Source organism: Pseudoclavibacter terrae, from assembly GCF_008831075.1.
GTDB lineage: Bacteria > Actinomycetota > Actinomycetes > Actinomycetales > Microbacteriaceae > Pseudoclavibacter > Pseudoclavibacter terrae.
The window spans coordinates 1-54,915 of sequence record NZ_WBJX01000002.1 but is presented as its reverse complement, the minus strand read 5'-3'; the positions used below and the strand labels follow the sequence as shown (position 1 = coordinate 54,915).

The window sequence follows — 54,915 nt, the reverse complement described above, 5'->3', positions numbered from 1 at the left end:
AGAGCAGCACGAGCGTCGAGACGCTCGGCGACGTCTGGTCGCGCTCGACGCGGCTGAGGAAGCTCTTGCTGAGCCCCGTCGCGCTGGCAAGCTGCTCGATCGTCATCTGCCTCAGCTGGCGCACCGATCGGAGCCTGCCGCCGATGGCGGCCGGCTCGTTCCGGGGCACGACGGGCAGCGCTCTCATCGGTGCACCGCTGGCCGATGCGTATGGGTCGCCTCGAACAGCTCGAGGGTGGCGGGAAGCACGAGCACTCGGGGGCCGGGGGTGCGGATGCTGTCGGCGAGCTCCTCGGCGAGCGTCTCCATCTCCACGGCCCGCGACTCGACGCCGAAGGCTCGGGCGACGGCGAGGTAGTCGGGCCCGGCGAGCTCGGTCGCCGTCGCTCGCCCGTACGCCTCGTTCATGTAGCCGCGAAGCACGCCGTAGCCGCCGTCGTCGACGACCAGCCAGGTGACGCTGAGCTGCGACTGCGCGAGCGTCGACAGCTCGGCGACGCCGTACAGGCCGCCGCCGTCTCCCGAGATCGCGACGACGGGCGCACCGTTCGGGTTCTCGCGCGAGCGCGAGGCGAAGGACGCGCCGATGGCACCAGGCAGGCCGAAGCCGAGGCCGCCGCACTGCCCGTTCTCGTACACGCCGCCGCGAGCATCCCACGCGGACCAGGCCCAGTAGGCGCTGATCGTCATGTCCCAGAAGGTGGCGACGCCGTCTGGGATCGCCGAGCGGAGGGTGTCGAGCAGCTCGCGCTCCGTGGCGAGCGGCTGCGCATCCAGCCGCGTGCGCACGGTGGCGAGCAGCTCCTCGATGGCGGGGCGCGCATCCGTTCGTTCACCGGCGCCGATCGTGCGGAGGCGGTCGAGGATGCCCTGCAGCGCCAGCCCCGCGTCGGAGCGCAGTGTGATCGTGCCGTCGTGGTTGGCGCCGAGCACGCGAGCGTCTGCGTCGATGTGGATGACGGTGCCCGTCGGGGCCAGGCGGAAGTAGTTCGAGGACAGCTCGCTGAGTCCCGTGCCGATCACGAGGAGCACGTCGGCCGCCTCGAGGAACTCGGTGGTCGCGATGTCCTCGATCCAGCCCTCGGCCGACAGCGAGTGCGCCCACGGGAACGCGCTGCGCCCGCCGTAGGTGGTGACGACCGGTGCCTGCAGCTGCTCGGCGAGCTGCTCGAGCAGCTCCCCCGCGCCGGAGCGGACGACGCCGCCGCCTGCGTAGATGCGCGGCGTGCCCGAGGAGGCCAGCAGCTTCGCGACGGAGGCGAGCTGCGCATCGGATGCCTCCGGCGCGAGCGCGTACGCCTCTGCGGCGATACCGCCGAGCTGCCCGTCGACGAGCTCGAAGCTCGCCTGCTGCACGTCGTGCGGCACCTCCACGTAGACGGGGCCGGCCGGCGCGCTCTGCGCCGTGCGCCAGGCGTCGACGAGCGTCGGCACGATCTGGTCGACCGAGCGGATGCTCCAGGTGGCTTTCGCGATGCCGCGGAAGTGCGACTCCTGGTCGCGCAGCTCGTGCAGGTAACCGTGCGCCTGGCCGCCGATCCCCGGGGTCGGGACCTGAGCGGAGATGAGGAGCACGGGCGAGCTCGCCGTTGCCGCTTCCTGCATGCCAGGCAGCGCGGTGAGCGCACCCGGCCCGGCGGAGAGGAGCAGCGGGGTCACGGTGCCGGACACGCGGGCGTGCCCGTCGGCCATGAACGCCGCATTGTTCTCGACGCGCGCCCCGAGGTAGTCGAGCGAGCTGTCGCCGAGCGCGTCGAACATGGGCAGCGCGTGCTGCCCCGGGAGCCCGACGACCCGTTCGGCGCCGAGCGCCTCGAGCGTTCGGATGACGAGTTCTCCGCCGGTGACGTTCTCTGACATCGCTTACCAGTCCCTCTGCAGTTCCATCGTCGAGCAGTGCAGCCCGCCGCCGTTCTTGTTGATCTCCCGGTACGTGACGGGGATGATCTCGACGCCGTACTTCGAGTTGAGGAGCTCAGCCGTGCGCGGCAGGTGCGACGGGAAGAGCAGCTTGCGGCGGTCGAGGGTGAGCAGGTTGCACGCCCAGTCCTCCTGCGGCGCGACGTCGACCGTCTCGATGCCGAGCTTCCAGAGCGCGTCGAGGAAGTCGTACGGCGCGATCCGCGAGTTCACGAGCGCGAGGTCGTCGTCGAGCATCGCGCAGCACAGGTCGAGGTGGATCTGGTAGCCGGGCATCTGCGAGTGGATGAGCTGGATGCCCTGCTCTTCGAGGATGTTGCGCAGCTGGCGGTAGCCCTCGACGTTGCAGCGCACGGAGGTGCCGAAGAACGCGAGGTCGGGGCGCACCTTGATGAAGCTGCCGCCCTCGACGAGGCCCGTGCCCGTGATGGTGCCGAGGATCGGCATGCCCTGCGCAGCGACCGTCTGCGTGATGGACTGCTCCTCGCCGCGGCGCATGCGCGGGGCGAGTCGGCCGATGATCGCACCGCCCGGGATGGTGACGAGGGGGTCTCGCGTGAACACCGACTTCGTGAAGCTGGGCGCGAGGTCGGGGGCCATGACGACCTCGACGTCGTTGTCCTCGAGCACCTTGACGAAGCTGTCGAACTCGGAGTGCAGCTTCTCGAGGTCGGGGAACTCGCGACCGGACCAGTACCAGCGGCGGTCCGGGTCGACATACGCGCCGATCTCCGGCATCCAGGTCGACGCTCCGGCCTTCTCGACGGCTTCGAGGCCCGCGCTCGGGCGGCGCATCATGATCGTGCGGAGCCGTCCGACCTCATCCTGCGCGCCCCATTTGCGGCCCCAGTACGCGGGCAGCTCGGAGTCTGCGAGGAAGCCCGGCTCTGCTTCTGGGCCGAGGAGGCGGTGGAAGGCGCCGTCTGACATCTCGAGGGTGGGGTCGACGTCGGTCATGTGAAAACCTTTCGTGGTCGCGTCGTTGCGACTCCAAGAGTTTCGCTCACGACATCATGCGTTGTCTAGTGCGAAACTACGACCGGCGTTTTCCGAGCACGTCACGCCCATGTTTCGGGCCCGTAACTTCTGCTGAGTCCACGCATAGCCACGGTTCTGCCACTATGCACGCATGACCACGTACGAAGTGCAGCGCGAGGCCGTCATCCACGCGGACATCGAGCGCGTCCACGCGCTCATCGACTCCTTCCACAACTGGAGCTCATGGTCGCCGTGGGAGGACGTCGACCCGACGATGCGACGCGAGCACTCCGGACCGCAGGCTGGACCCGGCGCCCACTACGCGTGGGAGGGCAACCGCAAAGCCGGCAAGGGCTCGATGACGATCGTCGCCTCCGCGCCGCAGCGGATCGACCTCGTCATCGACTTCGACAAGCCCTTCACGGCACACAACCCGACGTCGTTCATCCTCGAGCCCGTCGATGGCGGCACCCACGTTCGATGGCTCATGACCGGCGAGCACCGCGGCGTCGCGGCCCTGATCTTCCGGTTCATGCCGATGGACAAGCTCATCGGCCCCGACTTCGAGCGCGGCCTCGAGCGCCTCGAGGCGGCAGCCACCGCCTGACGCGCCCAGTCAGGGCAACGGCAGGTCCTCTGCCGGTGCCTCGCCGAGCGCTTCGCGCAGCAGCGGCAGCGCCGCCGTCCACGCCATCGTCTCGATCTCCGCCGACGTCGAGTCAGCGGCAAGACCCTCGAGCCCCTCGAAGCCGGAATGGCGCACCGTCAGCGCGGAGCCGCCGTCGGCCGGCTCGATCGTGAACTCGACGACCGTGCTGTTCTTTGGCTGCGGGTCCTCCTCCGGCACGGCCGCAAGCCGGTAGCCGAAGCGTCTGGGCGACTCCACGAGCGTCACCTCGCCGCGGAACGTCCCGTGCTCGGGCCAGTGGACGGCGAGCACCCCGCCAGGCTCGGCCTCGATCGTGGCGCCGCCGAACGCGTACCAGCTGGCAAACGACTCCTGCTCCGTGAGCATGCTCCAGAGCCGCTCAGGCGCGGCCTCGAAGGTGACGGACTTCTCGACGATCTCTGGGGCTTCAGCCATGGTCGCTCCTCAGCGCGGTGGATGCTCGACGCCCCATTCTCCCAAACCTCCCCGCAAAGCGCGCCCACACGGCACGCAGCACAGTCGACAGGCTCTCGAGGTCCCGGCTTCCGCATCCGCTTCCCAAGCGTCCGATGAGGTCGCCGGAACGCGAGAGCCCGCACCGCCGACGGGTTCCGGCGCCGTGCTGGGTTTTCATGACCGTGCTGGGTTTCCACGACCGTGATGGGTTTCCACGACCGTGCTGGGTTTCTCATCGGCACATGCGGGGTTTCCACGGACGGTGATGGGAAAGAAGCCATCACGCGCGAGACAACCCCGCACGGCCCGTCGCCAACTCAGTGCGACCGCCGCGGATCCCAGCGCAACCGTCGCCAACTCGGTGCGACCGCCGCGGATCCCAGCGCAACCGTCGCCAACTCAGTGCAACCGCCGGGACACAGCAGGGCCTTCGACCGAGGCAGCCCGCCGCGCACGAACGAGGCATCTCCGGGAAGCACCGATGCCCGAACAGCAGAAGGGCCCGGCACCAGGTGAAGTCTGGTGCCGGGCCCTGCTCGTGCGAAGCGCCGAACTTAGCGTTCGACGGATGCGCCTAGTGCATGGCTGGCGCTTCGGCGCCTTCCCGCTTCGCTGGCGCCTTCACGAAGAACGCGCCGATGATGGTGACGATCGAGATGCACGCGCCCACGAGGAACGCGGCGTGGATGCCTTGCGCCTCCGCCGCGATCGGACCGAAGCCCTCACCGGCGGCCGCGACGGTCGAGTTGGCCATGACGACCACGAACATCGCAGTTCCTGCGGCTCCTGCGAGCTGCTGCGCCGTCGAGACGACCGCGGAGCCGTGCGAGTACCGCGAGCGGGGCAGGTCGCCGAGGGCGCTCGTCATGAGCGGCGTGAACATGAGCGCGAGGCCCACCGAGAGCGTGACGTGCGCGGCGATGACCATCCACTGCTCGGAGTTCTCGGTGAGCATCGTCATGCCCCAGATGGCGGCGCTGACGATGATGGAACCGGGGATGATGAGCGGCTTCGTGCCGAGCCTGTCGAAGAGGCGACCCACGAACGGTGCGAGCAGACCCATCGTGAGACCGCCCGGCAGCAGGGTCAGGCCGGCGCGGAGCGTGTCGTAGCCGAGCACCTCCTGCATGTAGATGGGCAGCAGGATGATCGTGCCGAAGAGCGACATGAAGCTCACCGCGAGCAGGACGAGCGACACCGTGAACTGGCGGCTCGTGAAGACGCGGAGGTCGAGCAGAGCCGAGTCGGTCTTCTGGCGGGAGATCTGGCGCCAGATGAACGCGGCGAGCGCGAGCACGCCGACGAGGATGGGCACGAAGGCAGGCATGACGGCGGTTGCCGAGCTCTCGCCGAGCCCGGAGAACCCGTAGACGAGGCCACCGAACGCGAACGCGGAGAGGATGACGGAGAGCACGTCGATCTTCGCCTGGCGGGGCTCGGTGACGTTCTTGATGAACAGCGCGCCGAGCACAAGCGCGACGAGCGCGATGGGCAGCACGAAGCCGAACATCCACCGCCATTCGAAGACCTGCAGGATGAGTCCGGAGACGGTCGGCCCGACGGCGGGGGCGACGGAGATGACGATGGAAATGTTGCCCATCGTGCGGCCGCGGCGCTCCGGCGGCACCATGTTGAGCACCGTCGTCATGAGCAGCGGCATCATGATGGCCGTGCCGGACGCCTGCACGATGCGGCCGAGCAGCAGGATCTCGAAGCCCGGCGCGAGGAAGCACAGCAGCGTTCCGAGCGAGAAGAGGATCATCGCGGCCATGAACACCTGGCGCACGTGGAAGCGCTGGAGCAGGAAGCCCGTGATGGGGATGACGACGGCCATGACGAGCATGAACGCCGTCGTGAGCCACTGCCCGGTCGCGAGCGGGATGCCGAGGTCCTGGTTGAGGGCGGGCAGCGCCACACCCATGATCGTCTCGTTGAGGATGACGACGAAGGCCGAGACGAGGAGGAGCGGGATGACGAAGCGAGTGCGCGGGTCGGTGCCCTGCTCGCTCGCGGATACGGCTGAGGCCGCGGATGCGGACTCGGCTGGGGTCGGTTCGGCGTCGCGTGTCGCGGTGCGCGAGTCGGTCACAGTACTCCTTGAGAGGTTCAGGTCTTGGCGTGCGGGCAAGGCCGCACGGTCGTCATTAACGCCTGCACCGGCCGAAGCATTCCCCGGCGAGTCGCTCAGCGCGTCGCGACGAACGCGACGTGTGACGGTGGAAGGCAGACGAGCACCGACTGACCTTCGTGCGGTCCCCCTGGAATGCGCAGTCCCCCTGCTCTTCCGAGGGCGGTGTCGAGTGGCAGCCTCGCCGTGAGGCGGACGGATGCTCGTGCGTCGCCGAGGAGCAGTGTAGCGGTCGTGGAGCCGAGGCCGCGCTCGAGTCGCAGGATCGTGGCTGGCCAGGTATTGACGCTGGTCTCACCGGCCGCTGTGTCCGCCTCACCCGGGCCCAGGGCCTCGGGGATCAGCACCTCGACCAGCTCGGAGCGGATGCTCGCGAACGCCCGCCCTGCCGTCGCATGCGGATCGTTCCCGTCACCCGCTCCCATGGCGTCCCCTGCTGCGGTGGCTCCCGCCCGCTCGGCTCGCGCCACGAAGGTGCCCTGGATCTCACCGAGCCCCTCGTGCACGACGGTGCCGGTTGCACCGAGCACCACGTCGAACCCGGTGCGGCCGACCAGCGCGGCGACGTAGGCGGTGGCCGGCCCCGTCGCGAGCGCTTCTGGCGTGCCGAGCTGCGTGACGACGCCGCCTTCGACGATCGCGATCCGGTCGGCGAGCGCCGCCGCATCCGCGGGGTCGTGGGTCACGACGAGCGCTGCCCCCTCGAAGTCCGCGAGCACGCTCCGCAGCTCGGCCCGCACCTCCGAGCGCGACTCGACGTCGAGCGCAGACAACGGCTCGTCGAGGAGGAGGACATCGGGCGATGTGGCGAGCGCCCTCGCGAGCGCCACCTTCTGCGCTTGCCCCCCGGAGAGCTCTTCGGGGCGGCGACCCGACAGCTCGCCGATGCCCAGGCGTGCCAGCCACTCCGAGGCGGCCGCCCTGGCCTCCATGCGGGTGGCGCCGCGCGCGCGGAGACCGAAGCCGACGTTGTCGAGCGCTGTGAGATGGCGGAAGAGAAGGTAGTCCTGGAAGACGACGCCCAGGGCGCGCTCCCTGACGCTGAGCCGCGCCCCGCCTGGCGCTTCCTCGGCGAGGCGACCGCCGAGCCGCAGGCGCCCCCGCGTGAGCGGCACGAGCCCTGCGACGGCGCGAAGCAGCGTCGACTTGCCCGCCCCGTTCGGGCCGAGGACGGCGAGCACCTCCCCCGCCTGCACCTGCAGGTCGTACTCGGCGCGGAGGTCGCCGACCACGACGCTCGCCTTGATCGACAGTTCGGCGCTCATCGGGCGCGCTCCGACACGAGGCGCCCCGAGGAGGCCCCCGCATCCGGCGCCGGGGCGGCGCCGGTGACGCCGGACACCCAGCGTCCGCGGAGCGCGAGGAGCACGCCGATCGAGACCAGCAGGAGCAGCAGGGCGAGTGCGATCGCCGCATCCGGGTCGGACTGCATGGCGAGGTACGTCGAGATGGGCATGGTCCGGGTCACCCCGGGCAGGCTCCCCGCGAGGGTGATGGTCGCACCGAACTCGCCGAGCGCCCTCGCGAACGCGAGCACAGCCCCGGCTCCGATCGCGGGCCCCACCATGGGCAGGGTGACCCGGGAGAACGTGAACCAGCGAGTTGCCCCGAGCGTCGCCGCGGCCTCCTCGACGCGGCGATCCGAACCGAGCAGCGCGCCCTCCACGGCGATGACGAGGAACGGTAGGGCGACGAACGTCTGCGCGACGACGACCGCGGCGCTCGTGAACGGCAGGCTGAAGCCCGTGAGCTGCGCGATGGGAGCACCGAGGACCCCCGCGCGCCCGAAGAGCAGCAGCAGCGCCAGGCCGCCCACGACGGGCGGCAGCACGAGGGGCACGAGCACGAGCACCCTGACTGCACGGTAGAGCCGCTGCCCGGGGGCCTGCGCGAGCGAGGCCAGCCACCACGCAAGCGGCACCCCGATCACAAGGCACACGCCGGTGGCCGCGACCGCGCAGGAGAGCGACAGCCAGAGCGCCTGGCCGACGGCCGGCTTCCCGATGATCTCCGGGAGCTCCGCCCATGGCACCCGAAGGACGAGGGCGAGGATGGGCAGGACCAGCAGCGCGAGGGCCACGAGCGCGAGCGGGCTGAGCGCGGCGGGCGGGCGCCGACTCACCCCGGTCATGTCAGGCTGAGGAAGCCGGCTTCCTCGAACACCTCGACGCCGCGGGCGGTCAGGATGAACTCGGTGAACGCGGCCGCCGCCTCGGGATTCGGTGCCGCCTTGAGCGGGACGATGCCGTAGTTGTTGACCGCGTCCAGCGCCTCCGGGAACTCGATGGCGTCGACCTCCGCGGCTGCTGCCTTCGCGTCGGTCGCGTAGACGAGTCCAGCGTCGACCTCGCCGAGCCGCACCTTGGTGAGCACGGCCTTCACGTCGCTCTCGAGGGTGTCCGGCCGCGGCACGATGTCGGTCTGCTCGAAGATCTTCGCGGCCGCCGCCCCGCAGGGCACCTCTTCGTCGCACATCGCGAGCTTGAGCCTGGAGTCGGCGAAGTCCTCGAGGCCCGTGACGCCAGCCGGGTTGCCCTTCGGGGTCACGATCACGAGCGCGTTGCGGGTGAACGTGGCGGGCGTCCACTCGACCAGGCCAGCATCCACCACCGTCTTCATGGTGGTGTCGCTCGCCGAGGCGAACACGTCGACGGGTGCACCACCGGTCACGATCTGCTCGGCCAGCGTGGGACTGCCGCCGAAGTTCAGGGTCACGCTGACACCCGGGTGCTCGACTTCGAACTCGCCCGCGAGCTGCGTGAACGTCTCGGTGAGCGACGCGGCCGCGTAGACCGTGACCGTGCCGGTCGGGCCGGTCTCGCTCGGAGACGGTGCCGTGGAGGCGCCGCTCGAAGGCCCAGCCGGCGATGCGCCGGGGGAACAGCCCGCGAGCGCCGCCAGCAGGAGGACACCGGCGGAGGCCGCGAGCACGCGCACCAGTCCACGTCTGCGCGTCTCAGACACTCGGCACTCCTTCGATTCCGACATTGGTGGCCTTCACGCTCGCGACGACGACGCTCCCGACTTCGATGCCGAGCTCGTCCACAGCCTCACGAGAGACCAGTGAGACGAGTCTGAAGGGGCCCGCCTGAACGTCGACCTGGGCCATGACCGTGTCGAGCGTCAGTTTCGTGACGATGCCGCGCATCCGGTTGCGGGCGGATGCGGGTGGCAGCTCGACGAGGTCACCGCGCGCGTCGCTCTCCGCGAGCTCCTTCGCGAGGGAGGCAAGTTGCACGCCGGAGACCGTCTTCGCGCCAGCCTCGCCCTCGAGGTCGAGGCGGCCGCCAGCACCCCAGCGTCGCAGGGTGTCATCGCTGACTCCGAGGAGTGAGGCTGCCTCGCTGACGCGGTATCGCTGTTCTGGCATGCGGGCATCTTCTCACGGCGTACCGCAGATGCGTCAGTGGAGTCCGGTTTCGACCCGCAGGTGCGCTCAGGATCGTCGGCCGAGCGCGAGCTCGCGGCGCTACCGGAGGATCTCGACGAGCAGCACCCACGCGTTGCGGGTCGCCCCGGCGAAGGTGAGGAGGAACCCCGCGGCCACCCAGGAGAGCGCCTCCCACGTGCCGAACGCGAGGACTCCGCCGATGAACATCGGCAGGAGCTGCAGGACGGTGAACGCCACACGGAGGATGTGCTCGCGCAGGTGTCCGTTCGGATACTTGAAGCCAATGACGCTCGTGCGCCAGTACAGCGCTGCCACGACCAGCGTGAAGGCGAGTGTCACGCCGCCGAACGCCATGTTGCTGATGCCGGGGATGAGGCCGGCCGCTCCGACGATGACGATGAGCAGCAGGGACGCGATGGTCGCGCCTGCCCGCGACGGCATGCTCTTGATCTTGATGATCATCGCGACGTTCACCGACATCGCCACGATGATGAGGCCGGCCAGAGCTGCGCCAGCGCCGACCGTGGCGACGAAGAAGCTCTCCAAGGCGTCGACGCTCATGCCTTGACCTCTTCCGTGGTCAGGATGCGGTCGGGGCGCGAGTAGATGACCATCGACTCCCCGCGGAGGAAGCCGATCAGCGTCATGCCGCTGGCTTCGGCGAGCTCCGCGGCGAGCGACGATGGAGCGGAGACGGCGGCGAGGATGGGGATGCCCGCCATCTTCGCCTTCTGCACGAGCTCGAAGCTGGAGCGCCCGGAGACCTGCAGCACGGTGCCCGTCAACGGGAGCCGGTCGTTCTGCACGGCCCAGCCGACGACCTTGTCGACGGCGTTGTGGCGTCCGACGTCCTCGCGCAGGACGAGCAGCTTGCCGGTCGCGGCGTCGAAGAGCGCGGCCGCGTGCAAGCCGCCCGTCTTCTCGAACACCGCCTGCTGCTCGCGGAGCTTGTCGGGGAACGTCACGAGCGTCTCCGCGTCGAGCGTGACCGGGTCGCTCGCCACCTCGTAGCTGGAGGTGAGCTCGACGGCGTCGATGCTCGCCTTCCCGCAGAGGCCGCACGAGCTGGTCGTATAGAAGTTGCGCGCAAGGTCGGGGTCCGGCTGCGGCGTCCCCGCCGCGAGGCGCACGTCGAGCACGTTGTAGGTGTTGAGCCCGTCCGCTGTCCCGTCGGCGCCCGCGCAGTACATCGCAGACTGGAACTGCTCGCCTCGCGCGATGACTCCTTCGGAGACCAGGAACCCGGCCGCGAGCTCGAAGTCGTTGCCAGGCGTGCGCATCGTGATCGCGAGCTGCTGACCGCCGACGCGGATCTCGAGCGGCTCTTCGGCCGCGAGGAAGTCGGCCTTCCTGCTCGGGGGCTTCCCGAGACTCAGCCGTGTGACGCTTCGCCGCACCGTGATCCGACCCACGCGCCCATGCTAGCCGCCCCCGCGCATCCGCCGCCTGCCGCGCCTGCCCCACCCGCGCTGAGTCGCCGCAAAAGGTCGTCATCCGGCCCGAATGGCGACCATTTGAGGCAACTCGCGAGATGGACGCACCGCGCCAGCGGCAGGGGCAGGGGGGGGCAGGGGGCTGCATCACCGGCGGCTCGGGATGCGGCGGTAGGGTGACGCCATGCGCCTCGCCCCGCTTGTCGACCCATCCCCTGAACTCGGTGGTGACGAGCTCGCCCGCACGGCGCGCCAGCGCCGCCTCCCGGAACTCGGCGAGATCGGGCAGCGGCGCCTCGCCGCGAGCCGAATCGCCGTGCTCGGCGCCGGCGGCCTCGGAGCCCCCGCCCTGCAGTACCTGGCCGCCGCGGGGGTCGGCACGATCGGCATCATCGACGCGGATGCGGTCGAGCCGAGCAACCTCCACCGGCAGGTCATCCACGGCATCGGCGACGTCGGCGCGCGCAAGACCGCGAGCGCGGCGCGCAGCCTCCGCGAGCTCTCGCCGGACGTGACGGTCATCGAGCACGACGAGCGGCTCGACGAGTCCAACGCGGCGCGCATCCTGGGCGGCTACGACCTCGTGCTCGACGGGGCGGACAACTTCGCGACCCGCTACGCCGTCGCCGACGCCTGCGACCACCTCGGCCTCCCCCTCGTGTGGGGGTCCGTGCTGCGCTTCGACGCGCAGCTCAGCGTGTTCTGGTCGTCGCCGCCCGCCCCCGCCGACGGCGTCACGCTGCGCGACGTCTTCCCGGAGCCGCCGCCGGCCGGGACAGTGCCATCCTGCGCGGAGGCCGGCGTGCTCGGCGCGCTCTGCGGCATCGTCGGCTCGATGATGGCGGTCGAGGCGATCAAGCTCGTCACCGGCATCGGCGAGGCGCTGCTCGGCAGGCTCGTCGTGATCGAGGCGCTCACGATGCGCGTCTCCGAGGTGCCGCTGCGCGCGGCCTCGCCAGCCCCAGGCCCCTCCCCGGCCCCGGTCCCCGCACCGTCTCCGGCTGTCGCGGCGACGGATGTGACGGCCCCTGCCACCTCGAACTCGGCCTCGACCCACACGGCGCCGAGCGGGCCGGTGCATCCCGGCGCCCCGCTCGACTTCGACCCGAGTCGAGATGCGCGTGGACCGTTCATCGACGTGCGAGAGCCGGACGAGTACGCGATCGACGCGATCCCCGGCGCCCATTCCCTGCCGCTCAGCGAACTGATCCACCTCGAGCAAGAGCCGGCGGCACTGACCGCTCGCCTGCGCCACCTCCGCGCCGACGATGCGCCCGAACCAACCTCACCGCTCAACCTCTACTGCGTGTCGGCGACGCGGGCGCGACGTGCCGCGCTGCTGCTCGCCCCGCACGGCTACGAGGTGCGCGTCGTTCAACCCTCAGCGCTCCGCCTGCTGCGGGCCCCCGCCGGCCTCCCGGACGCCGACGCAGCCCAGGCCGGGACGCTCGCATGATCGAGGTCGAGACCCAGCTGGCTCGCGTGCTCGCAGAGACGCGGCCCCTGTCCAGCGAGACCGTTCCGCTCTCGGCAGCCCACGGGCGCGTCATCGCCGAGACCGTCACCTCGAGGTACGCGCTGCCGCCCTGGACGAACTCCGCCATGGACGGCTACGCGGTGCGCTCCGCCGACGTGGCCACCGCGAGCACGGACGTCCCCGTCACCCTCGAGGTCGTCGCCGACCTGCCCGCCGGAGCGTCGGCCGACCCAGCCCTCTCGCCAGGGCAGGCCGCGCGCATCATGACGGGCGCCCCCGTACCAGCAGACGCCGACGCGATCGTGCCCGTCGAGGCGACGGACGGAGGCGAACGGCGAGTGAGCGTCACCGCGCCCGCGGCCGCCGGCGCGCACATCCGCTCGGCCGGGGAGGACCGCCAGCCAGGCGACGCGCTCGTCTCAGCCGGGGCGCGCGCCGGAGCCGAAGTGCTCTCGGCGCTCGCGTCAGCCGGCTACGGCACCATCGCCGTGGCTCGACGCCCACGGCTCGCCGTCATCGCGACGGGAAGCGAGCTCGTCGCCCCTGGTGAGCCGCTCGACCGCGGCCAGATCCCCGATTCCAACTCGCTCCTCATCTCCTCGCTCGCCGTCGAGCACGGGGCGGCGCTCGTCGACGTCGTCAGGGTCTCCGACGACGTCGACGACCTCGACGCGGCGCTCCGGCGGCTCTCGGACCGCTGCGACGTCATCGTGCTCACCGGTGGTGTCAGCATGGGCGCCTACGACCCCGTCAAGGAGCTCCTCTCCCCCGGCGGCCAGGTGCGCTTCGAGAAGGTCGCGATGCAGCCGGGCAAGCCGCAGGGCTTCGGCCGCCTCGGCGAACCGTGGGTCGGAACGGGCACGCCAGGCCCGCTGGTCTTCGGCCTGCCGGGCAATCCGGTCAGCGCCTGGGTCTCGTTCCTCGTGTTCGTCCGGCCGTGCCTGCGCGCCCTGCAAGCCGCATCCCTCGTCGAGGACCCACGCCTGAGCGCGCGTGCCGAGACCGGGTGGCGCACCCCGCCGGGGCGCCGCCAGTACCTGCCAGCACGCATCCGCCTCACCGATGCGGGAGTCCTGGTCGCCCCGGCCGCCGCCCGCGGTTCCGGCTCGCACCTCGTCGGCAGCCTCGCCGACGCGAACGGCTACGCCATCGTGGATGCGAGCGTCGAGCGCGTCCACGAAGGCGACACCGTGCAGGTCGTTCCGCTGGTGTCGGACGTCGGTGCGAGACTCTGAGCATGACGAACTTCACGCACCTCGACGCAGCCGGCCACGCACGCATGGTCGACGTCACCGAGAAGCAGCCGACCGTGCGTGCCGCGACAGCGTCAGGCATGGTCTTCTGCGGCGAGCAGGTGCTCGAGGCGCTCACGAGCGACGCCGTGCCGAAGGGCGACGCCTTCGCCGTGGCGCGCATCGCCGGCATCCAGGGCGCGAAGAAGTGCGCCGAGCTCCTCCCGCTCGCCCACATCATCGGCGTGCACGGCGCGGTGGTCGACCTCGAGCTGCGCGACGACGGCGTGCTCATCACGGCGACCGTGCGCACGGCCGACCGCACGGGCGTCGAGATGGAGGCCTTCACCGCCGTCTCGGTAGCCGCGCTCGCGCTGGTCGACATGGTGAAGGGCATCGACAAGTCGGTGACGATCGGCGACATCAAGCTCATCGCGAAGACCGGCGGGAAGTCCGGGCCGTGGAAGCGCGAGCAGTAGCGCAGCCGCACGGCCCGACCACTCCCTCCGCCGGGTTCGACGCCGTCATCCTGGCCGGGGGCCGTGGTTCGCGCCTCGGCGGCGTGAGCAAGGGTGAACTCGAGGTCGGCGGCCGCCGCCTCGTCGACATCGCCGTCGTCGCCGCGGAGGATGCCGGGGCGAGGCGGATCATCGTCGTCGGTCAGGTCGCCGTGGATCCACCTGCCGTTGTCGTGCGCGAGGAGCCCCCGTTCGGCGGGCCGGCGGCGGGCCTCGCGACGGCTCTCGCGAGCGTCGAGTCGCCGCGCCTCCTCCTGCTCGCCTGCGATCTCCCCCGCGCCGCCGAGCTCGTCGCGCTGCTGGTCGGGCACCTCGAGTCGCCGCCGGCCGAACTGCGCGAGCCGGACGACACCCCCGGCCCGGACGGCGCCGTGATCGTCGACGCCGGTGGACGCGTGCAGTGGCTCGCTGGGCTCTACCGTGCCGAGGCGGTGAAGCATGCACTCGAGAGCTTCCAGGGACCGGGCGTGCACGGTCTCCCTCTCCGCCGGATCCTCGAGCACCTCGAGCTCGCGCGAGTGCTCGACGAGACCGGTGCCACCGCCGACATCGACACCCCCGAGCAGCTGGAGGCGGCACGCGTGCTGGCCGCCTCCTCCTCCCCAATCCAGCCGACAGACCAGCCGACAACGAGGAAGGAACCATCAGCGATGACGGAGAAGCCCAAGCATCTGCCCCCTGAGGCGCTCGACGAGTGGCTTGCAGAAGCGAAGCGCCTGCTCGAACTCGACGACGACCTCGACATCGCCGCCGTGCTCGACGTCGCCAAGGACGTCGCCCACAACGTCGCACGGCCCGCCGCTCCACTCACGACCTTCGCGCTCGGCGTCGCACTGGGGCGGAGGAGCTCGACCGCAGACTCCCCAGAGGTGTTCGCTCGCCTCGCCGAGCTCGTCACCGCCCGCGCTCTCGCCTGGGACCACACGGCATGAGCGCGGCATCGCGAGTGCGCGTCTTCGCCGGTGCCGCCGAGGCGGTGGGAGGCAGCGAGTTCGCGATCGAGGTCGACTCGATCGGTGCGCTGCTGCAGGCGCTGAACCCGTCGACTGACCCCCACATCGCCGAAGTCCTCGCCCGCTGCTCGTTCCTCGTGGATGGTGTGCGAACCTCCGACGCCGACGCGCCCATCGCGCCCGGAGCATCCGTCGACGTGCTCCCGCCCTTCGCTGGAGGCTGACCGCGGCCGACGGCGCGGCGCGCGCGATCAGCGACTGCGCGGCGCCCCCTAGCCGCCGATGGCGTTCATGCCGCGGGCAGGCTGCAGGAAGCTGGGATCGTTGATGGCGTGACCCGGCAGCTTGTTGTGGATGCACGAGCGCAGCATCGCGTCGACCGCCAGCTCGGAGCCGGTCCAGTTCCCCGCCGCGTGGCGTTCACGCGCGGCATCGTCGGCGTCGAGCGCGAAGCTGGCGTCCGCGCGAAGGATCGGCATGAGGTCGTACTCGCTCGTCGAGAACAGGCAGTTGCGAAGCTGCCCGTCGGCCGTGAGCCGGAGACGGTCGCAGTTCCCGCAGAAGGGCGCCGTCACGGAGGCGATGACGCCCACCGTGTGCGGGCCGCCATCGATGGTCCACCGTTCGGCAGGCGCGCCACCGCGTCCGGGAACCGGGGCGAGCTCGAATCTCGCGCCAAGGGCCTCGAGGATCTCCTCCCTGGTCACCATCTGCACGCGATCCCAGGTGTGGCCGGCGTCGAGCGGCATCTGCTCGATGAAGCGCATCTGCGCGTCGTGCTCCATGGCGAACTCCACGAGCTCCACGATCTCGTCGTCGTTCACGCCGCGCATGGCGACGGCGTTGAGCTTGAGCGGGCGCAGCGACGACGCTTGCGCGGCGCGGATGCCAGCGAGCACCTCGTCGAGCTTGTCGCGCCGGGTGAGGGCCGCGAAGCGGTCTCGTCTGAGGGTGTCGATGGAGACGTTGAGACGGTCGAGCCCCGCGTCGATGAGCTGCGGCAGCATGCGCGGCAGGAGGATCCCGTTGGTGGTCATGGCCACCTGCACTCGGCCGTTCGGTCCCTCGATGGCGGAGATGCGGCGCACGATGTCGGCGGCGTCGCGGCGAAGGAGCGGCTCCCCGCCGGTCAGCCGGAACGTCGTGATGCCGGATGCGGCGGCGAGCTGGGCGATGCGCACGATCTGGTCGGTCGTGAGGATGCTGTCCTTCTCGAGGAACTCGTTGCCCTCCGCCGGCATGCAGTACGTGCAGCGCAGGGAGCACTTGTCGGTCAGCGAGATGCGGAGGTCGCGGTGCACGCGCCCGTGCGTGTCGACGAGCGGCGCACCGGGCGCAGCTGCGAGCTGCGGCTCCACGAGCCGTGGCCTGCGCGAGATCGTGACGGGCACTGCGCTCATGGCAGCCCGACCCAGGATGCTGCGCCGTCGGCCTCGTGCTGCTGCTTCCAGATCGGCACCTCGGACTTCACGTCCTCGACGAGGGCGCGGCTCACGTCGTAGGCCTCGCCGCGGTGGGCGCTGGAGACGCAGGCGATGAGGGCGATGTCGCCGACCTCGAGGTGCCCGATCCGGTGGCTCACGGCCACCCGCACGCCGTCTCGAGCGTGGCGGGCGACGAGCCCCTCGAGCACCCGCTCGGCGTCTGGGTGCGCGGTGTAGTCGAGCGAGACGACGCGGCCGGTCGCCTCCGGGTCGTGGTCTCGGATCTGCCCGACGAACGTCACGACGGCGCCCGCTCGGGGGTCGTCCACGGCGGCGAGGTGCGCGGCGAGTTGGAGCTCGTCGGTGGTCACGCGGGCGATGGGGGTGCCAGTCACGAAGGGTGGTCTCCGCCACGCAGCTGGTCGAGGATGTGCGGGATGAGGGGCGCCAGCAGCGCGACGCCGTCGCGGGCCGCGCCGGGTGAGCCCGCGAGGTTCACGACGAGGCTCGGCGCTCCACGGCCAGGTCGGTCGATGATGCCGGCGAGACCGCGCGAGAGGATCGCGGTCGGCACCCGGTCGCGGGCTGTGGCCCTGAGTGCTTCGGCGATGCCGGGCAGCTCACGCGTGATCAGCGGCCAGGTGGCCTCCGGTGTCTCGTCGCGCGGCGAGAGCCCGGTGCCGCCGAGCGTGACGATGAGCTGCGCGCCGGCATCCGCTGCGTGGGCGATGGCGTCGCGCACGACGGTCGCGCCGTCCGGGACGACCGACAGGGTGGCCGCCGTGTACCCGTGCCTCGCGAGTGCTTCGATCGTCGCCGGACCGGAGAGGTCCTCGCGCTCGCCCCGAGCCGAGCGGTCGGAGACCGTGATGACGGCGATCGCCGCCTGCTGTTCGTGGTTCGATGCTTGCCGCTCGAGGGACGCTTCCTGCATGGGTCGAGGGTACCTGCTCGGCTGGCGGGGAACCCCGGCTCAGGCCGCGAGTGCGCCGGTGGCTGCGGCGATGCCGAGGAGCACCACGGCGAGGAGGGGGAAGCTCCCCTGGACGCCGCCGGCGCGCAGCTTCGTGCGGTCGCTCGTGATGAGCACCAGGGCGGCGAGCAGCATGGATCCGGCGCCGGCGAAGATCAGGGTCGCGCCGACCGCTGGGTGGCCGGCGAGCGTGAGCACGACCCCGACGCCGGCCATGATCGCGAGGAACAGGTTGTAGAAGCCCTGGTTGAAGGCCAGGGACTTCGTGGTCTCTGCGACCTCGAGCGACGGGATGCCGAACGTTCTCCGGGTCGATTCGGCGGTCCACCTGAGGGATTCGAGGATGAAGATGTAGACGTGCACGAGGGCCGCGAGAGCGGCGAAGACGAGGGCGGCGACAAGCACGAGGAGCTCCTAGATCGGTGTATTCTGAAACGAACGTTACAGTATCGGAGGTCAGATGGCACGCACGAAGAGCTTCGAGTTGAGCGACGCGATCCAGGGCGCACGCACCCTCTTCTGGCGCCGAGGGTACGACTCGGCCTCGACTGCCGACATCGAGGCCGCAACAGGTCTGAGTCGGTCGAGCATCTACAACACCTTCGGCAGCAAGCGAGGGCTCTTCGACGCGGCCGCGCAGAGCTATCTCGACGACGTCGTGCACCCCCTGCTCGCACCGCTGCTGGCCGAACCGGTCTCCGCATCCGCCCTCGACGACTACCTTGCGAGACTCTCGGCAGCCGTCGCCGCACAGGGCCAGAGAGACGACGTGCGCGGCTGCCTGCTGCTCGCCACCGCCGCGAGCTCACTGGGACAGGACCCCGCAGTTCGCGACACCATCACCGACTACCGAGCGACTCTCGAGCGCGCGATCCTTCGCGGCACCGCCGCGCTCGGCCGCCCCCGCGAGACGGGGACCCTGGTGACGGCGGCGGTCGTCGGTGCACTCACGATCGCGCGCGTCGACACCCGCGCGGCGACGGACGCGCTCGAGGCGGCCCGCGCCGTCGTCCGCACCTGATCCTGCAACCTCCCTGGAAGTCATCAACGCAGTGGTTGACAAGAGCCCGACCCAGTCGCAGACTGGGCTCATCAACCATCTGGTTGACGAAACCACCCGAGGAGCCATGGACAACGACGCGCTCTCCCCCGTCTTCGCCGCCCTCGCCGACCCGACTCGACGAGACCTCATCGCCAGGCTCGCCGATGGCGACGCGACGGTCGGCGAGCTCGCAGCCCCCTACGACGTCTCCGTGCAGGCCATCTCGAAGCACCTCCGCGTTCTCGAGGATTCGGGACTGGTCAGCCGCACGAGCGACGCGGTCCGCGCTCCCCGCCACCTGGAAGCGGAGGTCCTCAGCCTCATGACCAAGTGGATAGAGCGCTACCAGGCGACCGCCGAGGCCAGGTTCCGCCGACTCGACGCGCTCCTCGAATCCCAGACCGACCAGACCCCACCCACAGCAGCACCCGAGAAAGGAACACCATCATGAGCACCACCTCAGCCAAGGACACCGTCGTCACCGTCGGCGAGGACCTCCCGAACATCACCGTCGTCCGTGAGTTCGACGCCACCCCTGAGCGGGTCTTCTTCGCGTTCGTCGATCCCGACCTCTTCACGAAGTGGGTGGGCCCGCACGAGGTCTCCACCACCATCGACCATTGGAACGCCGTCACGGGAGGCGCCTACCGTTGGGTGAACCTGCAGGGCGGCGAGGAGATCGCGAGCTTCTTCGGCTCGTTCCACGAGATCCGCGAGAACGAGCGCATCGTGCAGACGCAGACCTTCGAGATGATCCCGGACGGCGTCCTGCTCGAGACGATCGCGTTCGAGCCGCTCGAGGGCGGCCGCACGAGGGTCACGAGCACGAGCCTGCTCGAGTCCTTCCAGATGCGTGACGGCCTGGTGGCGAGCGGCATGGAGCACGGCGTGCGCGACGGCTACGAGAAGCTCGACGCGCTCCTCGCCGCGTAGCGCGACGCGCGCATGCCGCCGGCCGAGCCGTGCAGGCGGCACAGCACGAGGCATGCACCCAAGGGCCTGTCCAACTTCAGTGCGATATCGGCTCGGATCGCCCCCAGGAGCGCCGGGCTGACCGACATCGCACTGAAGTTGGACAGGTCACGTCGGCAGACGAGCGCACCCCGGCCCGTCGACTCAGGCCGCGAGCGCCGCCCGCGGCAGCCGGTCGAAGAGCTTGTCGAACACGGCCAGCCGGTCGAACTGCAGTGCGTAGTCCCTCGCCTGGACGGCGAGCAGTCGGCGCTCGGCGGCGCTCGTCTCGAGCACGGCCGTGTTGATCGCCTCGGCGATCGACGACGGGCTGTTGACGGGCACGATGAGGGCATGGTCCCCGACTGCCTCACCTACGCCTCCCGTGACGGTCGTGATGACCGGGCCGCCACCGGCGAGCATTTTCTCCGCGAGCGCGATGCCGAAGGTCTCGATGAACTCGGGGCGGGGCTTCGTGGGCAGCACGAACGCGGCGCAGCCTGCCATGAGGAACGGCTTCTCCGCGTCGCCCACGTCTTCGAGGAAGTGGATGCGGTGCGCGAGCGGCGAGGCCGCCCCGATGGCCTTGAGCTCCTCGGCCTGCGGGCCGCGTCCGGCGATGACGAGCTGGATCTCGGGGTCGTCGGCGACTCGGGACTGCTCGAAGCCCGCGATGAGGTCCTCGACGCCCTTCGCCTCGGTGAGCCGCGACAGGAACATGACGTACCTGTCGCGCGTGAGTCCGCGCGCCTCGACGGCGGCGGTGATGTCGGCGTCCGCGAGCCCGACGTAGGCGCTCGAGTCGATGGCCGGGTAGGAGATCTCGATGCGGTCTTCGCACTGTGGCGCATAGCGGGTGCCGTGCTGCGCGTCCACCTTCGCCGCCTCTCCCACGATGAGGTCGCGGGTGTACTCGGAGACGGCGACGCAGACGTCCTGCGACAGGTACGCGGAGAGGATGTGGGCGGCGGCCCCGAGGCGGCCCTCCTCGACGGCGTGCTTGACGACGTTGGTGACGTCGGAGCCGACGGCCTCCGCGATGGTGGTCACGTTGACGGGGAGGCCCGTCGAGCGCGCGACGGTGAGCGCCTCGGCCACGGCGAGCGTGTGCGGGCTGAGGTACAGCGACATGCATACGGTCGGGACGCCGTCGGTGAAGAGCTCGACGAGGCGCCCGACGAGGCCGGCGAGGTAGCGGCCGTCTGGCACCTTGTAGTCGCCGACGGGGGCTGGGCGGTCGACGAAGATGCCGGCGCTGTATGGCATGACGGTCTCGAGCGGCTTGAGCGGCAGCCCTGCCGCTTGGAGACGCTCGATGGGCCACGTGACGATGCGGACTTCGTCGAAGCCGCGCAGGCGCGCGGCTTCGGCGAGGTTGCGGGCTTCGACTGAGTGTCCGCAGATGACCGGATCGGCGCGGACGACGATCACGAGGCGGTGCTGGATCTTGTTCATGAGGGTCCTCCCGGGGTTGGTGCCGACGGCGGACCGCCGACGGTGGGTGGTGGTGCGGGTGAGGTGGGTGGGGTGGATGCTGGGGCTGGGAACGAGGTGGGGAGGTCCTGTTCGCGGGTTCCCCAGTCGCTCGGCTCGGGCCCGAGCTCGAGATGCAGCTCCTGCGCGGCCATGAGCTCGCTCGGGGAGAGCCAGCTGCGAGCGAGCGGTCGCCCGTCGAGGTGGGCGCTTTGCACGTATTGCACCGGGCCGCCGTGGGTCGGCTCACGGAAGCCGGTCGTGGTGATGCGGAAGCGTTCGCCGTAGACCGCGAGCGACGATTCGGCGAAGGCCGGGGCGTTGACGAGGAAGCTCGCCTGGCCTGCGACGGGGAACAGCCCGAGCGAGGCCCAGACGTACCAGGAGCTGAGGCCGCCGGAGTCGTCGTTGCCGGGCAGGCCGCCCCGCCCGGTCGCGTACTGCTGGGTGATGACGGCGTGCACGATCTCAGCGGTGCGGTCGGGCCGCCCGGCGTAGTGGTACGCCCAGGGGGCCTCCATGTCCGGCTCGTTGTTGAGGCCCTCGAAGCGGCCGAGCGCGTAGCCGGCGGCGAGCTCGTCGATGCCAGGCGAGCGTCCAGGCTGCTTCACGGGCGGGGCGCCGTAGCCGAAGAACTCGTCGAGCTGCGCGACGAAGCCCTCCCGCCCGCCGCTCAGCTGCATCCGCCCCGCCATGTCGTGGAGGATGCGGAACGAGTAGTTGTGCTTGGAGCCCTCGTAGAAGTTCGAGTCGACGAGCAGGCCCGTCTCTGGGTCGAACGCGCCTTTCCACTGCCCCGCGCGCCTCTCGAGCTGCTGCACGAGCTGCAGGTCGCCGACGCGGGCGGCGACGCGGGCCGTGCACCAGTAGCCGAACGCGAGGTCGAGCGTGTGGGTGATGGGATGAGCCACGCCGCGCAGCAGGAACTCCTCGCCGTAGGTGCGCCGCAGGTCGTCGGCCATGTGCACGAGCGCCCAGTCCCAGTCGATGCCGGGCAGTCCGAGCTGGCAGAGGTCGGCGAGGAAGGTGTGCGCGAGCGCGCTGCCCTGTCGGGAGAAGCGGTCGCTGCCCTTGGCCATGCGGTAGCCGATCGGGAAGTTGCCCTCCTCTTCGCAGATGGTGAGGAGCGCGTTGGCGAGCTCGACGGCTTTGTCGGGGCGCAGCGCGGTGAGGAGGGGCAGCTGGGTGCGGTAGATGTCCCACATCGTGGAGAGGTCGAAGACGAAGGGGCCGTCGCTCGGCCAGAAGGGGCTCTCGTTGAGCGCGAACGATGGCTTCACGAAGGAGTGGTACAGGGCGGTCGAGAAGACCGTCTCGCGCTCGGTCGAGGCAGTGTCGACGTCGATCTCGTCGAGCAGGCTCTGCCAATCGCGTTCGGTCTCGGCGAGCCGGTCGGCGAACGTGCCCTCCCCGCCGCCGCAGTCGTCTCTGAGGTTCTGCTCGGCCTGCTCGACGCCGCGGAGCGAGAAGCCGATACGCACCTCGACGACCTGCCCTTCCTCGCTGGGGCCTGCCCACATGAGGCCGAACGGGCGCAGCGTGGTGGGGCGGATGTGGTCGAAGTCGAGGCGAGTGCCGCCGGGCATGAGGCGTCGGTCGTGCCAGAGCAGCTGTCGCCACTGGGGCGTGTCGCACTCGATGTGCACGGCGAGCGGGGCACCCTCGGCCACGATCTCGCCCGTCGCGACGCCCGGCCTGACCGTCTCGAGGTGGGCGCGCAGCGGCACCGTGGCTCCGTAGGGAATGGCGAGGCCGCCGAGCGAGAAGTCGATCACGACTCGCGCGCTGGCGTGCTTGGGGAACGTGTACCGGTGCACCGCACTCTTGGGGCCGACGGTGATCTCGGCGCGGATCCCGTTGCCGAGCGTCGCAGCGTAGTAGCCGGGCGAGGCGTCCTCGTCGTCGAGCGACCAGGTGCGGCCGAGCACGTCGAGCGGCTCGGTCATCGGCGTGACGCGAAAGTAGTTGTAGTACTTGCGGATCGCCCCGGTGCCCGACTGCTGGAAGTGGGTGAAGCCGGAGGCGAGCGACCGGTCGTAGATCGTCTCGGGCACGCCCTCGAGGCTGAGGTCGTAGCGGCCGTAGCCCGTGGGGTACGCGCCGGAGTAGGCGCAGGCCGACACCATGCCGAGCGGATAGGTGGCACCGGGGTGCGTGTTGCCGATCTGCGGCTTCGGCCACCACCAGGTCGCGGCGAGGCCCGTCTGCGGCGGCAGCGCGGTGGGCTCTGTGCCGATGAACGGGTCTACTCGGGTGGTCATGCTGTGAGCCTGAAGGGGCCCTGCTACGGGCGTGTGGACGCCAGGTTACGTTCGCGCGTCGGGAGACTGTGCACGCCCTGGGCCGAGGTGACGCCTGACGGCCCTGCGGCTGGTCAGACGAGCGGCTGGCCGCGTCGGATGCGTCGGCGCACGTCGGCGAGGAGGAGCCGGTAGACGAGGCTGGACGCGGCGAGCGGCAGCGCCCTCTCGACGCGCACGAGCCGCGCCCGCTGGCGCACGAACCACTCCTCGTCCTTGTCAGTCCACCGCACTCGCAGCGCGCGCCGGAACTCCGGAGGCAGGAAGCCGATCGTGAGCCGCTGATGCCAGGCCCGCATCCGCTCGGGCAGCACTCCGGCCGCGAACCCGAGCCGTGCGACGTCGAGCAGGTAGGAGCGCACCTCGTCGTCGACGCGGAGCTTCGCGGTTTCCGCGTTCCAGTACGCGTCAAACGCGACCAGGCTGCCGGGCCAGACTGCCGGCGGCATCTGCAGGGTCGTGCCGAACACGCGACCTTCGAGCAGGAAGCGTTCAGCGACCTCAGCCGACTGCGGGCCCTCGACGAGGTCGAGCACGTCGCGGGAGCCGACGAACAGGCACGCGGCCACCCACTTCTGCAGGTCGACCCAGAGCGCCGAGTACTCCTCGGTCGCGCGAGGGTCGCGGTCGGAGCGGACCTGCGCGTGCTGGCGCGTGACCGCCCTGCGGTACGCGCGGCGTTCGTCCGGCGTGCCGAGGACGGCCACCGCGAGGTAGCTCAGCGTTGTCCTGGTGCGCTTGATGGGATGCACGTCGAGCCGTCCGCTGCGCACCCGGCTGTGCGCGACGCCCTGCCCCACGGCAGGGTTGGAGAGCTGCATGATGACGTTCGCCGCCCCCATCGTCAGGGCCAGGAGGCGCGAGCTGCGCGGGAGCTCGATGCAGACGAGGTCGTCGACGGACGCCGCCGTCCACCGCTCAGACGAGGCTGCGCCCTCCGCCGCCCCGGTCCCGGCGTCAGAGGCCGTGCGCACTCAAGCTCTTCGCGATCGCCTTCAGTTCGGTGCTCGAGCAGCCGGCGAGTGGCGAGGCGCGCTTGAGCGCCGCGATCGCGAGCTTGCGAACGCGCTTGCCCTCGGCCGTCAACGTGACCACCCGCGAACGCCGGTCATGCTCGCTCTCCCGCCGCTCGACCAGGCCGCGGTCGACGAGACGATCCGAGACGAAGGTGAGGTTCGACGCGTTGCAGTGCAGCTTCGTCGCGAGCTCCTTCATGGCGGGCGGCTCACGGTCGGGGTCGATCGCCCAGAGCGCCTGCGCGGTCGCGAAGGTCAATCCGAGCGCTTCGAGCTCCCGCTCAGCAGCCACATTGGTGCTCTGCGCGGTTTCGTAGACGGCACGCATCGCCCGTTCCAGCGAATCCATATTCAGTACCTTACGCCACGGAAATATTTCAGCAATCGAAGCGTTGTACTCTGAGTCTCGAAACGTTCGAGGCTTGAAGGAGTGTGACGATGAAGACCTTCGCCATCACCGGTGCCACGCAGGGTGTGGGCTACTTCGCCGCGGAAGAGCTCGCCCGCCGCGGCCACCACGTCGTCCTGCTCGGGCGCAGTGTCGAGAAGCTGAACAGGGCCCTCATCTCCATCACGGAGCAGGTGCCGGACGCGAGCACGAGCCGCATCCTCCTCGATCTCACCTCCAGCGAGTCCATCGCCAGCGCGGCCACCTCCCTGAGCGCCCGCGAGCGCCTCGACGGCGTGCTGCTGAACGCCGCGCACGTCTCCCCCGGCGCACACCGCGAACAGGACTCCCAGGGGCGCGAGCTCACGATGTCGACGAACCACCTCGGGCACTTCGAGCTGACCGCGCAGCTCATGGACGCGCTCCTGGCCGCGAAACCCGTTCTCGACGACGAGACGTCGGAGAAGAGCCGCGTCGTCGCGGTCGGCAGCCTCGCGACGCGCATCTACCCGTTCGATCTCGAGGACTGGCAGAGCACCCACCTGTACGAGCCCAAGCGCGCCTACGCCGCATCGAAGCACGCGCTCGAGATGTTCACATTCGAACTCGACCGACGGCTCCAGGCTGCCGGGGCACCGGTGGAAGCGCTCGTCGTCGACCCGGGCATCCCCGTCAACGGGGCGACGCCGGCACGCGCGGGAGTCAGCGAGCCGACCGCATGGCAGCGCTTCGCATCGCGCCTCGCTGGTCCGTTCGCCCATGGCAAGCACCGGGCGGCGGCCATCGCCGTGCACGCGCTCACGAGCGACGCGGTCGCCGGCGGCGACTACCTGGGACCTGCTCGCACCCTGCGCGGTACTCCCGTGAAGCTCGACAAGCCGGCAACACAGCGCGACCGGGAGCGCGCGACGCGCCTGTGGAGCCTCAGCGAGGCGTCGACCTCTGCCACGTTTCGCCTGAGCGAGACGGTCAGCTGAGGCGCGGCCGCGTCACACCTCGAGCGCACCGCCGACCCGGCGCAGGTGCTCTCGCAGCGTGAGCGCCGGTTCGGCACGGCGAGCCTGCACGTAGGCGGAGAAGTGCACCTGATCCCGGAGGCTGGTGCCCAAGCGGATGCGGGACGCCTGCGCGCGCTCGACGTCGCGGATCTGCAGTGCGTGCATGAGCACCTCGTTGGCACGATCCTCCGGCACGAAGAGAAGTCCGTCCTCGTCGCCGAAGACGGTGTCCCTCGTGCGGATGGTGTGCTCGCCGAACTCGGCTGAGGCGAACGTGTTTCGCCGCCGCTCGTCCAGCCGTCGGGGTCCAGCCGGCAGCGCTCCGAGGCTGAAGACCGGGAAGCCCAGCTCACGGATATCGCGGGTGTCTCGGTGCAGCCCCCAGATGGCGATGCCCGAGAGCCCAGCCGCCATCGCCTCGAGGACGACGAGGTCGCCCACGCAGCTCTCGTCGGTGCGCCCCTGGTTGTCGACGACGAGCACGTCCCCGGGATGCGCCCGCTCGACGACCTCGAGGAACACGTCGACGCTGCCGAAGTGGCGCACCGGCAGGCACCGGCCAGCCACCCTCGTCGCGCGCGGCGAGACTGCCGTCATCGCCGCCGGGCCGCAACGCACCTCGACTCCGGCCCGGACGCATCCGTCGGCGATGTGCGCCGTCGAAAGCCCCGTCGCATCGGTCCACAATTGCGCGATCTCCTGCACAGACGACTCCCCTGAACCTCACTCGAGCACTCGTCTCCGAGTGCCTGAACGCCCCCACGTTCGGCGAGGTCACGATACGGCATGCGCAGGTGTGAAACACTCTGCACATGGACGCGCACGAGATTCGCAATGCCTACCTCGACTACCAGGAGCGACTCGGGCACGTCAGGATCGACCGAGCCCCGCTCATCCCCCGCGGAGACGGCTCGACGCTCTTCACGGGAAGCGGCATGCAGGCCCTCCTCCCCTACCTCCTCGGCGAGGACCACCCGGACGGAACCCGCCTCACGGACAGCCAGCCGTGCGTCCGCGCGCAGGACATCGACGACGTGGGCGACAACCGCCACACGACCTTCTTCGAGATGCTCGGCAACTGGAGTCTCGGCGATTACTTCAAGGCAGAGCAGATCCCTGCCTTCCTCTCGTTCCTCGTCGACACCGTCGGCCTCGATCCGAACCGCCTGTACGTGACGGCCTTCATCGGCGACGAGGCGGCCGGCATCCCGCGCGACGACGAGGCGGCCAGCATCTGGCAGAAGGCCTTCGCGGAGCGCGGCATCGAAGCTGGCATCGTCGAGATGGGCAGCCAGGCCGACGGCGACGCGCGCGGCGTGCAGCCAGGAGAGCGCATCTTCTTCTACGACGGCAGCGAGAACTGGTGGTCGCGCGGCGGATCGCTGCAGGCGACGCCCATCGGAGACCCCTGCGGCCCAGACAGCGAGGTCTTCTACGACTTCGGACCAGAGCACCACGACCCGTCCTACGGCGCGGCGCACCCCGCGAGCGACAGCGGCCAGTTCATGGAGATCGGCAACCAGGTCTTCATGCAGTACCGACGGCAGGAGGACGGCTCGTTCGTCGAGCTCGAGCGACGCAACGTCGACTTCGGCGGCGGCCTCGAACGCATCGCCGCGGCGGCCATCCACTCCCCCGACGTGTTCCGCATCTCGCTGCTGCGACCCATCGTCGAGCAGATCGAGCAGCTGAGCGGCGAGAGCTACGAGGCGCACACGCTGTCGATGCGCATCATCGCCGACCACCTCCGCGGTGCCACCTTCCTCGCGGTCGACGGCGTCGTGCCCTCGAACAAGGAGCAGGGCTACGTCATGCGACGCCTCGTGCGCCGCGCGATCCGCGAGGCGCTCATCCTGGGCATCTCAGAGAACTTCTTCGCCGAGCTCGTTCCGACGATCGCGGACCTCTACGTCGACGACTACCCGGAGGTGCGCGAACGCCGCGACGAGGTCGTCGCGGTGCTCGTCAAGGAGGAGCGCTCGTTCCGCCGCACCCTCAAGGGCGGCCTCAAGGCGCTCGCCGCATACCAGGGCTCGACCCTCACCGGTGCTGACGTGTTCCTGCTCTCCGACACCCACGGGTTCCCTCGCGAGCTGAGCGTCGAGGAGGCGAAGCGCCAGGGCATCGAGGTCGACCCTGCGTGGGAGGAGGAGTTCCTCACGGCGCTCGAGGAACAGCGTGCTCGCTCACGGGGCGCGACGAAGCTGGGCACGGCTGGGCTGCCGCACCAGGAGACGCCAGCTCAGCAGCAGGCGCAGGCAGGCCAGCAGAGACCTGCCCCCGGAGACCAGGGATGATGTTCCGCTGGCGCCGGAAGTCTCGGACGTCGTCGACGAGCCAGCAGACCAAGCCGAAGAAGAAGGCCGGACTCCCACCCGTCATCTTCCCCGAGCTCTCCGAGGCGATCGACGACGGCCTCCTGCTCGCGCTGCGCATCGTCAGGCTCGACGTGAAGAACGCCATCATCAAGCGGACGGTCGGCGAGAAGGTGCCGTTCGCGGCGGCCGACTACCGTGAGGCCGCGAACGCGTCCCTCGACCGGGTCCTCAAGGAGCTTCGCTACTCGGCGGAGCGCGTGGCCGGTGTGCGCGACCGCGCGAGGCCTGGTCGCTCGCTGAGCGCCCACGACTATCGCCACGCCGACATCGAGACGCTGAGCTTCCGTGAGCGCGCGTCGCAGGCGGTGAGCGAGCGCATCGAGTCGGAACGCGAAGACGAGGCGTACGTGGACGGCCTCATCGAGCAGGCGCGGGCTGACGCCTGGGCGGAGATCTCCGCGCACATCGAGCATGAGCTGCTCGACCCGTGGTCGAAGGGCAGTCCACGGATGCAGCTGCCCACCTCGCCCGAGGATGACCCGGAGCGCGGTGAGCGGTTCGACGACCTCGAGAAGGAGCTGAGGAAGCTCGCCCGCGAGGCGAAGATCCAGGAGCGTCGCGACGCGAAGCAGCGCGAGCGCTCCTGAGCCTCCCTCCCGAGGTGCGCGGCGTCGTCGCCTCGCCTTCGGTCGCGACCCTCACGAGACCTACTTGGCGAGGATCGAGTAGAGGGCCTTGCGAGCGTCGTCGAGCACTTTCGTGGCTTCCTGCTGCTGCTCCTCGGTCGCGCCGAGGCGGAACTGCTGCATGACACCCATGAACTGCATGGCGGACTCACGGAGGCCGGTCGCCGTCTCTGACATTCCGGCGACGCCGCGCCAGCCCTGCTCGAGCTCCTCGGCATGCTCGGACACGTACGTGCGGCCAGCTTCGCTGAGCTCGAAGACGGGCTTCTTCTCGGTGCCGCCCTGCTCGATGAGCTCCTCGTCGACCAGCTGCTGCAGCGTCGGGTAGACGGAGCCGGGGCTCGGGCGCCAGACGCCATCGGTCTTCTCGGCGATGCCCTTGATCAGGCCGTAGCCGTTGGAGGGGCCTTCGGCGAGGAGGGAGAGGATGGCGGCGCGCACGTCGCCCTTGCCGGCTCGGCGGTGGCCGCGTGGACCGAACTTGGGACCGAAGCCGGGGCCGTGGCCCGCGCCCGGCCCGAACCCGGGGCCGAAGCCTCGTCCGGGACCGAAGCCCTGTGAGAAGCGTCGGACGCGTTCGTCCTGCTCGTGGTCCTGGCCGAAACCGCGACCGCGGCCGCCTTCGTGGGAGTGTCCCCGTTCGGATTCGAACGGGTGGTGGTTGTGAGTGAAGTGCTTGCGCATGGGATGAACCTTTCTGCCGGAGCTGCACGCTGCAACTCCGATAGCTCGACGATATATCGGTGAATGGTCGGTGTCAAGCGATATATCGGAGAATGTTCGAGAAGTTCGGGCTGCGGCCTCAGCCCCGCGCGTCCCGACGCCGCCGCAGCTCGGGCATGACGCACTCGCTGAGCAGGGGCGCGAGGTCAGCGAGGTCCGCCTCCGGCCCGGGGTAGGCATCCACCCAGCGCAGCTCGTCGATCTCGGCGCGCGCCTGCGGCTCACCGGTGAGCGCTGCGAGGTACACGGTGCCGACCAGATCGGTCGCCGCCTCGTTCGCGGCCGCGGTCGTCCACTCCCCGAGGAACGTGACCTCGGCTCCGTCGAGGACGATGCCGACCTCTTCCTCGATCTCTCGGATCGCGGCTGCCTTAGGCGACTCCCCCGGCTCGAGCTTGCCGCCGGGAAGCATGAACTTCGTCGTTCCGCGTTTGCGAACGGTGAGCACCCGCCCCTCGGAGTCCTCGAAGCAGATGGCGGCGACAGTCAACACAGAAGCGGGCACGCACCCAAGGATAGGTGCGTGCCCGCTGGCGTCGAGAGGATGCGCCGCGATTCTGGTTGCTGCTCGGCCCTACTGCCCGAGCTCGCCCACCGTCACCTGGACGGTCTGCTCCTGGCCACCGCGCACGAGCACGGCCTCGACCTGCGTGCCGGGCTCAAGGGCGCGGATCTGCGCCGTCAGGTCCGTCGAGTTCGAGACTCGGTGCCCGCCGAACGACGTGATCACGTCGCCAGCCTGGATACCGGCCTGCGCCGCAGGTCCCCCCGCCGTGAGCTGGGCCACGTAGGCACCCGCCACACTCGAGTCGGCCGCCGTCGGGTCGCTCACACTGGCGCCGAGGAACCCGTGCGACACCGCGCCATCAGCGATGAGCTGCTCGGTCACCCGCTTGACGAGGTTCGAGGGCAGCGAGAAGCCGACACCGATGTTCCCGGCGGTCTCGCCACCGCTGCTCGCGCCGGCGATCGCGACGTTGACGCCGATCAGGGCGCCGTCCTGGTCGACGAGTGCACCGCCCGAGTTGCCCGGGTTGATGGCGGCGTCGGTCTGGATCACGGGCAGGGCGACCGAGGACGAGCCCTGCGTCGTGCTCTGCCCCTCTGGCGAGTTGGGGTCCCCGCGCCAGAAGTTGTACGGGCTGTCCTCCTGGGTGCCATCGGACTCGACTTCCTCGGGCACCGCGGAAGAGCTGACCAGGATGCCGCGGTCGAGCGCGCTCACGACGCCCTCGGTCACGGAGTCGGAGAGGCCGAGGGGCGCGCCGATGGCGACGGCGACGTCGCCGACGTTGAGCTCGTCGGAGTCGCCGAACGTGATCGGCGTCAAGGAGGTGTCCTCGACCTTGATGATCGCGAGGTCGAGCACGGGGTCCCCGGCGACGAAGGTGGCTGGCAGCAGGCGACCGTCGCTCGTCTGGACGGAGAGCTCCGCGTTGCCGGTAGCGCCGTCGATCGTCGCGACGTGGTTGTTGGTCACGATGTAGCCGGCACCGTCGATGACGACGCCCGAGCCGCTCGCGGCAGTCTGGCCGGAGGAGGCCGAGATCGTGACGACGCTCGGTGAGGCGACCGCGGCGATGCTCGTGACGAGCGTCGCATCCTGGGGGTTGTTGACGGTGATCGACTGCGAACTGGACTGGCCCGCGGCGACCTGCGACGAGCCGAAGCCGCCGACGACGGCCCCGCCGACCCCGCCGCCCACGACGCCGCCGACGAGGAGACCCGCGGTGAGGAGCGCGACCGTGCCGAAGCGGCGCTTCCTCGGCGTGAGGTCGGGGCCGGAGCCCGGGCCGGCCGCCGGGCCGAAGCTGGTCGATGCGAAGTCTGCTGCCGGGTGCTGGTGGGTCCTCGAGTCAGACGAGGCGTAGCCACCCGCCACGGACCCGCCTGGCACGTACTGGCCCGGCTGGTACTGGCCGGACCCCGACGAGTACTGGGGCGCGAACGAGTGCGCCTGCTGGCCTGCTGGCGTCTGCGGCGCGAAGGGCTGCTGGGGGAAGGACTCGGGGTACGACTTGGCGCCGTCCTGCGGGGCGTTCTCCGGAGTGAAGGGGGTGGACATGTGTGGTTCCTTTCGACACCACCGAGCATCCAACCCTGGGCTATGCCATTGCTATGGCGAAGCTGTGGCTCAGCTTCGACCCGCGATGGCGTGCACCCGCACGCGCACCCGCACCGTCGAACCGAGCGGAAGCACCGTCAGCGCAGCCGCCTTGATGCGCGTCGCGAGCCCTTCCACGATGCGCCCCTGCGGACCCGACGAGTCGACGCGCACGCGCACCGTGATCGAGACGACGCCATCCGCGGCACCGACTTCCACATGCAGTGACCCCAGGTGGATGCCGATGATGGGCAGCAGCTCCACAACGCCAGGTGCTGCGAGGGCGGCACCCTCGACCACCTCCGCGACGCGCTCACGGTCGATCATTCGACGCTCCTCACATCTGCGATGACGATATCGATGCCCGTGACCCGCAGCGTCGTGTCGAGCGCCAGCGCCTCGGCGATCGCATCCCTCACCTCGTCAGCGAGCGGATGCAGCGGGCGCAGCCCGAGCACCGTCACCGAGACGGTGACGTGCACGGGTGCCCCCGGCGTGGTCACGTCGCCGTCGAGCACGCAGCGCCCGATCAGCACCCCATCGATGGCATCGCCGGTCCGGCGGATGAGCTCGCGGATGACGCCCTCGCTCTGCGAGAACTCGAACTCGGGCTCCGGCGAGGCGAGCGGGATCTCGCGGCCCGCGCGCGCATCCATCGCGATGCCGCGCAGCATGGACTGCAGCCAGGCGCTGCTCGGCGCGGGCGTGGCCGCGGACTCCGCCTCGATGAGGTCGTGCGACGCCTTCGTCACCCGCTCGAGTGCCGCGAGCGCCCGCTCGCACTCAGGGTCCTCCTCGATGTCGGCGTTGTAGGGAAGACGCCCGGCGTCCAGGTACTCCGAGAGCTGCGTCAGGGTGTACCCCGCGGCGCCGATGGTCGGCTCGACTTCTTCGCTCATGCCCATTCCTCCATGCCCCGCAGCAGCGCGATCCTGGCCCGGGAGAGGGCCCCACGCACCGTCGATGTGTTCGTGTCGAGCTGTTCGGCGATCTCCGCGTAGGTGAACCCGGCGGTCTCCTTGAGGATCCAGCACTGGCGCTGCAGCTCGGGGAGACCCGCAAGCACCCGGGACGCCGAATCCAGCTTCGCGTTCAGCTCGAGCTGCGCGAGCGGACCGAGCTCCGGAGCCTCCGGGGCGTCCACGTCGTCGATGTCCTGCTCGAACTTGCGTCTCCTGAGGCGATCGGTCGCCTTGCGGGCCGCGATCTGAACGAGCCACGCGCGCACGGCATCCGGGTCGCGGAGGAGGTCGAGGCGCTTCCAAGCGACGATGCAGGCGTCCTGCACCGCGTCCTCGGCGTCCGCGCGCGACGACAGCAGCCTGATCGCCGTCGCGATCATGAGCCCCCAGTGCCGGCGGATGAGCACCTCGAACGCACGCTCGTCACCGTCCCTGGCGCGGGCGACAAGCAGCGCATCTGGCGCATCTGCGAGGTCAGGCACGGATCCTCCTTCGCGGCACTTCGGGACCGGCGGGTCCTGCCGGGCAACCATAGGGCATGCGGGCCTCGGACTTCCTGCCAACGGCAGACATCCGGTGGCGTCCGCCGCCGTGTTTCCAGCAGGTAAACTCCACACGCGCGCGGGAGCCTGCGCGCGGAGAGAACACACTGGGGGAACACCTTGAGCTTTTTCGAAAGCCTCATGCGAACGAAGAGCATCGAGGCATCACTGGCGGACTCGCGCTCCGAGGAGCGATCGCTCAAGCGATCCCTCGGCGTGTGGGATCTCGCCATCATGGGCGTCGCCGTCGCCGTCGGCGCCGGCATCTTCTCCGTCGGAGCGAAGGCGGCCGCCAACAACGCCGGCCCGTCCATCACCCTCGGATTCCTGCTCGCCGCCGTGACCTGCGGACTCGCGATCATGGCCTACGCGGAGTTCGCCTCCTCCGTGCCCGTGGCCGGTTCCGCCTACACCTTCACCTACGCGACGCTCGGTGAGCTCCTGGCCTGGATCATCGGCTGGGACCTCATCCTCGAGATGCTGTCGGCCTCCGCCGTCATCGCGAGCTACTGGGGCGTCTACCTGCAGGAGGTCGTGAACATCTGGGGCTGGGACATCCCGCCCAAGCTCAGCATCTTCGGGCTCTTCGATCTGAACTGGGCGGCGTTCTTCATCGTCGCGGTCCTCACGACGCTGCTGGTGCTCGGCACGAAGCTCTCGTCACGGGTCAGCGCGGTCCTGACGATCCTCAAGGTCGTGACCGTGCTGTTCGTCATCGTCGTCGGCGCGTTCTTCGTGAAGGCGAGCAACTACACGCCCTTCATCCCACCGTCGCAGCCCGCACAGGACTCGGGCACCGATGCCTGGCACCAGTCGCTCTTCTCCTTCATGTCCGGCGCCGAGCCGAGCATGTACGGCGTCTTCGGTCTCCTCGCGGGGGCTTCCATCGTGTTCTTCGCGTTCATCGGCTTCGACGTCGTCGCGACGAGCGCGGAGGAAGTCAAGAACCCGAAGAAGAACCTGCCTCGCGGCATCTTCCTCGGCCTCGGCATCGTGACCGTGCTCTACCTCTCGGTGAGCCTCGTCATCACCGGCATGGTCTCGTACACGGACCTCGCCGCCGCCGAGACGCCCTCGCTCGCGACCGCATTCGTGCTCGTCGGCGCCGACTGGGCGGCCCAGATCATCTCGATCAGCATCCTCCTGGGCTTCACGACCGTCATCCTCGTGCTCCTCATGGGCCTCGCGCGAGTGCTGTTCTCCATGAGCCGCGACGGCCTGCTGCCGCGTTCGTGGAGCATCACGAGCGAGAAGCGCAAGACCCCGATCCGCCTGCAGATCGGCGTGGGCATCGCCGTCGCGCTCCTCGCCGGCCTCACGAACGTCGACTGGCTCGAGGAGATGATCAACATCGGCACGCTCTCCGCGTTCGTGCTGGTGAGCCTGTCGATCCTCGTGCTCCGCAAGAAGTACCCGGACCGCGAGCTCGCCTACCGCATGCCCTGGTCGCCGTTCCTGCCGATCCTCTCGGCCGTGCTGTGCTTCTGGCTCATGCTCAACCTGTCCACGCTCACGTGGCTTCGCTTCGCCATCTGGCTGGCCATCGGCCTCGCGATCTACTTCCTCTACAGCCGCCGCAACTCGCGGCTTGGCAAGGAGCGCGCCTCGTACACCGAGATCCTCGGCGCCGAGCTCAAGTAGTCCAGCGACGAGATACCCCGAAGGGTCGTCATCCGCACTGGATGACGACCCTGTGAGGTATCTGGCGCACCCCGCGACGGCGGGGGCGGCGCCTAGAGCTGCGAGACTTCCCTGCGGTGCGGCACGATGGGCGGCTGGACGCCACCGAGCTGCTCGATGATGCGCACGACCTGCGTCGAGTAGCCGAACTCGTTGTCGTACCAGACGTAGAGCACGAGGTTCTTGCCCTCGGCGATCGTGGCGAGCCCATCCACGATGCCGGCGCGCGTCGTGCCGACGAAGTCGGTCGAGACCACTTCGCTCGACTCGATGTAGTCGATCTGCTGGCGGAGCACCGAGCTGAGCGACACCTGGCGCAGGAAGTCGTTGACCTCGCCGCGGGTCGTCGGACGCTCGAGCGTGAGGTTGAGCACTGCCATGGAGACGTCTGGCGTGGGAACCCGGATGGCGTTGCCCGTGAGCTTGCCCTCGAAGTGCGGCAGCGCCTTCGCGACCGCCTTCGCCGCTCCCGTCTCGGTGATCACCATGTTGAGGCCAGCGGCCCGGCCGCGCCGGTCGCCCTTGTGGAAGTTGTCGATGAGGTTCTGATCGTTGGTGAACGAGTGCACCGTCTCGACGTGCCCGTGCACGACCCCGTAGCGCTCGTCGATGACCTTGAGGACCGGCGTGATGGCGTTGGTCGTGCACGACGCGGCCGACAGGATGCGGTCGTCGTCGGTGATGCCGGCGTTGTTGATGCCGTAGACGATGTTCTTCAGCTGCCCCTTGCCGGGAGCCGTGAGCAGCACTCGACGCACTCCGGGGCTCTGCAGGTGCTGCGCGAGGCCGTCGGCGTCGCGCCAGCGGCCCGTGTTGTCGACGACGATCGCATCGCGGATGCCGTACGACTCGTAGTCGACGGTCGCGGGATCGTTCGAGTAGATGACCTGGATGACCGTGCCGTTGGCCTGGATCGTCGAGGCGGCCTGGTCGACCGAGATGGAGCCGGCGAACGCCCCGTGCACGGAGTCGCGACGCAGCAGGCTCGCCCGCTTCTCGAGGTCGTTGTCGCTGCCCTTGCGGACGACGATGGCGCGCAGGCGCAGCCCTCGTCCCGTGCCGGCGTGCGAGATGATGATGCGCGCGAGGAGGCGGCCGATGCGGCCGAAGCCGTAGAGCACGACGTCGGCGCCCGAGTCAGGAGACCCGGTGCCGATGACCTCGAGCAGCTGGTTGGCGAGGAACGTGTCGAGGTCCTCGCCCTGTGCCGCGAAGCGCGTCGCCAGTTCGCCGAGGTCGATGGAGGCGGTGCCGAGATCGAACTCCTGCAGCCGTTCGAGGATCGGCAGCGTCGCGTCCAACGACAGCTCGACGTCGTTGATGCGGCGGGCGAAGCGGTGCGCCTTGATGATGTCGATCGCGGAGAGGTTGATGAGGCGGTGACCGTAGATCGAGGTCACGACGTTCCGCGTGCGGTACAGGTTTCCGATGAGCGGGATCATCCGCTCGGCGATTCCGACTTTCTCCAGCCACTCGTGCTGCGTCTGCTCGGACTTTTCCATCATCGAATGGGACCCCTCAACGTCGAAAGTTCTCGCCTGAACGCCAGGCACAGGCAAAATCCTACGGTTCTGCGTCCGGCGCCGGGCCCGAATCGGCGGCGTGGAGCGTCGGCGTATTCACGATGCGAGAAATTCGGCCGTTTTTGGCAGCGAGGACCGGTCATACGAAAGGGGCCAGCCCCGCCGACCCGGACGGGTCGAGCTGGACTGGCCCCATCGAGCTCGAGGGCTCGATCAGCTGCGCTTGGCCCGCTTCTCGCGAACACGCATGTTCGTGATGATGGGCGAGCCCTCGAAGCCGTACACCTCGCGCAGGCGACGCTGGATGAAGCGGCGGTAGCCCGGGTCGAGGAAGCCGGTCGTGAAGAGCACGAATGTCGGCGGGCGCGTCTGCGCCTGCGTGCCGAACAGGATGCGCGGCTGCTTGCCGCCACGGAGCGGGTGCGGGAACTCGGCCGTGAGCTCCGCCAGGAAGGCGTTGAACTTGCCGGTCGGGATGCGCGTGTCCCATGAGTCGAGGGCGAGTTCGAGGGCTGGCACGAGCTTCTCGAGGTGGCGCCCCGTCTTCGCGGAGATGTTGACGCGCGGTGCCCAGGCGACGTGGGCGAGGTCGCGCTCGACCTCACGCTCGAGCTGCCAGCGGCGTTCGTCGTCGAGCATGTCCCACTTGTTGAACGCGAGCACAAGCGCGCGGCCGGACTCGAGGACGAGGTCGATGATGCGCAGGTCCTGCACGTTGACGGCCTCGGTCACGTCGAGGACCACGACGGCGACCTCGGCCTTCTCGAGAGCTGCCGTCGTTCGCAGTGAGGCGTAGAAGTCTGCGCCCTGCTGCAGGTGCACGCGGCGGCGGATGCCGGCCGTGTCGACGAAGCGCCAGATCTTGCCACCCAGCTCGACCTGCTCGTCAACGGGGTCGCGCGTCGTGCCAGCGAGGGAGTTGACGACGACGCGCTCTTCGCCTGCGGCCTTGTTGAGGAGGCTTGACTTGCCGACGTTCGGTCGTCCCAGGATGGCGACGCGGCGAGGTCCGCCGATCTCCTCCTTCGCGACCTTCGAGACCTCGGGGAGGATCTCGATGACCTTGTCGAGGAGGTCCGCGACACCGCGGCCGTGCACGGCGGAGACCGGCCACGGCTCGCCGAGGCCGAGGCTCCACAGTTGCGCTGCGTTCGGCTCCTGCACGGCGTCGTCGACCTTGTTCGCGACGAGGATGACGGGCCGGTCGGTGCGGCGGAGCAGCTTCACGACGTGCTCATCGGTTGCGGTCGGGCCGACGTTCGCGTCGACGACGAACAGGACAGCGTCAGCGAGCTCGACGGCGATCTCGGCCTGCTGGGCGACGGAGAGGTCGATGCCCTTGGCGTCCGGCTCCCATCCGCCGGTGTCGACGATCGTGTACCAGCGGTTGTTCCATTCGGCCTTGTACGAGACGCGGTCGCGTGTGACACCGGGGGTGTCCTCGACGACGGCTTCGCGGCGGCCGATGATGCGGTTGACCAGTGCGCTCTTGCCCACGTTGGGTCGGCCCACGACTGCGAGCACGGGGAGCGCGGGCAGGTAGGTGATGGCGTCGCCGTCCTCGGAGGCGCCGAGGAGCACCTCGAGGTCGTCTTCCTCGAGCTCGTAGTCGTCGAGGCTCTGGCGCAGCGCCTGGGTGCGCTTCTCCACGACCGTGTCGTCGAGTTCCTCGAGGCGCGCGACGAGCTCTTCGCCGCCTGCTGGGTCGAACTCCTCGGAGGCGTCGGTCGCCTCGTCGTTCCGTCCTTGGTCGTCAGTCATCGTGACTCCTTCGTGTTGTCGTGTCTGACAGCGCTTGGGGCGGCTGCCAGCGACGGTGCTGTCGTCTGGTGCGGGCCTGATGTCGCCGAGGCGACGATCCGCAGGAATGCCTCGACCGACTGCTCGAAGTCGAGCCTTGTCGTGTCGAGCACCGTGACGCCGTCGGCGGCATCGGTGAAGTTGGTGACCTTGGCGTCGCGGGCGTCGCGCGCTGACACGGACTCCGCGACGGCGGCGACGGTCTCGCCGACCTTCTCGCCTGCCCTGCGAGCGATGCGCACGGCCTCGTCGGCGGTCATGAGGATGCGGGCGGGGGCATCCGCGGCCACGACCGTCGTGATGTCCCTGCCCTCGGCGATGATGCCCGGGCTGGTGGTGCTGGCCATCGTGTTCCGGAAGAGCGCCGTGAGCGCTTCACGGGCAGCCGGCACGCGGGAGACACGCCACACCTCGCCGGAGATCGCGGTGTCGCGGATGAACTCGGAGACGTCCACCTCGCCGACTCGGACCCAGCGTTCGTCCGGGCTCTGCGAGATGCGGTACCGGTCGACGAAGCTCGGGAGCAGGGTCGCGACGGCGTCGCCGTCGTCGAGGTCGCATCCGCTGTCGATCGCGAACCAGGTGAGCGCGCGGTACGCGGCCCCCGTGTCGAGGTAGCCGAATCCGAGGCGCCGCGCGCTCTCGCGGCAGACGCTCGACTTGCCGGAGCCTGCTGGCCCGTCCACGGCGACGACGATGGGGGTGCCAGCGGCGAGGGCGTCGCGGCCGATCTGGGTGGTGTCGGTCATGCGGCGATCCTCCATCCGCGCTGCTCGAGCTCGTCGACGAGCTTCGCGGTTGCCGACGGGACGACGGAGATGACGACGAGGCCGACGTTGGAGGCCTGCGCGTGCTCCATGCGGAAGTCCTCGACGTTGACCTGGGCGTCGCCCACGTCGCCCATGAGCTTCGCGAGCTGGCCTGGCTTGTCGTCGATCATGACCGTCACGGAGTCGAACTCCCGCCTCGACGAGCCGTGCTTGCCCGGCAGCCGCGCGACGCCGGCGTTGCCGGTCGCGAGCTGCTCGGCGATGATGCGTCCGGAACCGCGCTCGTGGCTGCGCTCGAGCGCGCTGGCGACCTTGTCGAGGTCTGCCTGCAGCTTGCGGAGCACGGCGGCGGTCGGCGCGGCGTTCGCGGTCAGGATCTGCGTCCACAGCACGGGGTCGCTGGATGCGATGCGGGTGAGGTCCCGCAGCCCCTGGCCCGCGAGCGCGGTCGCCCCGTCCTCGTCGTCGACGAGACGGGAGGCGAGCAGCGTGGAGACGAGCTGGGGAACGTGCGAGACGAGCGCGACGGCCCGGTCATGGTCCTGGGCGGTCATGGTGACGGGAGTGGCGCCGAGGTCGAGGGCGAGCCCCTCGATCTCCTGCAGTGCGAAGACGCTGGTCTGCTCATGGTGGGCGATGACCCATGGGCGGCCGACGAAGAGGTCGGCGCGGCCGGAGAGCGGCCCGCCCGTCTCTCGCCCGGCCATGGGGTGCGACCCGAGGTAGCGGCTGATGTCGGCGCCTCGGGCGACGAGCTCAGCCAGCGGTGCCGACTTCACGCTCGCGACGTCGGTCACGATGGCGTCGGGCCAGCGGTCGAGTTCCGCGGCCACGACCTGGCCGGTCACGTCGGGGGGCACGCAGACGACGACGATCCGCGGCGCTTCTCCCCCGGCGGCGTCAGCGGCCAGGGTCCCCGCCCCGTAGTCGACGGCGAGCTGGAGCACCGACGGGGAGATGTCGTCGAGCTGGACGTCGACGCCGAGCCTGCGCAGGGCGTGCCCGACGCTGGTGCCGAGCAGCCCGGCACCGACCACCCGTACCGGGGAGTTGGTTCGAGTTGGCGTCATCGACGACCTTTCGATCTGGTGGGCGGCGCCTGCCGCGGGCCGCGGCCCTGCTTGGGCTCGCGAGCCGGCTCCGCCGCCTGGGTGAGGGAGCCGCCGTCGCGCTGCTCCCCGGCTCGCCGGGCGAGCTTCAGGATGCGGCCGAGTTCCAGTGTAGTGAACTCGCGCATCTCGCCTTCGCGGAGGGTGCCGAGGTTCAGCGGGCCGAAGCTGCGGCGGACGAGCGCGGTGACGGGGTGGCCGACCTCCTCGAGCATGCGACGCACGATCCGGTTGCGGCCGGAGTGCAGCACGATCTCGACCAGCGAGGCGGTGCGGCTCGGCTGGTCGGCGAGGAGCCTCGCGCTGTCGGCCTTGATGAAGCCGTCCTCGAGCTCGAAGCCCTGGCGGAGGCGCTGGAGCGCCTTCGCGGAGACCCGCCCGTCGACGCGGGCGATGTAGGTCTTCTCGACACCGAAGGATGGGTGCGCGAGCACGTGCGCGAGCTCTCCGTCGTTGGTGAGGATGAGCAGGCCGCTCGTGTCCACGTCGAGCCTGCCGACGTTGTAGACCCGCTCGCTGAACTCCCTCGTGAACTCGCGGAGATCGGGGCGCCCCTGCTCGTCGCGCATCGTCGAGACGACGCCGGTCGGCTTGTTCAGCACCACGTAGCGCTTGCTGGGGTCCAGCTGGATGGGCGTGCCGTCGACGGCGACCTCGTCGCGGTCCGGGAAGATGCGGCTGCCGAGCTCGGTCACGACGACGCCGTTGACCTCGATGCGGCCCTGCGTGATGTACTGCTCGCACACGCGGCGCGAGGCGACGCCTGCCGCGGCGAGCGCCTTCTGCAGTCGCACGCCGTCGGCGCGCTCGGGCGCCGGTTCGGCTTCGCGCCCCGCGAGCGGGATGTCGTCGAAGTCGTCCAGCGAGTAGCCGCCCTCGGGGCGCGCCTGCGCGGCCTGGCGGAGTGCCGCTGCCTCGTCGGCGGTGCGGTCGGTGTCGCCGCGGCGCGATCCGCGCCCTCGCTGGTCACTCATGGAATCCGTCCTGTCCTTCGTCGAGCAGAGGTGAGATCTTGGGCAGCTCGTCGAGCGAGTTGAGTCCCAGATGCACCAGAAGCGTCTGTGTCGTGACGTAGCGAATGGCCCCGGTCACGTCGTCGTGGCCGTCTTCTGCGATGAGGCCACGTGCTACCAGAGTACGCACCACTGAGTCGACGTTCACGGCGCGCACCTGCGCCACCTGCGAACGCGTGATCGGCTGGCGGTACGCGATGACGGCAAGTGTCTCGAGTGCGGCCTGCGAGAGCTTCGACGGCTGGCGGGTGAGCACGAAGTCGGCGACGATGTCGTCGAGGTTCTCGCGCACGTAGAGTCGCCACCCTCCGCCGACCTCGCGCAGCTCGAAGCCGCGTTCGGGACCGGCGAGGTCGCCGTTGTAGTCGGCGACGAGCCGGCCGATGGATGCGCGCACGTCGGGGACGGGGCGGCTGACGGCCCCGGCGATGGCCACGAGCGACAGGGGCTCGTCGGCGACGAAGAGGATCGCCTCGACGGCGCGGTCGAGGTCGACGCCCGGCTGGTCGGCTTCTTCGGCCGGGCGGTCGAGCTGCCGTGGGTCAGTCATCGTCGTCTCCGAGGCTCGAGAGCTGCGCGGCGTCCCAGTCGTCGGCATCCCACGTCACCGTCAGCTCGCCGAGGGGCGTGTCCTGCTCGAAGCTGAGCGCTGCCCGCCGGTAGAGCTCGAGGAGCGCGAGGAAGCGCGCGATGACGACACCCCGGGCGTCGGCGTCGGCGACGAGCTCGCGGAACGTCCGCGGCTCGCCGTCCTGCAGCAGGGCGACGAGGATGCGCGCCTGCTCGCGGATGCTCACCTTGGGCGCGTGCAGGTGGGTGAGGCCGACGGTCGGGATCTCGCGCGGTGCGAGCGCGAGGGTCGCGAGGGCCGCGAAGTCGGCTGCCGAGAGCGTCCAGACGAGTTCCGGGATGCGCTCCCTGAACTTCGGCTCGAGCGGCACGGCGCGGGTCGTGCGCTGCCCCTCGACGCCGAGCGCGGCCGCGAACCAGGTGGAGACCTCCTTGAAGGCCTTGTACTGCAGGAGGCGGGCGAAGAGCAGGTCCCTCGCCTCGAGGATCGCGACGTCCTCTGCATCCACGTACTCGCCTTGCGGGAGCAGGCTGACGATCTTCATGTCGAGCAGGGTCGCGGCGACGACGATGAACTCGCTCGCGCGATCGAGCTCTTCCGGTGTCGACAGGTCGTTGAGGTATCCGATGAACTCACTCGTGACGCGGCTCAGCGACACCTCGGTGATGTCCATCTCGTGCTTCGAGATGAGCGTGAGGAGCAGATCGAACGGGCCCTCGAAGTTGCTCAGCGACACCCGGAAGTCGGGGTCGGACGCGCCTTCGAGGTCGGGCGCGGCGGAGGCGCCGACCCGCGGTGCTGAGGTTCCCCGGGTGGTCAGGGCGCTAGGCGACGGCGCCACGTTCGATCAACTCGCGCGCGAGCTGGTGGTACGCCTTCGACGCGGTGTGCTCTGGAGCGAATCGGACGATGGGGACCCCGGCGACGGATGCGTCGGGGAACTTCACCGTGCGGCCGATGACCGTGTCGAAGACCCGGTCGCCGAACGCCTCGTAGACGCGGTCGAGCACCTCGCGTGAGTGCAGCGTGCGGCCGTCGTACATGGTGGGGAGGATGCCGTCGAGCTCGAGCGACGGGTTCAACCGGTCGCGGACCTTGTCGACGGTCTCCACGAGGAGCGCGACGCCGCGGAGCGCGAAGTACTCGCATTCGAGCGGGATAACGACGCCGTGGCTCGCCGTGAGCGCGTTGACGGTGAGGAGGCCAAGCGAGGGCTGGCAGTCGACGATGATGACGTCGTACTCGCTCGAGACCTTGCGGAGCACGCTCGCGAGGATCTGCTCGCGGGCGACCTCGGTGACGAGGTGCACTTCGGCGGCGGAGAGGTCGATGTTGGCTGGCATGACATCGAGGCCAGGGAACGCCGTGGCCTGGATGACCTCGTGCGGGTCCTTGACCGTGCCGATCAGCAGATCGTAGACGGTTGGCACGTCGTACGTGCGGATCCCGAGGCCAGCGCTCAATGCACCCTGGGGGTCGAAGTCGACGGCCAGCACGCGGCGGCCGTAGAGGGCGAGGGATGCGCCGAGGTTGATGCTCGTCGTGGTCTTCCCGACGCCACCCTTCTGGTTGCACATCGAGATGATGCGCGCGGGGCCGTGGCTCTCCAGCTCCTCCGGCACCTCGAAGTGGTTGTAGAGTCGCGTCGACACCGCGCTTGCGCTGCGGGGCGTGGATTCGATCGTCTCTTCGCTCATGACCTCTGCATCCTATCCCCGCCTCAGCCTCCGCCGAGGGTGGCGCGCGGATGGCTCGTGGCGTACACGTCGCGCAGGGTGTCGGCGGTCACGAGCGTGTAGATCTGCGTCGTCGACACCGAGGCGTGGCCGAGCAGCTCCTGGACGACTCGGACGTCGGCGCCACCCTCGAGTAGGTGGGTCGCGAACGAGTGCCGGAGGGTGTGCGGGGAGACTCGGCCGGCGAGATCGGCGCGCGTCGCGATGGCGTCCAGCAGGTTGAACGCGCTCTGCCGAGACAGCCGCGCTCCTCGCGTGCCGAGGAACAGCGCGGGGGTCGCGCTCCCCCGAGTCGACAGCTCACGTCGCGCCCGAACGAGGTATCGGTCGAGCGCCCGCTGGGCGAAGCTGCCGACCGGCACGATGCGCTGCTTGTTGCCCTTGCCCCGCACCCGGAGGATGCCCGGCTCGATCAGGTCGTCGACGTTCAGGTCGACGAGTTCCGAGATGCGGGCGCCGCTCGCGTAGAGGAGCTCGACGAGCGCGGTGTCGCGCATCGCCTCGAGCGTCTCGCCGTCGGCCGCCTGCAGCAGTCGTTCGACCTCGGCGACCGTGAGCGCCTTCGGGAGCCGTGACGGGAGCTTCGGGGCGCGCGTGCGCGTCGTCGCGTCCGCATCCAGCACCCCCTCGTCGAGCAGGAACCGGTGGAAGCCGCGGACCGACGACAGCGCCCTGGAGACGGAGGACGCCGCCAGGCCCTCGCCTTCGCGGAGGTGGGCGAGGAACGCAGACACGTCGTCGGGGGCCACAGCACCGATCGGCCCCCGGTCGGTGCGCTCGAGCCAGTCGAGGTACTTGCCGAGGTCGCGCCGGTAGGCGCCGAGGCTGTTGCTCGACAGACCTCGCTCGATGGTCAGGTGCCGGAGGTAGGTGTCGAGCAGTGCCGTGTCCGTCTTCGCATCACCCGGATGTGCAGCCACGGCGCGTCGACTACTCCGGGCGGCCCGGCGAGCGGGTCGGCCACTCCGCGTCGGCAGGGCGCAGCGTCGACCAGCCGCGTTCCTTCGCGAGGTGCAGCGCCATGACGCCGGAGATGACGAACGGGTTCTGCACCGAGCCGCCGAGGACGGCGTCGAGGGCATCCGGCAGCGCGACCCAGCGCTGCTCCAGCTGCGCCTCCTCGCCGGTGCGGGCGAAGGCCTCTGGCGTCGAGGAGACCGCGCGCGCGAGGTACACGCGCACGTTCTCGCTGCTCCCGCCCGGCGACGTGTACTGGTCGAGGAGCACGTCCCAGCGCTCGGCGACAAGATCGACCTCTTCGGCCAGCTCGCGCTTCGCCGCATCGAGCGGGTCCTCGCCCGGCGCGTCGAGGAGGCCGGCAGGCAGCTCCCAGCCGCGTCGCCCCACGGGGTGACGGTACTGGCGGATGAAGAGGATGCGATCGGCGTCGTCGAGCACGAGCACCGCGACGGCCCCCGTGTGGGACATGAACTCCCGCGTCAGCTCCTCGTCGCCGAAGCGGAACCGCTCACGCACGATGTCCCAGACGGCCCCGCGGAACACGACGCTCGACTCGAGCACCGTGTCCTCGGCGACCTGGTCCGCGAACGGCCCCGATCCGGCGGCGTCGGTCACTGCTGAACCTGGTCCACGTCCTGCACGTTCTCCTCGACATCGACGAGGCGGCCGGAGCGCTGACGCTCGAGGCCGGCGGCGACGAGGCCGGAGAAGAGCGGGTGCGCGCTGTTCGGACGCGACTTCAGCTCGGGATGCGCCTGCGTGGCCACGTAGAACGGGTGCACCTCGCGCGGCAGCTCGACGTACTCGACGAGCGTGCCATCCGGGGACAGCCCCGAGAAGTGGAGCCCCGCATCCGCGATCTGCTCGCGGTACGCGTTGTTCACCTCGTAGCGGTGGCGGTGGCGCTCCTCGACGAGCGTGGAGCCGTAGAGCTCCGCGATGATGGATCCTTCGTCGAGGGCGGCCGGGTAGGACCCGAGGCGCATGGTTCCGCCCATGTCTCCGGTCTCGATGATGTCCACCTGCTCGGCCATCGTCGCGATGACGGGGTTCGGCGTCTCCGGGTCGAACTCGGAGGAGCTCGCGTCGGTGATGCCGACGACGTTGCGGGCGTACTCGATGACCATGCACTGCATGCCGAGGCAGAGCCCGAGGGTCGGGATGGCGTTGTCGCGCGCGAAGCGCAGGGCTCCGAGCTTTCCCTCGATGCCGCGGATGCCGAAGCCGCCTGGCACGCAGATCGCGTCGACGTCGCTCAGCTGGGCAGCGGCGCCGTCGTGCGTCTCGCACTCGTCGGACGGGATCCAGCGCAGCTTGACGCGCGTCTGGTTCGCGAAGCCGCCGGCTCGCAGCGCCTCGGTGACCGACAGGTAGGCGTCGGGCAGGTCGATGTACTTGCCGACGAGGCCGACCGTGATCTGGTGCTTCGGCTGGTGCACGACCTCGAGCAGGCGCTCCCAGGCGCTCCACTCGATGGGCTCGGCCGGGAGCTTGAGCTGCTCGATGATGTACTCGTCGAGGCCCTGCTCGCGCAGCACGCGCGGGATGTCGTAGATCGAGGGCAGGTCGATGGTGTTGACGACGGCACGTTCGGGGACGTCGCACATGAGCGCGATCTTGCGCTTGTTGCTCTCGGTCACCGGGCGGTCGCTGCGGAGCACGAGCGCATCCGGCTGGATGCCCGCGGAGCGGAGCGCTGCGACCGAGTGCTGCGTCGGCTTGGTCTTCTGCTCCCCCGACGCGCCCATGAACGGCACGAGCGAGACGTGCACGAAGAAGACGTTGTCGCGGCCGAGCTCGTGGCGCAGCTGGCGCGCCGACTCGATGAACGGCTGCGACTCGATGTCGCCGATGGTGCCGCCGACCTCCGTGATGATGACGTCGGGGCGAGGCTCCTCGCTGGCCTGCAGGCGCATGCGGCGCTTGATCTCGTCGGTGATGTGCGGGATGACCTGCACCGTGTCGCCGAGGTACTCGCCGCGACGCTCCTTGGCGATGACGCTCGAGTAGATCTGCCCCGTCGTGACGTTCGCGGACTGGGCGAGGTCGACGTCGAGGAAGCGCTCGTAGTGCCCGATGTCGAGGTCGGTCTCAGCGCCGTCGTTGGTGACGAACACCTCACCGTGCTGGAACGGGTTCATCGTTCCAGGGTCGACGTTCAGGTACGGGTCGAGCTTCTGCATGACGACTCGCAGGCCTCTGGCCCTGAGCAGATTGCCCAGGCTGGCGGCGGTCAAGCCCTTGCCGAGCGAGGAGACGACGCCCCCGGTCACATAGATCTGCTTGACAACGGCCTGGTCGTTTCCCGCAACTGGGATATCTGCGCTAGTCACGGAATTCCATCTTAGACGACGGACCGCGATCCGTCTGCGGCTGCGTCGTGTCCGGCACCACCCGGCGCTGCGCGATTCGCCGCCGCGAGCTCCAGCAGCTCTTCCGCGTGAGCGTTTCCCGTCTCGCTGTCGGAGAGACCGGAGAGGAGCCTGGCGATCTCCTGCGTACGGTCCGCCCCGCTGATCCGGCGAATGCTGGAGGTCGTGAACTGCCCGTCGCTCGACTTCTCGATGCTGATGTGGTTGTCCGAGAACGCCGCGACCTGCGCCAGGTGGGTGACGACGATGACCTGCGCGTTCGCGGAGAGCCGCTGCAGGCGGCGCCCGATCTCGATGGCGGCAGAGCCTCCGACGCCGGCGTCGACCTCGTCGAAGACGAGCGTCGGCACCGAGCTCACGTCGGCGAGCACCACTTCGAGTGCCAGCATGACGCGGGAGAGCTCCCCGCCGGACGCCCCCTTGCCGAGCGGTGTGGGCTCCGTTCCCGGGTGAGGTCGCAGCATGAACGCGACACGGTCGCCACCGTGCGCGGCGATCTCGTCGAGCGGAGAGATCTCGACCGTCAGCTGCGCCGCCGGCATCGCGAGCGCGTGCAGCTCCGTCGTGACCCGTTCCTCGAGGAGCGAAGCGGTCGCCGTGCGGAGCTCGGTGAGCCGTGAGGCCGCAGCTGCGAGCGTCGCTTCGGCCTCGGCGATCTGCGTCTCCAGCTCCTGGATGCGCGTGGAGTCGTTCTCGAGGTCGAGCAGCTGCATGCCGGCCTGCGAGCCGAGCTCGATGACGTCGTCCAGGGTCGGCCCGTACGTGCGCGTCAGGCTCGTGAGCAGCGTCAGGCGGTCGTTGAGCTGAGCCAGCTCTCCGCTGCCCTCCGCCTCGAGGCCGTCGAGGTAGCCCGCGAGGCGAAGCCCCAGCTCGTCGATCGCGAACGAGATGTCTGCCGCGGCCTGTCCCAGCTCACCAAGCGCCGGGTCGCTCGACGTCGCGCTGTCGATCAGGGATCGCACCTGGGAGACGAGCTCGGTCGAGCTCCCGCCACCCTCGCCGCCGAATCCTGCGGAGCTGTCGCCCGCGAGCAGCTCGTGTGCCTGGCCGACGTCGCGGCGCAGGGCTTCGAGGTTCGAGAGACGCTCGATGCGCGCCAGCAGCGTCACGTCCTCCCCCGGCTGGGGCTCGGCGGGCTCGATGTCGGCGAGCGCGCGTCGCAGGCGGGCGGCCTCGAGTTCGCGCTCGGCCTCGGCGTCGCTCAGCGTCTGCAGCTCCGAGCGGAGCTCACCGCGGCGGATGTGCGCCTCGCGGACCGCGGAACGCGCGGTCCGCAGCTCCGCGCCGCCGAACGCATCCAGCGCCGCTCGCTGCGCGCCCTCGCTGCGCAGCCGCCACTGATCGCTCTGCCCGTGCACGACGACCAGTCGCTCGCCGAGGTCGGCGAGGATCGAAGCTGGGACGCCGCGCCCGCCGAGCCACGCCCGGCTCCGGCCTTCAGCGCTCACCTGACGCGCCACGAGGAGCTCGTCGTTCTCGTCGAGCTCAGCACCAGCGTCTGCGGCGAGCCGCGCAGCGGGGCTGTCGGAGTCCAGCTGCCAGCGCCCCTCGACGACGGCCTTGGTGGCTCCGGAGCGGACGGCGTCGGCCGACGCGCGTCCTCCGCGCAGCAGCCCGAGGGCCGTCACGATCATGGTCTTGCCCGCGCCGGTCTCCCCCGTGATCGCGGTGAAACCGGGCCCCAGGGGAAGCTCGGCTCGCTCGATGACGCCGAGGCCGGAGATGTCGATGTCAAGAATCATGCGCGTGCGGGTCCTCGCCATCCTGAGGTCGGGAGTTGGAACTTTTCGACAAGTCGCTTGCTGAACGGTGCACTGTGCAGGCGCGCGAGCCGGATCGGGGCGCCGCCCCTCGTCGCCGTCACGCGGGATCCCGCCGTGAGGTCGTACGTGCGTCGCCCGTCGCACCACAGCACGCCGGGCGTGCCGGTCCTCGGGACGATCTCCACGGCGAGGGTGGAGCTCGGCCCCACCACGATCGGTCTCGCGAAGAGCGCGTGCGCGCTGATGGGGACGAGCAGCAGGGCTTCGACGGTCGGCCAGACGATCGGCCCGCCAGCCGAGAAGGAGTAGGCGGTGGAACCGGTCGGCGTCGAGAAGATGGCACCGTCGGCGCCGAAGCTCAGCAGCGGCTGCCCGTCGACCTCGAGGACGAGCTCGAGCATCCGCTCCCTGCTGGCCTTCTCGATCGATGCCTCGTTGAGGGCCCACGTCTCGTAGACGGTCTCGCCGCCGAGCGTGACGCGGACATCCAGGGTCATGCGCTCCTCGACCTGGTAGTCGCGGTCGAGTGCGCGGCCCACAGCATCCGCCAACAAGTCTCGTTCGCTCTCCGCGAGGAACCCGACGTGGCCGAGGTTGACACCGAGGATCGGCACTCCCGCCTCGCGCACGATCTCCGCGGCGCGGAGGATGGTGCCGTCGCCCCCGAGGACGATCGCGATCTCCACCTCGTGGGCAGCGAGATCCTCCCCGAGCGGGATCGTCGTCCGAGGCACCCGGTTGCGATCGAGGCGCAGCAGCTCGCGATACGTCGCAGGCTCCAGCACGGGCGTGACTCCCGCATCGTCGAGCAGCTGCAGCACGGTCATGGCCGCCTCGATGGCGTCCTCCCGCGCAACGTGGCTGACGACGAGGATGCGCCGCTTCGGGAACTCCGTCATCGATCTCCCTCCAGGTCCTCCGCTTCGACGATGGCTCGTCGCAGAGTGACGAGTCTGTCAGCATCGGCTGGACTCGAGCCTGTCGACGTGCGGAGAACCGCAACGAATTCTGCGTTGCCGTGGGTGCCGACGATCGGCGACGGGCGCAGCGAGACGAGCTCGAGCCCGCAGCTCGCCGCCTCGACGAGCACCCGCTCGAGTGCGGGGGCGACCAGTTTCCGGTCGTGGACGATGCCGCCCTTCACACCGGTTCGGCCAACCTCGAACTGTGGCTTGATGAGCAGCACCGCATCCGTGAGACCGGGCGCCATCGCCAGGATGGGGGCGATCACCTTCGTCAGCGAGATGAACGAGAGGTCGCCGACGACGAGGTCGAGGTCAGCAGAACGCACCGGGGCGTCCGCCGCCTGGAGCAGCTCGTCGAGCTGCTCAGCATCGGTGAAGCGCGCGTTGACGCCCTCGAGGTTCGTCACGCGGGGGTCTTCTCGGAGGGCGGGAGCAAGCTGGTCGTGCCCGACGTCCAGGGCAACCACGTGCCTGGCACCGCGCGCGAGCAGCACCTGCGTGAATCCGCCGGTCGAGGCACCCACGTCGAGTGCTGCCCGTCCAGCCGGATCGAGAGTCGGCACGGCGTCGAGCCCCGCGACGAGCTTGTGCGCGGCGCGGGAGACGAAGTCGTCTCCCCCGGCAACGGCCAGCGCATCGCTCGGCGCGACTCGCAATCCGGTCTTGGTCGACGTGACCCCGTTGACCGACACGAGGCCGGACTCGATGAGCCGGGCCGCCGCCGTCCGGCTGCGCGCGAGGCCGCGGCGCGTCAGCTCTGTGTCGAGCCGCTGGAGGACTTCGCCTCCTGCGCTCTGAGATTGCGAGTTCATGACTGGTCTCCATCGAAGAGCTGGACCGGGGTGCTCTCGAGGAGCTGGCCGAGCTGCTGGTGCACTCGCGAGAACTCGGCGGCCCGTTCCGAAACTGGCAGGGTGCCGATGCGCTCGAGCTCCAGGGCGAGTTCGGTGTCGGGCTCGGCGCTGGTATCGGGCACTGCCGCACCGCCCGTATCGCCTGCTCTCGCGTGGCCCTCGCCTGCGTGTTCGGAGCTCACGAGGCGAGCTCCGAGTACAGCACCTCCGGCACGCGGAGCGCGTAGATCAGCTTCTCCGAGGCTGCGATGGCGGCGCATCCTGCCCGCAGCAGGTTGATGGGCGAAGAGCCGGCGCGGTCGACGATGACGTCGATGCCGCGCACCGTGACCTGCGCGTCGCCGACCCTGGCGACGGCGTGCTCGGCCTGTGGACGCTCGGCGATGACCTTCGGGTACGGCTGCGAGAGCTCCCGCAGGTCGCTCAGGATGAAGTCGGGGCGCTGACCGGGAGGCGCTGCGATGAGCTGCTTCGGGCGGTCCACGCCCGTGAGCACGAATGCCGACGTCATGCCGGCGTTATCCGCGCCCTTGATGTCGGTGTCGAGCCGGTCGCCGATGAACAGCGCCCTCTTGGCGTCGAAGCGGCGCACCGCCTCATCGAAGATCGCCTTCTCCGGCTTGCCTGCCACGAGGGGCAGCTTCTGGACCGCCGTGTGGACTGCGGACACCAGCGTGCCATTCCCGGGCGCGATCCCGCGGGCGACGGGGATCGTCCAGTCCTGGTTCGTCGCGACCCACGGGATGTCGCGTGCGAGCGCAAACGAGGCCTCTGCGAGGTGCTCCCAGCCGACGTGGGGCGCGAAGCCCTGGATCACGGCGTCCGGCTCGTCGTCGGCGGAGCGCGTCACGCGGAAGCCGCCCTTCGCGAGCTCGTCGACAAGCCCATCGCCGCCCACCACGAGGATCAGCGCGCCAGGGGCGACCTTCGTCGAGAGCAGTCGGACCGCGGCCTGCGGGCTCGTGACGACGTCCTCGGCGGTGAGCGACAGTCCGAGGTCGCGCAGGTGCTGAGCAACCTGCTCGTCAGTGCGGGACGCGTTGTTCGTGATGTACCCGGAGCGGATACCTGCGGTCGCGAGCGCGTTCAGGCTCTCGACCGCGTGCGGCACCGGATTCGGGCCGCGGTAGACGACACCATCGAGATCTGCCAGCACAACGTCCACGCCGTCGAGGGGAGCTGGTCCGGTTCCGGTGCTCTTCTTGAACAATGCCATCGGGATCTCTCGTCTCTCTGAGCGTGCCGCCGTGCGGTGCCTGGCCGGCGCTCGTCCTCGTCATGGTTGCGCTCGTCGCGCGTCGATCATCGCTGAGTGCGGAAGTGCAGGGTGGCGTGACACAGTCGCGCCGGGACGCAGGAGCGGGGCGACGGAGTGCATCCGCCGCCCCGCATCCGGTCACAGGTCGAAGAGCGGCTCGGGCTCGTCGCCCTTGCGCTTTCCTTCGTTGTCGTCGTTCTCGTCGACGGCCTCAGCATCGGAAGCCGCCTCAGGCTCGGAAACCTCGGCCGCGGCCCCCTGCTGCGTTGGCTCCACGCCTGCTTCCTCCTCGGGAGCGGCGGGCACGACGTCGAGCTCGACTTCGAGAACAGCAGGTGCGTCGTCCTCGTCCTCCGCCAGTTCTTCGAGCTCCTCGGCGGCGGCGACGATCTCGTCGGCCTCCTCCTGGACCTCGGCGACCTCGTCGGCGGCTTCCGCCTCGACCAGGATGTCCTCCGCCTCGGCCTCCACGTCGTCGCCTGCCTCGGCTTCGGCGACGATCTCGTCGGCCTCCGCCTCGACTTCGGCGACCAGTGCGTCGTCGAGCACCGCGGCGGCTCCGTCGACCGTTTCGGCGTCGCTCTGCGACCTGGCGTCGGTGGTCGGCTCGCCACTTGCGGCGAGCAGTTCGTCGACTTCAGCTTCGAGATCGTCGTCGTCGCTTGAGTAGGGCGCGTCGGTGGCCTCAGCTGCGTCCTCGCCGTCGATGCTGGCCGCGGCGTGGGTCGATTCGGTGTCCGACTCTGCGTCTTCGGTGGGGGCATCCTCACCGTCGATCTCGTCGTCCTCGAGCGGCGGGAACTCACCCTCGGTGATGACCTCGATCGTCTCGTGCTCGTCGTGCTTGACGGCGTCGAGCGCGTCCTGGGCGCGGGTCGCGAGCGCAGTCCAACGCTCGGCCTCCGACTCGCGGCCGAGCTCTTCGAGCACGGTCGCGTAGGCGCCGAAGAGCGCCGGGCTGTACGAGTACGCACGCTTGGGGTCGAGCTGCGGGATCTCGAGCTCGGCGAGCGCAAGATCGGGTGAGCCCTGGTCGAGGCGTGCGCCCGACATGGCGATCGCGACCTGGACGAGCTCCGCAGGGCCGAGGCCCGTGCGGTCGGCGGCGCGGCCCAGCTCGAGGGCTCGGTCGGGGCGACCGAGTCCGCGCTCGCTGTCGATCATGAGCGCCAGCTGGTCTTCCTTGCCGCTGATGCGTCGGTAGGTGCGCAGCTCGCGCAGCGCGAGGGCGTAGTCGCCGATCGTGTAGGCCGTGATCGCGAGCGTCTCGCGGACCATGGCGATTCGACCACCGCGACGGGCTGCGGAGACCGCGTGCTGGTGAGCCAGCTCCGGGTCGGTGTCGATGAGCACGGACGCCATGACGAGGTGCCTTGCCACGAACTCCTGGTTCGTCGCCTCGAGCGTCTTGAGCTCGTTGCGAGCGCCCTTCGGCAGGTCCGATTCGCTGACCTCATCTGGCACGATCGGGTCGATGTGCTCAGCGCGGACCGGACGCAGTTCGCGTGCAAGCAACTCCTCCTCGGTCAGTTCCGGGCGTTCCGGCGCAGGCCCACCGCGTCCGCTGAAACCGCCACGGCGGTCCTGACCACGGTCGTCACGTCCGCCACGGCTGTCGCTGCGGGGGCCGGATGTGCGGCGTTCCCCGTCGCGAGGCGGGTAGCTCTTGCGCTCGCCACGGTTGTCACCACGGTCGTCGCGCGATCCGAAGGAACGACGCTCACCGTCGCGGGGCGGGTACGACTTGCGCTCGCCGTCGCGAGGCGGGTAGGACTTCCGCTCGCCATCGCGAGGCGGGTAGCTCTTCCGCTCGCCACGGTTGTCGCCGCGGTCATCGCGGGATCCGAAGGAACGACGCTCGCCGTCGCGAGGCGGGTAGCTCTTCCGCTCACCACGATTGTCGCCGCGGTCATCGCGCGATCCAAAGGAACGACGCTCGCCGTCGCGGGGCGGGTAGCTCTTCCGCTCACCGTCACGAGGCGCATACGACTTCCGCTCGCCATCACGAGGCGCGTAGGACTTCCGCTCGCCACGGTTGTCACCACGGTCATCGCGGGACCCGAAGGAACGACGCTCACCGTCACGGGGAGGGTACGACTTCCGCTCGCCGTCACGAGGCGGGTAGCTCTTCCGCTCGCCACGGTTGTCACCACGGTCATCGCGCGATCCAAAGGAACGACGCTCACCGTCACGGGGAGGGTACGACTTGCGCTCACCATCGCGGGGCGGGTAGGACTTGCGCTCACCGCGGTTGTCACCACGCTCGCCGCGGGACCCGAAGGAACGACGCTCACTGTCGCGAGGCGGGTACGACTTCCGCTCGCCATCACGAGGCGGGTAGGACTTCCGCTCGCCATCACGAGGCGGGTAGGACTTCCGCTCGCCACGGTTGTCACCACGGTCATCGCGGGATCCGAAGGAACGACGCTCACCATCACGAGGCGGGTAGGACTTCCGCTCGCCACGGTTGTCACCACGCTCGTCGCGGGATCCGAAGGAACGACGCTCACCGTCGCGGGGCGGGTACGACTTCCGCTCGCCATCACGAGGCGGGTAGGACTTGCGCTCACCGCGGTTGTCACCACGCTCGTCGCGCGATCCAAAGGAACGACGCTCACCGTCACGGGGAGGGTAGGACTTGCCCTCACCGCGGTTGTCACCACGGTCGTCGCGCGATCCAGAGGAACGACGCTCACCATCACGCGGAGGGTACGACTTGCGCTCGCCATCGCGGGGCGGGTACGACTTGCGCTCGCCACGGTTGTCACCACGGTCATCGCGCGAGTTGTAGGGTCGGCGCTCACCATCACGCGGAGGGTACGACTTGCGCTCGCCATCGCGGGGCGGGTAGCTCTTGCGCTCGCCGCCTCGTCCGCCGGCATCCCGTCGCCTATCCTGGCCGCCGCGTTCGTTGCGGTTGCCCGCTCCACGGTCGTTGTTTGAGCTTCGCCGCTCGTTGTCGTTTGCGTCCATGAATAGCTCCTCGGGATGCGCTGTCGAATTGTTGTTGTACTCGTTTGAATGCGCCTCACCTTGGACGCTTGCGTCGCCACCCAGCCTACGTCAACGCACTTCATGGGTCCGAGCGGACCCTGAGTCGCACGTCGGCTGCCTCGCGAGTAGCCGCTCTCGGCTGCTGCGCAGATGCCGGTGGCAAATGAAAAAAGCCGGGGTTGGGAGGCGAGGAGCATCTCTGCTCACTCACCAACCAACCCCGGCTCATGAAGAAGTCCGGCGGTGACCTACTCTCCCACAGGGTCCCCCCTGCAGTACCATCGGCGCTGAGAGTCTTAGCTTCCGGGTTCGGAATGTAACCGGGCGTTTCCCTCTCGCTATGACCGCCGAAACACTATGGACAAACCATCATGTTTCGAACCACACACCACACCCAACAGGTGTGACACGTGGTCGATTCTCGATCGTCTATCGAGAACCACAAAGTGGACGCGAACAGCAACAACATTCATGTGCATGTTTTATCAAATCATCAGCTTATTAGTACCGGT

General features: G+C 69.7%; 57 protein-coding genes and 1 rRNA gene (1 of these 58 only partly in view). 14 read left to right on the top strand and 44 right to left on the bottom strand.

All coding sequences use genetic code 11. The annotated features are described in order from the left end of the window. The 3 genes in view from F8O03_RS06525 to F8O03_RS06515 are tightly spaced (at most 3 nt apart) and all read right to left on the bottom strand, a layout consistent with a single transcriptional unit that may run on beyond the window. On the bottom strand, window positions 1-187 hold the 5' portion of the coding sequence (locus F8O03_RS06525; protein WP_151423170.1) for a helix-turn-helix domain-containing protein. Its footprint begins 407 nt before the window's first position; 187 of the gene's 594 nt are visible here — the first part of the coding sequence; it begins with the start codon at window positions 185-187; its stop codon lies off the left edge, out of view. Beyond that, entirely contained in the window at window positions 184-1,860 is a 1,677-nt protein-coding gene (locus F8O03_RS06520) for a thiamine pyrophosphate-binding protein (RefSeq protein ID WP_151423169.1), read from the bottom strand. The genes F8O03_RS06525 and F8O03_RS06520 overlap by 4 nt, the downstream gene beginning before the upstream one ends. 3 nt (window positions 1,861-1,863) lie before the next feature. Further along, complete coding sequence (locus F8O03_RS06515) at window positions 1,864-2,877, bottom strand: dimethylarginine dimethylaminohydrolase family protein (RefSeq protein WP_104252582.1); 1,014 nt, start codon at window positions 2,875-2,877, stop codon at window positions 1,864-1,866. Window positions 2,878-3,049: 172 nt separating this feature from the next. Here F8O03_RS06515 and F8O03_RS06510 point away from each other — a divergent pair, with 172 nt between their 5' ends. Beyond that, window positions 3,050-3,505: an SRPBCC family protein gene (locus F8O03_RS06510; protein ID WP_151423168.1), complete on the top strand. Its 456-nt coding sequence runs from the start codon at window positions 3,050-3,052 to the stop codon at window positions 3,503-3,505. A gap of 9 nt (window positions 3,506-3,514) precedes the next feature. Here F8O03_RS06510 and F8O03_RS06505 read toward each other — a convergent pair whose 3' ends face one another. The 8 genes from F8O03_RS06505 to fdhD all read right to left on the bottom strand — a co-directional run bounded on the left by F8O03_RS06505 (window position 3,515) and on the right by fdhD (window position 10,934). After that, window positions 3,515-3,982: an SRPBCC domain-containing protein gene (locus F8O03_RS06505; protein WP_151423167.1), complete on the bottom strand. Its 468-nt coding sequence runs from the start codon at window positions 3,980-3,982 to the stop codon at window positions 3,515-3,517. Window positions 3,983-4,577: 595 nt separating this feature from the next. Then, the gene (locus F8O03_RS06500) at window positions 4,578-6,092 is read right to left on the bottom strand and encodes an MDR family MFS transporter (protein WP_151423166.1); all 1,515 of its coding nucleotides are present in this window, start codon (window positions 6,090-6,092) and stop codon (window positions 4,578-4,580) included. 95 nt (window positions 6,093-6,187) lie between these two features. Then, a complete protein-coding gene (locus tag F8O03_RS06495; RefSeq protein ID WP_151423165.1) occupies window positions 6,188-7,396 on the bottom strand; it encodes an ABC transporter ATP-binding protein in 1,209 nt (402 codons plus the stop codon). Further along, a complete protein-coding gene (locus tag F8O03_RS06490) occupies window positions 7,393-8,262 on the bottom strand; it encodes an ABC transporter permease (protein ID WP_151423164.1) in 870 nt (289 codons plus the stop codon). Before F8O03_RS06490 ends, F8O03_RS06495 begins: the two co-directional genes overlap by 4 nt. Next, a complete protein-coding gene (gene modA / locus F8O03_RS06485) occupies window positions 8,259-9,095 on the bottom strand; it encodes a molybdate ABC transporter substrate-binding protein (RefSeq protein WP_244295990.1) in 837 nt (278 codons plus the stop codon). Before modA ends, F8O03_RS06490 begins: the two co-directional genes overlap by 4 nt. Then, window positions 9,088-9,501 carry a TOBE domain-containing protein gene (locus F8O03_RS06480; RefSeq protein WP_151423162.1) on the bottom strand — a complete coding sequence of 138 codons (414 nt, stop codon included), beginning with the start codon at window positions 9,499-9,501 and terminating at the stop codon, window positions 9,088-9,090. Before F8O03_RS06480 ends, modA begins: the two co-directional genes overlap by 8 nt. 99 nt (window positions 9,502-9,600) lie before the next feature. After that, window positions 9,601-10,083 (bottom strand): hypothetical protein, encoded by a 483-nt coding sequence (locus F8O03_RS06475; protein ID WP_151423161.1) that lies wholly within the window; start codon window positions 10,081-10,083, stop codon window positions 9,601-9,603. Further along, window positions 10,080-10,934, bottom strand: coding sequence for a formate dehydrogenase accessory sulfurtransferase FdhD (fdhD, locus tag F8O03_RS06470; protein ID WP_151423160.1), 855 nt, complete (start codon window positions 10,932-10,934; stop codon window positions 10,080-10,082). The genes F8O03_RS06475 and fdhD overlap by 4 nt, the downstream gene beginning before the upstream one ends. Before the next feature lie 205 nt (window positions 10,935-11,139). Here fdhD and F8O03_RS06465 point away from each other — a divergent pair, with 205 nt between their 5' ends. Genes F8O03_RS06465 through F8O03_RS06445 form a run of 5 tightly spaced genes read left to right on the top strand, consistent with a single transcriptional unit; the run spans window position 11,140 to window position 15,359 of the window. Next, window positions 11,140-12,411, top strand: a complete 1,272-nt coding sequence (locus tag F8O03_RS06465; RefSeq protein ID WP_151423159.1) for a ThiF family adenylyltransferase — start codon at window positions 11,140-11,142, stop codon at window positions 12,409-12,411. Then, a complete protein-coding gene (locus F8O03_RS06460) occupies window positions 12,408-13,667 on the top strand; it encodes a molybdopterin molybdotransferase MoeA (protein ID WP_151423158.1) in 1,260 nt (419 codons plus the stop codon). Before F8O03_RS06465 ends, F8O03_RS06460 begins: the two co-directional genes overlap by 4 nt. Before the next feature lie 2 nt (window positions 13,668-13,669). Beyond that, on the top strand, window positions 13,670-14,143 hold the full coding sequence (gene moaC, locus F8O03_RS06455) for a cyclic pyranopterin monophosphate synthase MoaC (protein WP_151423157.1): 474 nt from the start codon (window positions 13,670-13,672) through the stop codon (window positions 14,141-14,143). After that, window positions 14,125-15,114 (top strand): NTP transferase domain-containing protein, encoded by a 990-nt coding sequence (locus tag F8O03_RS06450; RefSeq protein ID WP_151423156.1) that lies wholly within the window; start codon window positions 14,125-14,127, stop codon window positions 15,112-15,114. Before moaC ends, F8O03_RS06450 begins: the two co-directional genes overlap by 19 nt. Continuing rightward, window positions 15,111-15,359 carry a MoaD/ThiS family protein gene (locus F8O03_RS06445; protein WP_151423155.1) on the top strand — a complete coding sequence of 83 codons (249 nt, stop codon included), beginning with the start codon at window positions 15,111-15,113 and terminating at the stop codon, window positions 15,357-15,359. The genes F8O03_RS06450 and F8O03_RS06445 overlap by 4 nt, the downstream gene beginning before the upstream one ends. A gap of 48 nt (window positions 15,360-15,407) precedes the next feature. Here F8O03_RS06445 and moaA read toward each other — a convergent pair whose 3' ends face one another. Genes moaA through F8O03_RS06425 form a run of 4 tightly spaced genes read right to left on the bottom strand, consistent with a single transcriptional unit; the run spans window position 15,408 to window position 17,937 of the window. Beyond that, a complete protein-coding gene (moaA, locus tag F8O03_RS06440) occupies window positions 15,408-16,535 on the bottom strand; it encodes a GTP 3',8-cyclase MoaA (protein WP_151423154.1) in 1,128 nt (375 codons plus the stop codon). Beyond that, window positions 16,532-16,954, bottom strand: coding sequence for a molybdenum cofactor biosynthesis protein MoaE (locus F8O03_RS06435; RefSeq protein WP_151423153.1), 423 nt, complete (start codon window positions 16,952-16,954; stop codon window positions 16,532-16,534). The genes moaA and F8O03_RS06435 overlap by 4 nt, the downstream gene beginning before the upstream one ends. Beyond that, window positions 16,951-17,493: a MogA/MoaB family molybdenum cofactor biosynthesis protein gene (locus tag F8O03_RS06430; protein ID WP_151423152.1), complete on the bottom strand. Its 543-nt coding sequence runs from the start codon at window positions 17,491-17,493 to the stop codon at window positions 16,951-16,953. The genes F8O03_RS06435 and F8O03_RS06430 overlap by 4 nt, the downstream gene beginning before the upstream one ends. Before the next feature lie 39 nt (window positions 17,494-17,532). Beyond that, the gene (locus tag F8O03_RS06425) at window positions 17,533-17,937 is read right to left on the bottom strand and encodes a DUF1304 domain-containing protein (RefSeq protein WP_151423151.1); all 405 of its coding nucleotides are present in this window, start codon (window positions 17,935-17,937) and stop codon (window positions 17,533-17,535) included. 55 nt (window positions 17,938-17,992) lie between these two features. Here F8O03_RS06425 and F8O03_RS06420 point away from each other — a divergent pair, with 55 nt between their 5' ends. The 3 genes from F8O03_RS06420 (at window position 17,993) to F8O03_RS06410 (ending at window position 19,507) form a co-directional block, all read left to right on the top strand. After that, on the top strand, window positions 17,993-18,553 hold the full coding sequence (locus tag F8O03_RS06420; protein ID WP_151423150.1) for a TetR/AcrR family transcriptional regulator: 561 nt from the start codon (window positions 17,993-17,995) through the stop codon (window positions 18,551-18,553). 106 nt (window positions 18,554-18,659) lie between these two features. After that, window positions 18,660-19,025: an ArsR/SmtB family transcription factor gene (locus F8O03_RS06415; RefSeq protein ID WP_151423149.1), complete on the top strand. Its 366-nt coding sequence runs from the start codon at window positions 18,660-18,662 to the stop codon at window positions 19,023-19,025. After that, entirely contained in the window at window positions 19,022-19,507 is a 486-nt protein-coding gene (locus tag F8O03_RS06410) for an SRPBCC family protein (RefSeq protein WP_151423148.1), read from the top strand. The genes F8O03_RS06415 and F8O03_RS06410 overlap by 4 nt, the downstream gene beginning before the upstream one ends. A gap of 183 nt (window positions 19,508-19,690) precedes the next feature. On the opposite strand, the gene F8O03_RS06405 is transcribed toward F8O03_RS06410, so the two are convergent. From F8O03_RS06405 to F8O03_RS06390, 4 genes are all read right to left on the bottom strand, one after another. Next, complete coding sequence (locus F8O03_RS06405; RefSeq protein WP_151423147.1) at window positions 19,691-20,980, bottom strand: glycosyltransferase; 1,290 nt, start codon at window positions 20,978-20,980, stop codon at window positions 19,691-19,693. Continuing rightward, entirely contained in the window at window positions 20,977-23,259 is a 2,283-nt protein-coding gene (locus F8O03_RS06400; protein WP_151423146.1) for a glycoside hydrolase domain-containing protein, read from the bottom strand. The genes F8O03_RS06405 and F8O03_RS06400 overlap by 4 nt, the downstream gene beginning before the upstream one ends. Before the next feature lie 113 nt (window positions 23,260-23,372). Continuing rightward, the gene (locus tag F8O03_RS06395; RefSeq protein ID WP_208851813.1) at window positions 23,373-24,272 is read right to left on the bottom strand and encodes an oxygenase MpaB family protein; all 900 of its coding nucleotides are present in this window, start codon (window positions 24,270-24,272) and stop codon (window positions 23,373-23,375) included. Then, a complete protein-coding gene (locus tag F8O03_RS06390) occupies window positions 24,256-24,663 on the bottom strand; it encodes a MarR family winged helix-turn-helix transcriptional regulator (protein ID WP_104252558.1) in 408 nt (135 codons plus the stop codon). Before F8O03_RS06390 ends, F8O03_RS06395 begins: the two co-directional genes overlap by 17 nt. A gap of 89 nt (window positions 24,664-24,752) precedes the next feature. Between F8O03_RS06390 and F8O03_RS06385 the strand changes: the two genes are divergently transcribed. After that, a complete protein-coding gene (locus F8O03_RS06385; RefSeq protein WP_151423145.1) occupies window positions 24,753-25,679 on the top strand; it encodes an SDR family NAD(P)-dependent oxidoreductase in 927 nt (308 codons plus the stop codon). 12 nt (window positions 25,680-25,691) lie between these two features. Here F8O03_RS06385 and F8O03_RS06380 read toward each other — a convergent pair whose 3' ends face one another. Further along, window positions 25,692-26,405, bottom strand: coding sequence for an RraA family protein (locus F8O03_RS06380; protein WP_244295988.1), 714 nt, complete (start codon window positions 26,403-26,405; stop codon window positions 25,692-25,694). A gap of 107 nt (window positions 26,406-26,512) precedes the next feature. On the opposite strand from F8O03_RS06380, the gene F8O03_RS06375 reads away from it, so the two are divergent. Both F8O03_RS06375 and F8O03_RS06370 read left to right on the top strand, forming a co-directional pair. Continuing rightward, complete coding sequence (locus tag F8O03_RS06375; protein ID WP_151423144.1) at window positions 26,513-27,997, top strand: alanine--tRNA ligase-related protein; 1,485 nt, start codon at window positions 26,513-26,515, stop codon at window positions 27,995-27,997. Beyond that, on the top strand, window positions 27,994-28,665 hold the full coding sequence (locus F8O03_RS06370) for a hypothetical protein (RefSeq protein ID WP_146079098.1): 672 nt from the start codon (window positions 27,994-27,996) through the stop codon (window positions 28,663-28,665). The genes F8O03_RS06375 and F8O03_RS06370 overlap by 4 nt, the downstream gene beginning before the upstream one ends. Before the next feature lie 60 nt (window positions 28,666-28,725). On the opposite strand, the gene F8O03_RS06365 is transcribed toward F8O03_RS06370, so the two are convergent. The 6 genes from F8O03_RS06365 to F8O03_RS06340 form a co-directional block, all read right to left on the bottom strand. After that, a complete protein-coding gene (locus F8O03_RS06365) occupies window positions 28,726-29,388 on the bottom strand; it encodes a PadR family transcriptional regulator (protein WP_151423143.1) in 663 nt (220 codons plus the stop codon). Between the two features lie 118 nt (window positions 29,389-29,506). Further along, a complete protein-coding gene (locus F8O03_RS06360; protein WP_151423142.1) occupies window positions 29,507-29,932 on the bottom strand; it encodes an NUDIX hydrolase in 426 nt (141 codons plus the stop codon). A 69-nt stretch (window positions 29,933-30,001) separates the two neighbouring features. Continuing rightward, entirely contained in the window at window positions 30,002-31,492 is a 1,491-nt protein-coding gene (locus F8O03_RS06355; protein WP_151423141.1) for a S1C family serine protease, read from the bottom strand. A 69-nt stretch (window positions 31,493-31,561) separates the two neighbouring features. Further along, the gene (locus F8O03_RS06350; RefSeq protein ID WP_151423140.1) at window positions 31,562-31,858 is read right to left on the bottom strand and encodes a hypothetical protein; all 297 of its coding nucleotides are present in this window, start codon (window positions 31,856-31,858) and stop codon (window positions 31,562-31,564) included. Next, complete coding sequence (locus F8O03_RS06345) at window positions 31,855-32,430, bottom strand: hypothetical protein (RefSeq protein WP_151423139.1); 576 nt, start codon at window positions 32,428-32,430, stop codon at window positions 31,855-31,857. The genes F8O03_RS06350 and F8O03_RS06345 overlap by 4 nt, the downstream gene beginning before the upstream one ends. Next, window positions 32,427-32,975 (bottom strand): RNA polymerase sigma factor, encoded by a 549-nt coding sequence (locus F8O03_RS06340; protein WP_104252549.1) that lies wholly within the window; start codon window positions 32,973-32,975, stop codon window positions 32,427-32,429. The genes F8O03_RS06345 and F8O03_RS06340 overlap by 4 nt, the downstream gene beginning before the upstream one ends. Before the next feature lie 201 nt (window positions 32,976-33,176). Between F8O03_RS06340 and F8O03_RS06335 the strand changes: the two genes are divergently transcribed. Then, window positions 33,177-34,676, top strand: a complete 1,500-nt coding sequence (locus F8O03_RS06335; protein WP_151423137.1) for an APC family permease — start codon at window positions 33,177-33,179, stop codon at window positions 34,674-34,676. A gap of 92 nt (window positions 34,677-34,768) precedes the next feature. On the opposite strand, the gene F8O03_RS06330 is transcribed toward F8O03_RS06335, so the two are convergent. From F8O03_RS06330 to F8O03_RS18235, 17 genes are all read right to left on the bottom strand, one after another. Beyond that, window positions 34,769-36,220 (bottom strand): glyceraldehyde-3-phosphate dehydrogenase, encoded by a 1,452-nt coding sequence (locus tag F8O03_RS06330; RefSeq protein ID WP_104312639.1) that lies wholly within the window; start codon window positions 36,218-36,220, stop codon window positions 34,769-34,771. A 231-nt stretch (window positions 36,221-36,451) separates the two neighbouring features. Continuing rightward, the gene (der, locus tag F8O03_RS06325) at window positions 36,452-37,999 is read right to left on the bottom strand and encodes a ribosome biogenesis GTPase Der (protein WP_104252546.1); all 1,548 of its coding nucleotides are present in this window, start codon (window positions 37,997-37,999) and stop codon (window positions 36,452-36,454) included. Further along, a complete protein-coding gene (gene cmk / locus F8O03_RS06320; protein WP_151423136.1) occupies window positions 37,996-38,787 on the bottom strand; it encodes a (d)CMP kinase in 792 nt (263 codons plus the stop codon). Before cmk ends, der begins: the two co-directional genes overlap by 4 nt. Further along, a complete protein-coding gene (locus tag F8O03_RS06315) occupies window positions 38,784-39,878 on the bottom strand; it encodes a prephenate dehydrogenase (RefSeq protein WP_151423135.1) in 1,095 nt (364 codons plus the stop codon). Before F8O03_RS06315 ends, cmk begins: the two co-directional genes overlap by 4 nt. Beyond that, window positions 39,875-40,762: a pseudouridine synthase gene (locus tag F8O03_RS06310; RefSeq protein WP_416375787.1), complete on the bottom strand. Its 888-nt coding sequence runs from the start codon at window positions 40,760-40,762 to the stop codon at window positions 39,875-39,877. Before F8O03_RS06310 ends, F8O03_RS06315 begins: the two co-directional genes overlap by 4 nt. A 121-nt stretch (window positions 40,763-40,883) precedes the next feature. Then, entirely contained in the window at window positions 40,884-41,480 is a 597-nt protein-coding gene (scpB, locus tag F8O03_RS06305) for an SMC-Scp complex subunit ScpB (protein ID WP_104252544.1), read from the bottom strand. After that, the gene (locus F8O03_RS06300) at window positions 41,473-42,342 is read right to left on the bottom strand and encodes a segregation and condensation protein A (RefSeq protein ID WP_425280947.1); all 870 of its coding nucleotides are present in this window, start codon (window positions 42,340-42,342) and stop codon (window positions 41,473-41,475) included. Before F8O03_RS06300 ends, scpB begins: the two co-directional genes overlap by 8 nt. Next, window positions 42,326-43,198 carry a ParA family protein gene (locus F8O03_RS06295; protein WP_104252543.1) on the bottom strand — a complete coding sequence of 291 codons (873 nt, stop codon included), beginning with the start codon at window positions 43,196-43,198 and terminating at the stop codon, window positions 42,326-42,328. Before F8O03_RS06295 ends, F8O03_RS06300 begins: the two co-directional genes overlap by 17 nt. A gap of 23 nt (window positions 43,199-43,221) precedes the next feature. Beyond that, on the bottom strand, window positions 43,222-44,157 hold the full coding sequence (gene xerD, locus F8O03_RS06290) for a site-specific tyrosine recombinase XerD (protein WP_151423133.1): 936 nt from the start codon (window positions 44,155-44,157) through the stop codon (window positions 43,222-43,224). 10 nt (window positions 44,158-44,167) lie between these two features. Next, the gene (locus F8O03_RS06285) at window positions 44,168-44,812 is read right to left on the bottom strand and encodes an NUDIX domain-containing protein (protein WP_151423132.1); all 645 of its coding nucleotides are present in this window, start codon (window positions 44,810-44,812) and stop codon (window positions 44,168-44,170) included. Next, window positions 44,809-46,530 carry a CTP synthase gene (locus F8O03_RS06280; RefSeq protein ID WP_244295986.1) on the bottom strand — a complete coding sequence of 574 codons (1,722 nt, stop codon included), beginning with the start codon at window positions 46,528-46,530 and terminating at the stop codon, window positions 44,809-44,811. Before F8O03_RS06280 ends, F8O03_RS06285 begins: the two co-directional genes overlap by 4 nt. Before the next feature lie 11 nt (window positions 46,531-46,541). Further along, on the bottom strand, window positions 46,542-48,311 hold the full coding sequence (gene recN, locus F8O03_RS06275) for a DNA repair protein RecN (RefSeq protein ID WP_151423131.1): 1,770 nt from the start codon (window positions 48,309-48,311) through the stop codon (window positions 46,542-46,544). Continuing rightward, entirely contained in the window at window positions 48,308-49,231 is a 924-nt protein-coding gene (locus F8O03_RS06270; protein ID WP_151423130.1) for an NAD kinase, read from the bottom strand. The genes recN and F8O03_RS06270 overlap by 4 nt, the downstream gene beginning before the upstream one ends. Beyond that, window positions 49,228-50,109: a TlyA family RNA methyltransferase gene (locus F8O03_RS06265; RefSeq protein WP_151423129.1), complete on the bottom strand. Its 882-nt coding sequence runs from the start codon at window positions 50,107-50,109 to the stop codon at window positions 49,228-49,230. Before F8O03_RS06265 ends, F8O03_RS06270 begins: the two co-directional genes overlap by 4 nt. Next, entirely contained in the window at window positions 50,106-50,333 is a 228-nt protein-coding gene (locus F8O03_RS06260) for a hypothetical protein (protein ID WP_151423128.1), read from the bottom strand. The genes F8O03_RS06265 and F8O03_RS06260 overlap by 4 nt, the downstream gene beginning before the upstream one ends. Further along, window positions 50,330-51,367, bottom strand: a complete 1,038-nt coding sequence (locus F8O03_RS06255; protein ID WP_104252537.1) for an HAD-IIA family hydrolase — start codon at window positions 51,365-51,367, stop codon at window positions 50,330-50,332. The genes F8O03_RS06260 and F8O03_RS06255 overlap by 4 nt, the downstream gene beginning before the upstream one ends. A 180-nt stretch (window positions 51,368-51,547) precedes the next feature. After that, window positions 51,548-52,924, bottom strand: coding sequence for a putative sodium/potassium/calcium exchanger (locus tag F8O03_RS18235; RefSeq protein ID WP_208851812.1), 1,377 nt, complete (start codon window positions 52,922-52,924; stop codon window positions 51,548-51,550). On the opposite strand from F8O03_RS18235, the gene F8O03_RS06245 reads away from it, so the two are divergent. Then, a complete protein-coding gene (locus F8O03_RS06245) occupies window positions 52,886-54,352 on the top strand; it encodes a hypothetical protein (RefSeq protein ID WP_151423127.1) in 1,467 nt (488 codons plus the stop codon). The genes F8O03_RS18235 and F8O03_RS06245 overlap by 39 nt on opposite strands. Before the next feature lie 286 nt (window positions 54,353-54,638). On the opposite strand, the gene rrf is transcribed toward F8O03_RS06245, so the two are convergent. Further along, a 5S ribosomal RNA gene (gene rrf, locus F8O03_RS06240) occupies window positions 54,639-54,755 on the bottom strand. Window positions 54,756-54,915: the final 160 nt, after the last annotated feature.

Bases quoted from the DNA above. Each gene is read 5' to 3' on its own strand.
- F8O03_RS06520 (WP_151423169.1), bottom strand. From the start codon at position 1,860: ATGTCAGAGAACGTCACCGGCGGAGAACTCGTCATCCGAACGCTCGAG.
- F8O03_RS06515 (WP_104252582.1), bottom strand. From the start codon at position 2,877: ATGACCGACGTCGACCCCACCCTCGAGATGTCAGACGGCGCCTTCCAC.
- F8O03_RS06510 (WP_151423168.1), top strand. From the start codon at position 3,050: ATGACCACGTACGAAGTGCAGCGCGAGGCCGTCATCCACGCGGACATC.
- F8O03_RS06505 (WP_151423167.1), bottom strand. From the start codon at position 3,982: ATGGCTGAAGCCCCAGAGATCGTCGAGAAGTCCGTCACCTTCGAGGCC.
- F8O03_RS06495 (WP_151423165.1), bottom strand. From the start codon at position 7,396: ATGAGCGCCGAACTGTCGATCAAGGCGAGCGTCGTGGTCGGCGACCTC.
- F8O03_RS06490 (WP_151423164.1), bottom strand. From the start codon at position 8,262: ATGACCGGGGTGAGTCGGCGCCCGCCCGCCGCGCTCAGCCCGCTCGCG.
- F8O03_RS06480 (WP_151423162.1), bottom strand. From the start codon at position 9,501: ATGCCAGAACAGCGATACCGCGTCAGCGAGGCAGCCTCACTCCTCGGA.
- F8O03_RS06475 (WP_151423161.1), bottom strand. From the start codon at position 10,083: ATGAGCGTCGACGCCTTGGAGAGCTTCTTCGTCGCCACGGTCGGCGCT.
- F8O03_RS06465 (WP_151423159.1), top strand. From the start codon at position 11,140: ATGCGCCTCGCCCCGCTTGTCGACCCATCCCCTGAACTCGGTGGTGAC.
- F8O03_RS06460 (WP_151423158.1), top strand. From the start codon at position 12,408: ATGATCGAGGTCGAGACCCAGCTGGCTCGCGTGCTCGCAGAGACGCGG.
- moaC (WP_151423157.1), top strand. From the start codon at position 13,670: ATGACGAACTTCACGCACCTCGACGCAGCCGGCCACGCACGCATGGTC.
- F8O03_RS06445 (WP_151423155.1), top strand. From the start codon at position 15,111: ATGAGCGCGGCATCGCGAGTGCGCGTCTTCGCCGGTGCCGCCGAGGCG.
- moaA (WP_151423154.1), bottom strand. From the start codon at position 16,535: ATGAGCGCAGTGCCCGTCACGATCTCGCGCAGGCCACGGCTCGTGGAG.
- F8O03_RS06430 (WP_151423152.1), bottom strand. From the start codon at position 17,493: ATGCAGGAAGCGTCCCTCGAGCGGCAAGCATCGAACCACGAACAGCAG.
- F8O03_RS06420 (WP_151423150.1), top strand. From the start codon at position 17,993: ATGGCACGCACGAAGAGCTTCGAGTTGAGCGACGCGATCCAGGGCGCA.
- F8O03_RS06415 (WP_151423149.1), top strand. From the start codon at position 18,660: ATGGACAACGACGCGCTCTCCCCCGTCTTCGCCGCCCTCGCCGACCCG.
- F8O03_RS06410 (WP_151423148.1), top strand. From the start codon at position 19,022: ATGAGCACCACCTCAGCCAAGGACACCGTCGTCACCGTCGGCGAGGAC.
- F8O03_RS06405 (WP_151423147.1), bottom strand. From the start codon at position 20,980: ATGAACAAGATCCAGCACCGCCTCGTGATCGTCGTCCGCGCCGATCCG.
- F8O03_RS06400 (WP_151423146.1), bottom strand. From the start codon at position 23,259: ATGACCACCCGAGTAGACCCGTTCATCGGCACAGAGCCCACCGCGCTG.
- F8O03_RS06390 (WP_104252558.1), bottom strand. From the start codon at position 24,663: ATGGATTCGCTGGAACGGGCGATGCGTGCCGTCTACGAAACCGCGCAG.
- F8O03_RS06385 (WP_151423145.1), top strand. From the start codon at position 24,753: ATGAAGACCTTCGCCATCACCGGTGCCACGCAGGGTGTGGGCTACTTC.
- F8O03_RS06375 (WP_151423144.1), top strand. From the start codon at position 26,513: ATGGACGCGCACGAGATTCGCAATGCCTACCTCGACTACCAGGAGCGA.
- F8O03_RS06370 (WP_146079098.1), top strand. From the start codon at position 27,994: ATGATGTTCCGCTGGCGCCGGAAGTCTCGGACGTCGTCGACGAGCCAG.
- F8O03_RS06365 (WP_151423143.1), bottom strand. From the start codon at position 29,388: ATGCGCAAGCACTTCACTCACAACCACCACCCGTTCGAATCCGAACGG.
- F8O03_RS06355 (WP_151423141.1), bottom strand. From the start codon at position 31,492: ATGTCCACCCCCTTCACTCCGGAGAACGCCCCGCAGGACGGCGCCAAG.
- F8O03_RS06350 (WP_151423140.1), bottom strand. From the start codon at position 31,858: ATGATCGACCGTGAGCGCGTCGCGGAGGTGGTCGAGGGTGCCGCCCTC.
- F8O03_RS06345 (WP_151423139.1), bottom strand. From the start codon at position 32,430: ATGAGCGAAGAAGTCGAGCCGACCATCGGCGCCGCGGGGTACACCCTG.
- F8O03_RS06335 (WP_151423137.1), top strand. From the start codon at position 33,177: ATGCGAACGAAGAGCATCGAGGCATCACTGGCGGACTCGCGCTCCGAG.
- F8O03_RS06330 (WP_104312639.1), bottom strand. From the start codon at position 36,220: ATGATGGAAAAGTCCGAGCAGACGCAGCACGAGTGGCTGGAGAAAGTC.
- der (WP_104252546.1), bottom strand. From the start codon at position 37,999: ATGACTGACGACCAAGGACGGAACGACGAGGCGACCGACGCCTCCGAG.
- cmk (WP_151423136.1), bottom strand. From the start codon at position 38,787: ATGACCGACACCACCCAGATCGGCCGCGACGCCCTCGCCGCTGGCACC.
- F8O03_RS06315 (WP_151423135.1), bottom strand. From the start codon at position 39,878: ATGACGCCAACTCGAACCAACTCCCCGGTACGGGTGGTCGGTGCCGGG.
- scpB (WP_104252544.1), bottom strand. From the start codon at position 41,480: ATGACTGACCCACGGCAGCTCGACCGCCCGGCCGAAGAAGCCGACCAG.
- F8O03_RS06295 (WP_104252543.1), bottom strand. From the start codon at position 43,198: ATGAGCGAAGAGACGATCGAATCCACGCCCCGCAGCGCAAGCGCGGTG.
- recN (WP_151423131.1), bottom strand. From the start codon at position 48,311: ATGATTCTTGACATCGACATCTCCGGCCTCGGCGTCATCGAGCGAGCC.
- F8O03_RS06270 (WP_151423130.1), bottom strand. From the start codon at position 49,231: ATGACGGAGTTCCCGAAGCGGCGCATCCTCGTCGTCAGCCACGTTGCG.
- F8O03_RS06265 (WP_151423129.1), bottom strand. From the start codon at position 50,109: ATGAACTCGCAATCTCAGAGCGCAGGAGGCGAAGTCCTCCAGCGGCTC.
- F8O03_RS06255 (WP_104252537.1), bottom strand. From the start codon at position 51,367: ATGGCATTGTTCAAGAAGAGCACCGGAACCGGACCAGCTCCCCTCGAC.